Raw genomic sequence first — 57,671 nt, 5'->3', positions numbered from 1 at the left:
AACACTGGAGTCACAAATTTCCGGATATGACATCTTCTGAAAAAGAAGCCCATATTCCTTTCTCCGACGATGTCACGATTGACATGTTTGCTGAAAAATCCTCACTTGTGGTGCAAATTATGTCGCCTAACGAGTTTGAAGCGATTAAAGCCGAGGGCATTTTCGATCAGCATATTTTGCGTTTTGCATTCAAGGAAAAGCTGACAATCGACTGGCACCGCGAAACATTGCCATGATTTCCGAAGCCATATCATTGGATAAATGTAGATCTTTTTCAAAAGAGTGGGCTTTATAAGCCCGCTCTTTTTTGTTGGGAATGTGATGGAAAATCATTGCGCCGTAAGTTTAAAACTTCGGGCAGTTTGTCTTGCCCTTTGATTAAGCCTCGTAAACGCCCGTAAGAGTTACGAATGCAAGGTTTTGTCCCCGTTAATACACAATGTGCGTAAAAGCTTCGCACAACGCCGGATGCTCGTTAAAAACGATATAATATTACGCGCGACCGGCTTATGGTACGTTCGCCTTAAAAAACGGACACAATCATGAAACCGGTTTTTGCCTGTTTAGACATTATCTCCCGGAGAACCGCGGCATCAGTTTTTCCTGTCGCGACCGGAAAGGCGCCGCTGTTCATAGGCTTTAACATTTGTGTAAGCCAATGAAAGAAGCGGATGGTTGATACCGAAGTGCCGGGCCCGATTTAACAGATCACCCAGTATATGATCCCCTTCCGTCTGGTGTCCGGCTTCAATATCGCGCAACATAGATGCAGTTGCCAAAGACTGTTTATCCTTGAAAAAAATGCCAATATCGTTGCTTGCACCCTCATGTAGAGGGAAACCGGCCGCCTTCGCTATCTCGCTATTTTTTTCCAGAAATTCTGTCATAGCTTCTTGCCCGCCCGGAGCACGGTTGATTTCGCCAACATTTGCACGCATCAGGCATGTCATTCCGGCGAGCGTAGCAAGGCGAACCCATTTATTCCACATGCGTTGCATTGCATTTTCAACAGCATGCACTTGCACTCCTTTTGCACCGTCAAAAAGATTTGCAAAAACAATTGCCCGTTCGTCCTTTCCCCCTTGTTGGCAGCCGAACAACCCGATTGCATCATCATTCAAATGCAAAACAATTCCGTCTAGCGTCAGTGTCGACTGGATGATGACCGAGCCCGCCAGCACATTTTTCCTGTCAAACTCTTTATTCAGTCGATCAATATGCGCAAGACCATTGAGTGCCGGAACGAGAACAGTGTCTTTGCCCATAGCCGGGCGGATTGAATTGATTGCACTATCAAGATCATAGGCTTTTGCTGTGAGAAAAACATAATCATAGGTTTCACCTTGTAAAACCCGGTTTACGAGTTCTTCATTGGTCAGAGTTTTGACCGGCGTTTTCAAATTTCCGGCCGGACTTTCAATACGCAATCCATGTTCGAGAAGTATTTTCTGCCGTTTCGGACGTACAAGAAAAGTTACATCTTTTCCCGCCTCTACCAAGCGACCGCCAAAATAGCCACCGATCCCGCCTGCACCCAATACCAGAACTTTTGTCATAATCCCATTTTCTCCCGTTTTTCCGGTTCTATGAATGCGACTTTAAAAGCCATAATCAAAAATCGCAAACAAAAACCCGGAGGTGAAACCTCCGGGTTTTCAAGAATCGCAGCAATGATGAAATTACATATTATTGTTTACTGGCGAACCATCACCAAAGTTATGCATTTCCTGATCACTCACACCATGCCGGGAAACAGGAGAGTTCAGATGACGCCCCGGATAGTAGGAGTCTTCAACCGAACCATCGCCACGATAGAAATAGGCCTTGTCTTTCCCTTTGAACTGTTCATTCGCAACATTTGCAGAATGACCTGGAACATATTGGTTAACCCGGCTACCATCACCAAAACCATTGGCAGCAAAAGCACTGCTTACACCTAACAGCAAAGCGGATGCGACAAGCATTAATCTTTTCATTTTAAACTCTCCTTTTTATTCCGGATAGCTCTCATCTGATCCGACTATCCGGCTTTTATAGAGATCATCCGATTTTGACATCTGAACATCTCTTGGTTTCCACTTAGGAAAAGCGGTAGCAGGATACCAATCACATATGCGTTTTATGTTCACGAACATGTGATCGCAATACAACATCCGTTTCATGATGACGTTTATACAATCTGCAAAGGCCAACCATTTACGATTATGGCGACGGAAATAGTCGTGTATCCGGTTCTGCAAGTATTTCCATCGGAATTGCCTTATGCACTTTCCAAACAAAATCCATAAGAGATAATGATGCTGTTTTGTTTATTTGAACCACCCGATATTTCTCTAACGAACCGGCTGACGGCAAGCCCCCTCCTCTTCGGCTGAAAATTCGAGGATTGTTTTCTGCACCGCGTTAAACTTGTGGTTTAGTTATTCGCATAAAAAACCGGCTTCATGAAAAGACGATTTGACGACAGTTAAACACTATTTAAATTAATTTTTAGTTGTCTAACTGCTCAATAAATTTACTCTTTTATTATGTTTAACTTATAGCTAAATATATAAAACACATCTTTAAGTTGTGTTTTATAATTATTACAATTTTTTATATATGTTTTATTTTGATAATTTGTGAATTTCAAATCTTATGCGCCAGAACAAACTTTGTTTATTATTATTTTCTCTTTTCATCAGGTGAATTCGCGTGCATTATATAGCTTCTGGAGGATGCCCGATGTTCAGGGGGATACATGAATGGGTACACAGCAAATTGAACCGAACGAAGTTATAGAGTTCTGGTTGGATGCCGGACGAAACAAATGGTTCGGTCAAGACGACAGTTTTGGCAAAAATATTCACGAAAAATTTTTCCGGCTTTGGCAAACGGCACTTTCAGGCCGATTGAGAGAATGGCAAAAAACCGATGAAGGCCTTTTGGCTCTCGCCCTCATCTTCGACCAGTTTCCACGCAAAATGTTTCACAATGACCCCCGCGCTTTTTGTAGTGATCATGATGCGCTAAAGATTGCACGGCTTGCTGTCGAGAATAACGCTGACAAGCGTATAGAAAAAGACCTGCGAGGTTTTTTTTATATGCCTTTTGAACATTCCGAAAAGCTTTCCGATCAGGAACAAAGTATTGAATTGTTCAAGTCTCTTAATGATCAAGATTTACTGACTGAAGCGGAAATCCGTCATAACATTATCAAGCGTTTCGGTCGCTTTCCACAACGCAATAAAATTGTTGGACGCAAAACAAAGCCGGATGAACAAGCATTTCTCGATGACAGTGATATTGATAGCTGATAGATGGCTTCACCACGCAAATCGAAAAATCGAGAAAACTGCAAATTTTCAATTTCGCTTAAAAAATTTACAAACCGTCATTATTAAAACAATGAGCACGTCTTTCGTCAAGATGACCGGATCGGCAGTTCATTGCGAACAATATGATGGATAAAAATGGTTTTCAAAAACCCGTTCCGCCTTCAGTATTTTGCCAAATCAAAACAGCTTGGGGTTAGACCGGTTTTGTCTCAACTACATCATTGGTTCTTCCACCGTAAACATCGCAAGCGTCAAAAGTACGGTCTTCAAACTTTTAAAAAACGGCCAGCGATGAATGAAGTTTGAACCTCATTCATCACAACTCTTTTGAGCGAAAAAATATGCGGTGCGCAAAAGATCAGAAAGCCTTTGCCACCTCAAACCTGTCACCAAAAATTAAAAATCTGTGATCACAAATGGCGTAAAAACAAGGCTTGTCTCTGCTCATCAGGCTCGGTCGGCCTGTTTAACCGGTTTTCCTGATAAGGCCTTGATATCGGAGCTTTCGCCACAGTGCTTAAACAAAGTTTTAAGAAACAGTTAATTTCTATGGTTAACAACAAGTTAATAATAAAACCTGAATCATTTTGTCAATTAAGAGTTTACTAAAAAAATATTTCCTTTCAATAAGTTAGAATAATATCTTAAAAATCCCCGCAAAGCGCCGTCAAAAGATACAAATCCCCCCTCCTGTTTTTCTGCATTCAAACCTGAATGAATACATAAGGAGAAAAACAGAAGAGAGAAAAGTTGGTAGAGAAAAATTATTCGGAATTCTTTAATGCAAAGCCTACTAAAGGACTTCAGCCGAGGCTGTGCCCGAGAAAGTAATTGTGTGAACGGATAACACTTTCTCATGTGGAAAAACGAGTTTTCTTGGCGGGTTGAATTGCTCGAGTACCAGTTCTTTATCTGTATGGTGAGAGAACATTTTTACAAATGCTTTCGGTGCCGCCGAATGATCATCTGCAATAACTTGTGCCACCACAAAATCACCTTTTTTCACGCGGTGTGTCGGGTCGCAATAGACGATCTCTCCATCTTGATACCGTGGCCACATGGTTTCGCCCGATACTTCCAAAGCATAAGCGTTAACCGCATGGTTGAGTTGTGGTGGGCACGCAACCTCGTATAGTATATTTCCGTCAAGGTCGAACTCTCCATGTTCACCGGCAACCGTCTGTCCATAAACCGGCAAAATGCGGTTTTGTTCGAAATCTACAAGGTTGTCTTCAACATTGTTGAAACGGCTGTCGTTTACAGCCTCGAACCGCGCATCGACAACAAGCGGTTGGTAATGTGTTTTCATAGCATTTTCTTTCGACTGGCTGAATTTTTGTTGTTCATTCGGCTTCCTGTCACTCTTCGGACTATCGGCATTGTCGCCATTTTTTCGGCGGTTCTTGGGGCAAGATTTAGCCGTTTTTCCGTTCCGCTTTTTTGAAGCCGTCGACTTTCCGGTAGATTCCGCATTTTCAGCCGCCAATTCCATAATATTGGCCGCCAATTGGCCGGTTACTATTTCCGGTGGAATACGCACGGTCACGCTTTCATTGTAAGCTTCCTTGCGATTGGCAAGTAACTTTGTGCGCGCGTCCGGCATAGACAAGGCCCAGACTTCATCCGAACGAATAGCCGGTTTACCGAGGCCGATGAGAATGCGAGCCATTTTTTCTGTAAGTGCGGTGGAAAAGTAATCGATTGACTCTTTTTCTTCATCTTCATACTCCTCAAGCTCTTCGGCACTTTGTAGCCCGAGGCTTTTTGCCAATTCTTCCAATGACAAACCGGCGCGCTCACGTAGCTCACGCAATTGCGTGGGCGCAGAAAATAGATCACGTCCCATAAAAACGCCCATTGTTTCCCTTTCTCGGTTGTATTTCGCGCTAACTTGTTTCGCCACATAGGATATTTGTGGAGTGGCAATCGTCGATTGCAGGTTTGCTATCTAAACGGGAAGCGGCAAAATATGTTCCAAACGAGATTATCGTTGGCAACAGCTAAGCTTTTCGAGGCCAAACAGGAAAAGTCAAAACGGCGTAACTTTAAAAACAGAATTTTAAAAAACTTTTGTAAAAATTTTTCTAAAAAACCGTTTATAAAGACGGCGGAAAAACACATTTCAACGTCGCTTCTTTGCCGAAAAATTTTAACTACGAGAAGAATGGCCTTCTCTACCCTGTTCGAAGCGAAAGAAAATATAGAAAAATTGGAAACGAAGTGCCGAAAACCGTTTTCCGGTGCACCGGTCATTTAATAGAAAAATTCAAAATCATCGTGAAAAAGCGCGATGATGGCGCAAGTTGTCCAGTCACAACCATTCCAATGATAACAGGGAAGATAGCTGTGAGAGAATGGGGTAAAGAAAAAAGAGCAACTTCGTGCGCGGCATTTTTTCAAAAACTGCTGCTATCAGACAATGCCGCCTAGAATAAACAAAAAGGCTCCATTATCAGGAGCCTTTTGGATAGTTAAAATTAGCGGATAACACCACAAGCGAAACGGGCGCCGCCACCACCCATTGGTTCCGGCTGATCGGCATAATTGTCGTGGCCGACATGGATCATCAATGAATGCCCACGCACATCCGAAAGTTTTTTCAACTTTGGTGCGAGAACCGGCAATTTGGCATCGCCTTTTTCGTCAACATAAAGTGGCGGCAAATCCCCAAGATGCCCGCTGTCATCCCAAGGTGCGGAGTGATGTTCGGTCTTTTGAGGATCCAGATGCCCGCCGGCCAAACCGGCAACAACAACTTTGCCGTCTTTCTCGCCCAGTCCACAATCCGGATTGGTGTGAACGTGGAAACCGTAAAGCCCCGGCTTCAATTCTTTAAGATCGGGAGTAAACACCAGACCATAGCGATTTTCGGTAATTGTGATTTGACCTATTTGATGACCAAGCCCGTTTTCTGTGGCTCTGTAAATCTCGACCGATAAAGATTGCGGTTCTTGGGGGGAAGCCTTTTCGCTACTTGCAGCAAAAGCAGCCGTCGATAGCGCGAAAGCTGTCAATGGCAATGACAGAGCCAAGACAGACATACATCTTTTCATTGAAAAATTTCCTTACACGACTAAAACACCCGAAGGCAGAGAAAAAAATGTAAAATATCTTCAACGCCGCAAAGGGTTCGCGCACTAACACCCCCAGCGCAAGCTTACACAACGTTTTAGCTATATTACTTTCCATCATCATACGAATTATACGTCTAGCGAACAGCGTAATCTGATATCTGTTTTATAACGCTTAACGCTATTCATTTCAAATGGCATACAGTCACAACTGCGATATTTTCAACAAAAGTTTTGGATTTCATATTAAAAAATGAGCCTGAAAACGTAGTCGATCAGGCAATTTTTTTGTCAAAAACTTTCGAAACCTACTATTTTATTCCGGTATTGTTGGCTTTCTACCTTACATTTTAACTGTCGTATTTTTATAAAACTTTATTTATTTCAAACAGTTAGCTAATTTGCTTGAATCATTTTCATAATTCTTGCCTCGTAGATGGATAACAAAGGAGAATTTCCATTAATCCGCTTTTCCTTTGCGTGAGGCTCAAGACATTTTTTTGCGAACCGGAAAATTTGTTTCCAAGAATTTTGCCGATTGTTAAATCGCCTGAAACTCTCTGAAGAAAGATGATGTTTCGCGTTTGTGTTGTACCTTCATGATTTTACGACGAACCTAATCTTAAAACCGAAAGACCGGATACAGCACTTAATCTTCTCATTTTATGCGGCGCACCCTAACCCCATTTTTCAAAAATTTTCCCCTACCCCGACCGACTGATTTTCATTCAACCGACTGCTAAATAAAAACGGAGAATGCGCGTAAAAGCGATTTTTTTAAAAGCTTATTTGATAAAGATAAAGTTTTTGGCGACGGGATGAAAATAACCGGATTGAAAGCCCGCATACCTTCCGGCAGGACAGCGTTTTTTTCAACGCCGGCTTTTATTTCAGAAAAAAGCTTTTCGGTTTTTGATCCGAAAGCCGCTCATTTGTTATTAAATGCGGCGATCATTATCTGCATCAAAAAGCCGATTATAATTGTGCTGCGAGAAGAGATTGATGGAGCGCATTTTTCTTGCCCGGAATTGCGGCAATCAGATCTCTCGTATAGGGTTCGCGGGGGCGCACAAATATCTCTTCCACATCACCGCTTTCAATCTCGCGGCCATGTTGAAGCACTGTCACGCTGTCGGATATCTGGCGAACAACCGACAAATCGTGACTGACAAAAACATAAGTCAATGTATGTTCCCGCTGCAACCGGTCGAGAAGCGACAATATTTGTGCTTGCACGGTGACATCCAATGCAGACACTGCTTCATCAAGAACGACAATATCGGGATTAAGAACCAACGCACGGGCAATGGACACACGTTGGCGTTGCCCGCCGGAAAGCGCCCTTGGTAGTCTGTCAAATACGCTTTTTGGCAATTCCACCTGATCAAGAAGCTCCATAACGCGGGCGCGCCTCTTCGACTTATCCTCATGGGGATAGTTCAGCAAAGGTTCTTCGATAATTTTGCCAATCGTATAATGCGGGTCAAGCGAGCCGAACGGGTTTTGCGAGACAAGCTGGATACGGCGGCGGAAATGGCGCAGTTCCTCACCTTTAAGATGAACCATATCGCTTCCGTCAATTGTAATCGTCCCGCTTGCCGGTTTGATAAAGCCACAAAGCGCGCGAATTGTGCTGGTTTTACCTGAACCGGATTCACCAACAATTGCGTGTGTCGTGCCGCGTTTTACGCTGAAAGATAAATTTTCCACTGCGCGGAATGATTGTTTACCCGGATATTCGATTACAAGGTTTTTAACTTCGACGATGGTTTTGTCATTGTTTGTTTTTTTAGGATGTGCCGGAACAAGCGTCAAAGATGGGTCATTGGCGACCAGCTTTTTTGTGTAATCGGCTTTCGGCGATGACAGGACAATCTGGCTTTCACCTGCTTCTTCAACACGGCCACTTTTCATAACAACAATTTTATCAGCCCGGTCGGATGCCACGCCAAGATCGTGCGTGACGATGAGAAGTGATGCACCGGAATTGACACGGATATCATCGATAAGGTCGAGAATACGTTTCTGCACGGTGACATCAAGTGCCGAAGTGGGTTCATCAGCAATAATGAGTTGGGGTTTTAGTGCAATTGCTATAGCAATTAAAACACGTTGCCGCATTCCACCAGACAATTCATGCGGATATTGTTCTGCACGCCGTTCCGGTTCATCAAGCCCGACTTCGCTTAAAAGTTCAACCACGCGCGACTTTATAAGATAAGGCGGGCAAGCTTTATGAATGCGAAAAATTTCGCCGATCTGCTTGCCTATCTTCATCAACGGGTCGAGCGAAGAAGACGGATCCTGCGGAATAAGGCTCATAACTTTCCCACGTAAAGCTTGAAGACGGGATTTTGAAAAGCGTCCGAGATCTTCTCCGTTCAGAAAAATTTTGCCATTTTCAATGCGTGCATTTTCTTGCAAGAGTCCGAGTATTGCTTGCGCCGTTGTGGTTTTTCCGGAACCGGATTCGCCAACGAGTGCCAAGGCCTCACCATTTTCGAGGCTGAACGAAACATTGTGCGTTACCTCGTTCCAACGTCCGTTATCAAAATAGGAAACAGAAAGATTTTGAACATCAAGAAGCGACATTTTCACCACCTGCCCTTCGCGCCGAACAAGCGGCTTATGCGATTGAAACTCAACACCACCGCAATGGTGACAAGGCCGGGAATTGTCGTTAACCACCAACCGGTTGCAATATAATTGCGCCCTTCGGCGATAATGAGCCCCCATTCGGGTGTTGGCGGCTGGACACCAAACCCGAGAAACCCCAGCGTGGCAATTTGCAACAAAGCATGACCGAATTGCAATGCTGCATAGCTCATAACCGTATAAAGTGCATTGGGCAGGATATGACGCCGTATAACAGCAAAAAATGTCGCACCTGAACCATAGGCTGCCTCTATATAATCAAGACTTTTGATACGTGCCACTTCTGCCCGCATAAGCCTTGAAAAACCTGCTACAGACGTAACGCCGACAGCTACTGCAACCTGTAAACTCCCGAACCCCATAAGAGTTATTACGCTTAATGACAAAAGGAGTGAGGGAATGGATAAAAGTACGTCGACAATGCGCATGATAATTGTGTCGATAAGGCCGCCGATACTTCCCGAAACCAGTCCGAGAAAACCGCCCAAAACGAAGCCGAAGACAACCGCAGCCAAGGCCCCGCTCAATGAATGGACGGCACCGTAAACAACACGCGCGTAAAGATCGCGCCCCAATTCATCCGTGCCAAAGATATGGGCAAAATCAGGCGCGCTCAAATGCTCGCCCACTTCGTCAACCGGACTATAAGAGGTAAATAGAGACGGCATAATGACGAACAGAAATGCGACAACGAGAACGGCAATAGCAATGAAAAGACCGGGGTCTTTCCGTTTGATCGTCCAAAATTTTGTGTTTTGAGAATAATTTGGAATGTCAACCAAGTTACTTTTACTCATTTAACGCCTCCAGCTTTTTTGTTTAAGCCGCGGGTCAATCAACGGAAAAAACAGGTCAATAACGAGATTGATAAATACAAAAGCAGCCGACGAGACCACGACAACGGCTTGAAGCACGCTGACATCCTGAGAGCGGACGGCCTGTTCGGTTATTTTGCCGATGCCGTTCAAACCGAAGACCGTTTCGGTTACCACCGCACCACTTATCAATTCGCCGAAAAGCAGTCCCGCAATTGTCAAAACCGGCAGCGCACAATTGCGCAAACAATGGCAAACAAGAATACGAAGACGGGAAGCCCCTTTCGATTTCAATACCATTATGAACGGGGTTAATTCGATTTCATCAAGCGAACGCATCAATATTTGTGTAATTGGAGCAGAAATCGGAATGGCTAAAGCAGCAACCGGCAAAATCATTGCTTCTATGGGACCGGGAACAATGACCGAAATCCACCCCAGATAGAAAGAGAATATTTGAACAAACACGATACCGAGCCAGAAGAGAGGGATTGCGAGAAAAAGACCGGGCAAGTTGAAAAATACGTTGCGCAGCCACTGGAATGGAGAAAAACTGAACAAGAGAGCAATGAGAAAAGCCAGTATCAACGCGGTTAGGAATCCCAAACTGGCAAGTTTCAAAGTCGCTGGCAAATTTGTAAGAATAAGGTCGGAAACGGGAACCCCGGCTTGCACCGAATAGCCGAGATCACCACGCAAAAAATTACCTATCGTTTTGAAATATTGGACAATTTTAGGTGCATCAACGCCGTAATTGGCGCGCAGATTGGCAATTTCACTAGGGTTCAGTCCATATTCCGGGCTAAGGAATTTGATTAGGATCGCGTCGCCGGGGAGAATTTGCAACAAAATAAACGTTGCAGTGAATGCCGCCCAGAGAACTACAACGGCTTGTAAAAGACGATAGAAACCGATTTTGAGCATTCTAAACCTTCGGGCTTTGTGCTTTACCCTCATCAGTTTTCCAACTTTTAACGAGAGCTTTGTTAAAACGCACCCAAACTTTCTTCAAAAGAATTCTTCAATTTTCATCAAAAGAAGCCTTCGACCGTTTGTTTTTAAAATCCGGTGCAATTGTTTTTGCCGGTAGCCTCATCTTGAAACCGTCATTCCGGCAAAAAATTCGTTGATCTTTCCCGTTTGACAAAAGCGTTTTAAATCGGCTTGTTAAACGGGGCATTTCAAATGGAAGTTCGTTTTGCCATCCGGTCGATTTCGTTAATGGTCAATGCGACAGACCGGCAATTGGCAATCAACTTACTTTTCTATCCAGATATTGTAGAAAGTCGGACGACCAACAGCTTCAAAACCGACACCCTTGACTTTTGCCGAGCAACCATAGACCTGCGGTTCTTCAAAGATAGGAATGGCATAGGCCTGATCGAGAATATAATCGGTCGCTGCAATAAGCTTGGCATTGCGTTCGACCGGATCGGTTTCTGCTGAAATGTCTTCGAGCTGTTTGTTCAGCTTATCGTCAACGAAACTGACGACCTTATCGCTCACCCCGCCTTTTTGTAATAAAGCATTACGGTTCTTGGGATAAAACAGGCTTTTCAAAGCGTCCGGATCAGCGCGACTGATCATGTGTGGCATGACGGGAGCTTTTTGCGGATCGAGATTGTCGATCACCGCACTGGTTCCCTCATATGTTTTGACATTCAAAATAACGCCGACACGCTTCCACTGTTGGGCAATCAATTGCAGCATGGCTTTGTTTTGCGGCTGCTGGTACGCATCATAAGCAGTAAGCACAAGCTTTTTCCCGTTTTTTTCACGAATACCATCCGCCCCTGTTTTAAATCCGGCTTCGTCAAGGAGTGCTACTGCCTTTGCCTGATCGAATTGAAGTTTTGCACTTTGGTCGGAGTAACCGAAAGCATCATGTGCCATGATAGATGTAGCCAACGGATAATTTGAAGAATAAAGCGTTTTGAGAATTTCCGGACGATTGGTAGCAAAACGCAATGCCTCACGCACTTTCAAATCGGCAACCAGTTCGTTATCAGGACGAAAGGCGATCAAATCGTTGACGCCGCGCGTACTAACCGAATAGACGATGTTGCCCGACTTTTTGACGCGATCTTCGTCATAGGCTTGCAATTGCCTGATAAACTGGGCCTGACCGGCAATCAATGCACCAATACGTACGCTATCTTCCGGAACAGTCAGGTATTTCAATTCGTCGACATAAGCACGTCCCTGATGGGGTGACTTTTCCGGTGCCCAATTATAATCCTTGCGAACCTTGAAAACAATTTCTTTGCCAAGCGTTTCACTCTCGACATAGAATGGTCCGGTGCCGATTATTTTTGTAGCGCTTCCCGTTGCATCGAAAGGAAGAGCCAATGTTTTTGATGAAACAATTCCGGAATTGATCGTCGAGGTTGCCTGCAAAAACCCCGGCGAAGGACGTTTGAAGTAAAAGCGCACCGTCAAAGGATCAACAACTTCACTATGATCGTAATTGTTTACCACTTCCGAAACCGGTTGATGTAAATCCTTATTGCCGAGGCCAAAGGTGTCGAAGTTTTTGGCAACAATTGTCGCATCAAGCGGTGTTCCATCGGAAAAACTTACCCCTTCGCGCAGCTTGAATTCATAAACAGTTTTATCGTCGTTGATCGACCATGATTTGGCAAGCCATGGTTCAATTTCTAGCGTTTCCGGGTTTTGATATGTTAGACGATCGGTAATCTGATTGAGAATACCGCCATTTGTATAATTACCGGCAAGCGGTGAATAGAGATTGGTGTGTACATGCTTGTCGAGATAAATGAGCGTCCCACCTTCTACCGGTTCTGCTGCCTCAAGCGCCGACATGCCAACGGAAAGGACAGAAACAACAGATGAAGCAATAAGTAATTTTTTTATCAAATTTTTCATTTCGGTGCAGTCCTTCGGTTTGTTGCACTTTTGTTAAATTGGTAAATCTCTTCAACTCCGGTTACTTCGGAAAATATCGCTTTATCCTTGCACTTGCGACGAGTTTTCATCGCTCTCGTACACCCTATGCCCAACCGGTTTGACAATTCACTTGTCCCAAGGATAAAGGTTCAATTGAATTTTTAAACAGATGCTACTTTTGAACTTTTCAAAAACTTAAAAAATTATTCTTTTTTGATTTGAAATATTGGAAATTAATACTTGTTAAATTTAAATTCTATGAAAAATTAAAAATGGTATTTCTGACTTTCGGCTTAAAAACACACCGTGCTTGTTTCATCCGGAATGCGAGGTGATTATAGCGATTTCACAGCGTTATTTTCTTTAAAAAACGATTCCGGTGTTTATTGTTAAAATCAGCAACAGTAAAAATCGTGAACAATAATTGGTGAAAAACGCGCTTATCAAATGAAAAAGGTTTCAACAATCAAATAGACCTCGTTATCGGGCGGAAAGACCTCATGAAATGGGTAAAAAGATCGTCATTCGTCAGCTCCGAGACTTTGCTTTACGCCACCGTAATACTATTCACTTCGTCATATACTCTTCAGTTTTCTCCATGAAAAAGCGTTAACGGAACGGGGCTGCGCTTTCATCAAAGGTGTAAAAAGCCGTTCAATCCGGAAATTCTGACGAAGAATATGAATCTTACCATATTAAATTATAAAAACCGGTAAGATTTCAGGAAATTTTGCCCAAAGCCCGCACTATCCGACACATATTTGGCTCAGAAGTTTTGCAATACCCGTGATATTTTTTTAAAACAAGCGCAATCAGGATGAAACAATGCCCCACCCGATTAAAACTTTAAAAACAGCCACATCTTCAAAGGCCGCGACCGGTCTGGAAACAGTAAAACAATCAACACCGGTCAATCAATCAGTATCCGCTTTGGGCCACCATCCCGTTCTGGGCATAGACCACGTTTTCATATTAGCAAAAAATCTTGAAAAAAGCGCTGATTGCTTTCGCCGGCTGGGTTTTACCCTTTCACCTCGCGGGCTTCATAGCAAAGAACAAGGCACAGCCAATTATACGGTTGTATTTCCTGACGATTATTTTGAACTTTTAGGCATTGTAGAAGAAACGCCAGCCAATCGCGCCAAAAAACATAACCTCGAAACATATGGCGAAGGCCTTTACGCTATTGCCGGACGTATTGGCAGCGCACTTGCAGCGAAAGAAAGTCTTGCCGAATTAGGCTTTAATGTAACCGAGGTGCAAAATTTTTCCAGACCGGTAGAGTTACCTGATGGAAAAACAGGTATTGCTGCGTTTTCCACAGTCGCTTTTAAAAAAAGCGAAGTGCCGAATGGACAGGTATTCATGTGTGAACACAAAAGCCGCGATATGGTTTGGCAGCCCGAATTAATGATACACAAAAACGGCGCCATTGGCCTTAAGGCTATAACTTTATTGTCATCTTCACCGGAAAAGGCCGGAGAACGTTATGCACGTCTTTTCAAAGACGGAAAGGTCAAACAGGAAGATGATAGTGTCGTTGTTACAACCGGAAAAAATTCAGCCAACATCCGCATACTGTCAGAGGAAAGTTATCAACACCATTTCCCGTTCTTCGTTATCGAACAAATCGCACGCAATGCTTATGCCGGTCTTGCTATTTACGTAAACGATCTTGGTAAGACAAAGCGTGCACTTGAATTGAGTGCAATTCCATTCAACGAGATAAACAAAAAACACATTGTCATCGCTCCCGAATACGCAACCGGTACGGTGCTGGAATTTTTTGAAAAAATATTATCAAATTAAATCCTGCTGATAGGCATTTCAAAATTTATCGGGGTTTACGAGCTGCAAAACTGCAGCTCTTTTCCACAAGCTTATGAAGCACGTGGCCGAATAAAACATATGTTATGATAGTGGCCGCCTGTTTTGTGGTAAGCGGCCTGCTTTATACAGTCTATCTTGGAAGAAGACGCTTTCCTCATATTAAAAATGGTGTCTCGTTCAGTCCCTCAAACATTTATCAATCACAAGCTTATTCACGTCCAAAACGTAAAAGCAAACGACAAAGTCACTTGACAAGGGAGGCAAAATATTTAAGTTGATTAAAAATATCATGTATTTTTGTTTTTCCTGAAAGATTGGCTTTTTGACCATCCACAAATGGGAAAATGGAACCAGAAGGAATGACGGTGACTTCACTTCATCCAGATGATTAAAGAGTAAAAATTGCATTGCGACGGACAACAAGTGGCTTGTTATCTTAAGCGATGTGAAAAATTTTGTAAGATGCGCTGGATGAAAAGAGATAATGGATTGCGCATTGATGACAACGAACTTTGACGCTTTAGTTGGCTTAGTCTGTTGAATTGTTGCAAAGCAATCAAACGGGTCAAAATCAGGAAGTTCTGTCATTCAACTATGGAAAAACAATAAGACCATGAAAAACAGGATTTATGAAAAAATACTGTTGGTTGTAAGGGATTTCGGCTCCGGCTATCCGACTTGCGAGCTTTCGGGTGCAGCGTATAAATGACGAATTTAGAGACACATGAACCAAATAATCTTCCGCTTTGGGTGGGAGCTACTATCCTTGTCCTTTCTGTCTATACAGGTTTGGGCTTTTGGGCTAGTGCCATGCGCGGAGATCCCAATGTTGTAAGAGGTGGGCAAGAGGCAATCATGCTTGAATTTGCCGAAGAGCCGATGGCACCCGAAACGCAAAATGTTTCCGAAGTCATTAAAGAAGAAACGGTTCAGGAGAAGGAAGAGGAAAAGGTAGAGCCGAAAGAAGAAGAGGCAAAGCCCGAACCCGAACCACAAAAATCCGAAATGGTAGAAGAGGTAAAAAAGCCGGAGCCGAAAAAAGAAGTCAAAAAGCCGAAAGTTGAAGCGCGTAAAGTCGAGCCCAAAAAAGACGTTAAAAAGGCCGACGTTTCGCAAAAGGCCTCGGGGCCTGAAATTGTTGCAAAGAAGGGGCCAACCTATGCAGCGCCCACAACCAATCGTGTATTCGGTGGTGACGGGCGGCTCGTTTCCTCATGGCAGAACAAGGTACAACGTCGTATCGCGCTCATTGCTTCGCGTTCGAAAAAACCGGCCACGTCCAACCGTTCGACATCATATGTTACTTTCAGTTTCGACCAGAAAGGCAACATTACCAGCGCCCGCACGTCACGCTCTTCCGGTGATCACGCTATCGATGATCTGGCTTTGCAAATCGTCAAAAAATCAAGCCCTATTCCAACACCTCCGGAGGGTTGGAATAGCTCACTGACCGTGCCGGTCGAGGTTCGCTAGAACGGCGCCCACACGATTTCAAGTGTCAACCAAATTATTTGGGCAAGCTTGAAACGCATCTTTTGCGTTCCACTAATATCTCACTAACGTTGCAAATTTTTGTTAGAGTTGTGAGTTCTGTTATTCGGTAGTTCTACTCTTCCCGAATAATTGATTGTTCCTCCCGCTCTTTGAAACCTCCTATATTCGTCGGGAACACCTTTTATTTTAGTTTTTCCACCTAATTAAAAACATAGAAAGAAAATTACAAAAATATTAATTATTTATCATTATCGGAATAATAAAAAATACATATGTACTATATTTTTTATGATAAATTAAAATATTTTACTATAAAAAATTTTTTAATATTTTATTTTCATTAACTTAATAATAATTATTTTTATAAAATTTTTAATTAAATTATATTTGATAAAATTTTAATATATATTTCTATTTTGGAATAACTGGATCGCGTCACTCAGTATCACCTTACCGCAGTTTTCCTTTTCTTGTTCATTTCCACATTTCGCCTGTGGTATTTTGCACGAATTATCTTTTCTTAAACCTTATTTTCATTTAAAGTATTATGCCGTTTTGCGGGTATAAGCGGGGTTATCAGTGCCAATACGATCATTTGATCGAAGCTTCGTCACTTCTTCCTATCATACGTACAAAACAGAATATAAATATAAAAATACGAATAAAATGGAGTATATAATTTATTTTTACAATTTATAATTATTTTAAATTTTATATTTATAATATTTTTACAAATATTATATTCATATATATTAAAAATTATTTGATAATTATATAAAGTTGTTTATAAATCAAAACTCACATCATGATTTTCAATTCAGGGAAGAGGGAATAATGGATCTCGTTTCGCGCGTTCAACGTCTGCCACTCGGACGGTTTCACTACCGATTGTTGGTGGTTACGGGTTTGGGTTGGATGTTTGATGCTATGGACACCGGCCTTATCGCTTTTATCATGCCGCGTTTGTCACAAAGTTGGCAGCTGACAGCTCCGGAAAAGGCTTGGGTCGTCAGTATCGGTTTTGTAGGAATGGCAATCGGCGCTGTTTTAGCCGGTGGAATTGCAGACAGGATTGGTCGTAAAACAGTTTTTGCCACGACATTGGTCGTCTACAGTATAGCAACTGCCCTTTGTGGTTTGGCGCCGGATTTGACATGGCTGTTGGTTTTCCGATTTGTTGTCGGCTTCGGTCTCGGTGGTCAATTGCCGGTCGCTGTCAGTCTCGTCAGTGAATATGTACCCGCGCGCGTACGCGGGCGTTTCATCGTTTTGTTGGAAAGCTTCTGGGGACTGGGCTGGTTGCTTGCCGCGTTGGTCGCATTTTTTGTCATTCCGGCTTATGGCTGGCAAATAGCGTTCATTCTCTGCGGCATTCCAGCGCTCTATGTGTTCTATATCTGGCGCAAAATTCCGGAATCTATCCCCTACCTCATCAATCGCGGACGTATCGAAGAGGCGCATAAAATCGTGTGCCGCCTTGAAAAAGAGGCAGGCATTCCAGTCGTGGAAAAAATTGAAGTTGCCCCCGTTGCCGAAAAGCACAACGTATCTTTCACACAATTATGGTCTAGAGGTCTTGCCAAACGCACAATCATGCTGTGGCTCATATGGTTCGGCATTGTCTATTCCTATTACGGCATTTTCACATGGCTTCCGAGCCTGTTGGAACAACACGGCTTCAGCATTGTCAAATCATCAAAATACACTTTGATCCTTATTCTGGCACAGCTTCCCGGTTACATGGCTGCAGCCTGGTTGATTGAAAAGCTGGGACGCAAAGCAACCCTATCGGGCTTCATTGCTGCTTGTGCCATATGCGCTTACTTTTTTGGTCAGGCATCATCGGATGGCCTCATCATCTTGTGGGGATGTTTGTTGTCATTTTTCAATCTCGGTGCATGGGGCGTTCTGTATTCCTATACGCCCGAGCAATATCCGGCCAATATTCGTGCTTTCGGTTCCGGTTGGGCTTCCGCTATCGGACGGGTTGGCGGCATTGTTGCCCCGATGGTCGTCACGCAAATGATGACAGCCGGTGCAAATGCTTTTTCGAGCGTGTTTATTATGTTTACTGGTGTGCTTCTTGCGGTCGCTATCATTATTATTGTGCTAGGAGAAGAAACGCGTGGTCGCACATTGGAGTCAATCAGCCGGTAGATTAAGAAACGGATAAAAATAGCAGATTTTTCTAAATCGAATTCAAGATAACGGGCATCACAACAAAAAAGGCGGGTAAAAACATCCCCGCTTGTTTGCCCGTCTTCTTTCCCTGAAAAATTTACTTCAAGTGCTCCGGCGAAAGAGGTCAGCAGGTCTTCTGCTTTTACCCCTCCTCACCCACATTCTTTTTGCGTTACACAACCCTGTTCATTATCTTGGATCCGGTGACAAAAAACTCAGCCCGATTTACTAGCCCATTTTTCCCGTCAAGCTTGCCCGTCTTGCCACACGCTTTGTGTGAACCTTAATCTCCATGGCGTTTATGAACGCCCCTCATCCTTGTTGTTTTGCGCCTTCTTGTTCTTCTCCTTGAAGCCATAATGGCAAAAAGGCTTTTAGAGCGTCAACAATTTTATCGGTTTGACCGTCCAATAAACGATAAAAACTGTTGTCATGAATGAAAGAAAATCAAACTGCTATCTAAAGCTCGAAACAAAATAATCCCTCGCCAAGTGATGCAATTGGCCGTCTGATCGCGAAAATATTTTCGACACGTGGATTTCAGCAAAAAACGGCAAGCTGCCATTCATCCGCTGTTTAAGGTGCAAAAAATCTCATAACCCGTTTTTTAGCGGTTTATAAGACTGTTTTCACATCAACAGGAGAGAAAGCTTTTATCAGAAAGCTTGCCGATAAAGTTCGAGAGCATCCGCTTCGGTGACTTCCACAGGATTGTTAACGAGCAATCTTGTTTGCTTCATCGCATCGCTTGCCAGCAATGCCAAACTGTTATCGGTAACACCCACTTCCTTCAAATGGCGAGGTGCGCCCGTTTCCCCCATCAGTTTTTCCATAAATTCGACGAAAGCTTTTGAACGCTCTATCTCGCTGCCTTTTACATGCGTACCAACGACATCACCAAGTTCGGCGTAAAGGTGAGCCGCAGCCTTCATATTAAACCGCAACACAGGCCCAAGCATAAGCGCATTGGTAAGACCATGCGGCAAATGATAATGCCCGCCCAACGGATAAGCCAAAGCATGAACTGCGCCAACCGGCGAATTGGCAAAAGCCTGACCTGCCAGATTTGCTCCAAGCAACATCGCCTGCCGCGCTTCCTTGTCATGTCCATTATTGCAAGCCGTTACAATATTTGCCGACAACAATCTTAGGGCTTCACGGGCGAAAGCATCGGAAAGCGGATTCTTCTTCAATTTTCCGGTATAGGCTTCAATAGCATGAACCATTGCATCAATACCGGTTGCTGCTGTTTGAAGTTTTGGCAAACCGATCGTAAGCTCACCATCAAGAAGAACACGATCGGCATAAAGCTTATTGGCAACAACACCCATTTTGGTTGTTTCGCCTGTGGTCAAAATCGTAATATTGGTCGATTCCGAACCGGTACCGGCTGTTGTTGGTATCTGGATCAAAGGAAGACGCTTGCCCTTAACTTTTCCGATGCCGTAAAGATCCTGCAATTTTTGATCGGAACAGATAAGTACCGCTGAAAGTTTGGCAACATCCATAGAGGAGCCACCACCAAAGCCGATAACAATGTCAATGCCTGCCGCTTTTGCTTTTTCAACGCATTCAAGCACAATATTTTCCGGCGGATCGGCAACAACTTTATCAAACACAGCAACTTTGAATCCTGCCTGTTCCAAAGACAATTTCGGTTGTTCCAGAACGCCCGATTGATGAAGACTGCTATCAGTGACGATAAGAGCTTTGCGCTCTTGATAATGGCGTTCGACAAATTCTCCCAAACGTTGTGCACCGCCCCATTCGACAGTCAGCGAAGGCACCGCATTGAAACTGAACCCTTGCATTTCTTCCTCCTCACCCATTCCCGAATGGCCCTGCAACTTGCCCTTTAAAAAGAGCCACAAGAGTTGACATGTGGCTCTTTTTCAAGAACTTGAAGCCCATTACGGATTAAACCGATAGTCCTCAAAGGGCACTGCAAATATACTTGACTTCCATATATTCTTCTATTCCGTATTTTGAACCTTCCCGCCCGAGGCCGGATTGTTTGACGCCGCCAAACGGCGCAACCTCATTGGAAATCAATCCAGTATTATGGCCGACCATACCATATTCAAGCGCTTCGCTTACTCTGACACCACGGTTGAAATCGCGTGTGTAAAAATAGGCTGCAAGGCCGAAAATTGTATCATTAGCCATGCGAATTGCTTCTTCTTCGGTTTTGAACTTGAATAAAGGTGCAACCGGCCCGAAGGTTTCCTCATGCGCAAAGCGCATATCCTGCGTGACGCCGGTAACAATGGCCGGTTCCATAAACAGCCCACCAAGCCTCTTTCCGCCGCAAACAAGCTTGCCACCTTTTTTGACAGCGTCGGCAATATGATCTTCGACTTTTTTCAGTGCACTTTCTTCGATCATCGGTCCGATATCCGTATCAGCTTTGCGTCCATCGCCAATTTTCAAAGCCTTGACCGCCTGTTCGAGTTTCTTTGTGAATGCGTCATAAATACCTTCCTGAACCAGAAGACGGTTGGCGCAAACACAGGTTTGACCGGCATTGCGATATTTGCAAGCAATTGCTCCTTTAACCGCTTCATCAAGATCTGCATCATCAAAGACAATGAAAGGCGCATTACCACCGAGTTCAAGCGAAATTCGCTTGATTGTCGGCGCGCATTCGGCCATCAGCGTCCGCCCGACTTCGGTCGAGCCGGTAAAGGATAATTTTCGAACAATATTGCTGTCTGTCAGCACTTTTCCGATTGTAGACGATTTACCGGTAATAATTTGCAGAACACCTGCCGGTATTCCTGCACGATTTGCAAGCTCGCCCAAAGCAAGTGCTGTAAGCGGTGTCAAACTTGCCGGACGCACGATCATGGTGCAGCCTGCCGCAAGTGCGGGCGCGGCCTTTCTTGTTATCATCGCGGCCGGAAAATTCCACGGAGTAATTGCAGCCGTTACGCCAACAGGCTGTTTGATAACCGTGATGCGTTGTTTGGCTTGCGGGGAAGGAATGGTATCACCATAAGTCCGCTTGGCTTCCTCGGCAAACCATTCGACAAACGAGGCAGCATAAAGTATTTCACCCTTTGCTTCTTTCAACGGTTTACCCTGCTCGCTTGTCATAATCATTGCAAGATCATCGGCATTGGCAATCATCAGGTCAAACCACTTGCGCAAAATTTTCGAGCGATCCGCTGCCGTCAGCTTTCTCCATTGTTGAAATGCTGCATTCGACGCCTCTATAGCCGTTTCGACTTCATTAGCTGAAAGCGAAGGGACATTTCCGACAACCTCGCCATCTGCCGGATTGGTAACAGAAATCGTTTCATTGTTTTTTGCCGAAAGCCATTGTCCATTAATCAGGCATTTGTCTTTCAAAAGGCTTTTATCTGAAAGTTTCATCTTGATATTCCTCCTTACCCCCATCTATTGCGATTTTCCCGTTCAACAAGGTTTGAAAGAAAACAATCGCATCATCATAATTGATGGTATGAGTATTTTTGTCCAAGGGCAAGGACATGACTGTTCAACAGATTGTTCGGGTAATCATATCTTTCATCACTCTGGCGTATAAAAAACCTGCGCCACCTGCTCCGGATGATTTTCAACCGATAGCTTTTCTTCCGACGGCCCGTCCGGATATCACCCGCGCTCCTCTAACGGGATTTGATCTTTCCCGCATTTTTTACACTCCAACCGGACTATTTCGGGCTGAATGAGAAACTGTTCTCAAAAAACATTGTAACCATTAACACGCATGTCTGAAGCAAATATTGTTTAACCGTACCTCCTCCCCATTTCAACGCCGCTCATTCCTATTGTCCAATCATTGAACTTATGAAAGGAATAACGATAACGTGAATGTATTTGTCGATTTATTTTGAACTCCAAATATTATAGCTTCAGTTTCCACTTGTCTTCATATAACGGCCGAATAAATAAAATGACGACCTTGTAAAGAGGATGTAAAGACCAGTAGAACTAACTCGCAAACAGGTTTAACCAACCAAAAGCCAAGCAAAAAATGACGATTTCGGGAATTCTAGAGCTAAAAGATAAAACTCCTTTATTCGACAACGGTCGACACCGCGTGATATTTCGGCATCCGCAAAATCCGGATCTCATCGTAAAAATTGTGCGTCATCGGTGGGCTGAACGATATGAACGATACAATGCTTTAAAAAAACGCTTCAAACAGCTACGCGAGAATGTCTATAACATTTACGAGTTTCTCGAAACCATGCGGTTGAATTTTGACACCAATCTTAAGACTCCGCATGTGCTGACGACATTAGGCATCGTAAGAACCGATCTCGGCTGGGGCATGGTTTGCGAAATCGAAAAAGATAAGGACGGCTCGCCAGCCAGAACCATCAACGATATTGGCGCCGACATCAAGCATTATGTACCCGAATTGAAAGTGCTAAGCGATTGGGCTGAAACTTCGCCTGTTGTTCTCACGAGCTTTCATGCCGATAATCTGGTTCTGTCATGGCGCGATGACCATTATGAATTTGTCATGATCGACGGATTGGGCGAAAGAAATATCTTGCACTTAAGAACCTATATCCGTTCATTGAACCGCAAAGAAAATATGAAACGTCTTCATAAAATGCTTGATGATCTTCATCTTTATAATGAAGTTCTGGGTAAATAATATTTCATCAAACAGTCAAAAAACGATAACGGTTTATCCCCTTCAAGCGTTAACAGCTTGCTAGTTTCCGACTTGATTGTTGCAAACTTGCTTTTTCCAAACCTGCTTGTTGCAAACGTAATTGCCGCCAACTTGATCGTTGCCAACTCACCTGTCGCCAACGTGTTTGTTATCTGCGTCTTCCTCTTTCCCCCGCACTTTTGTGCCATTTTATTTTTGAAAACCTTCCAAATTGGCGCAGATTATTTTTCATCATGGCAAAAACAGTTATGCCGCTCTCTACAACAAAATGCGGAAATTTGCCGATAGTTTTTTAAAACAATTCAGTTCGGGACAATTGCAGAGAAACAGCTTAAAAATCCGAAATTCCCGCAGAACCACAACCGACAATTACAAACTTGAAATTAAGCTTTATTTTCAACTTCAATGTTTAGCAGTCACATCTGGATTTGAAGCGCGTCTGATGCCGATTTTCAAAATGAGAAACGAAAAAGAGCGCGAGCCTATTTATAATAGACGCCACGCTCTTTTAATAAACTGACCCCGACATTTTGCATAGAATTTGTGGGCTTTAAATAAAAGGCACCGCAACGGAAAAAGGGGCGAACACTAAAGACTCATTTTACAGGAATTTTCGGTTTCCAACCGCGCCCGTAACCGAATGACATGGCACAGGCAGCAACTTCAACTTGGCGGATGAGCATTTGACGCTCGTCCAAAAGCCTTGAAATCAAGGTTTTAACATCACCATTATAATCAGCAATCAGATGGTCAATTTCGTCTTGTTGATAGTCTTTTTGTCTTAGTTCATTCACTTTTCTGACTCCTTTTGCACGAATGTGATGTTCCCATCAGGAACCAGAGTCAAGGATTTCAACTTCAAATCTGAAGAGAGTCACCGGCTTTTAAAATCGGAGTTTTAGAGGCCGGTTTTTCAACTGTCAAAGCTTTACTCAGTTCTGTTTGGTTAGCCTTATGGAGCCCGATATTTCACTTTCGTGTTGAGTTTATGCAACTTTTACGGGGGCAAGAGTTGATCATATTTCAACATCAAAAAGTCCTTGATAAAAGAAGTGATCAAAGAGTTTTTCTCTTGTTAAATAGCCGGTAATTTCCCGATCTGTTAAGTTAAAAATTGGTTTGATAAAAAATAGACTCTGAGGTCATTGAGTTCGACTATGTAGATTTAACGCTATTTGCGCATACACCGCCAATATATAAGCCAACTGCAAAGTGTGAATTGTCCAGCTTCAAGAGAAGCTAGCATCAAAAATACGTCAACAACAACACGCCACTATCAATAATATTTAACTATAAAATAAATCGAACGGAATACCTACTCGCTTTTCAAATTGACCAATTTGCCCAATCTTACCAATGATCAACGCCTGATAACGATATCTCCGTTTAAAGTCGACCCCACGTTTTGTTGGGGATAACCATTATAGGAGCATCTAAGCTATGTATAAATGGTCTTTTATTGGTTACTGCATCTGATTATTCAGACGGCATCTATATTTCTACACCCCCATTCAAGATAGAGATAATCCCGAAGAGTAAAATGTGTAACAAAATACGTAATACTGTTCTCATTCCATCAATGCGTAAAACCGAAAGCAGCTATCAACACCAATAGTCAACTATTGTGTAAACACGCTAATCCAACGACATGTGCTGACAATGCGAAGTCCTACTTTTGTGTTGGTGACAAATAATCCATATTAATCCATATGTCGAATCTATTAGCCGTCAAAAGCATTATCGGCGTATGGCGTAACGTTGACTGCATGACTATAATCAAACGATCAATTTTTATGAGTGTTCACAATTAAAGCGCGGCTCTCGACGGATTGACCAAATCTTTTTTGAAGTCTTTAGAAGTGCCCCCCCCGAAATAAGAAAGCGAACACATTGTATAAATAGAGCATATCAGCGAATTAAAGTTAGCTCATAAACACTTTAAATCAATGGTCAGTCCGATCGACTTCGGCAGGATGATATAGTTCGGTGGTTGGAAGGTTTCGTTCAGCCAATTACTGCATATTGTATTAAGTAGTTCAACTGTCAGCGTTGTTTCCCAATGAGAAGATCATCAAAGCAATAAGCAGCTCACAAAAGGGAGTTAACAGGTCTGAATCTTCAATGAGTGTCGCAACCTTCTCTCACAATTTGTTTTTTATGCTCGTCGTTAGGAAGGCAAAGACACTTTTTCATGTGTGATTAAGGCGTTCTGAAAGACTGAAAATTATATCAGAAACTGAAGAAGTTTCTCTCAGTGGTCATGGTTACCATTGGCAGTTTACCCGATAAATTGATAGCCATTGTTTTAAAGAAGACAAAACAGTTAGCGTAACCGAATGTGGTCAACATGCCTCAAAAACTGGTCGAGTTATGCCGACCAATAATTACAACCATATGTTTCAGCCAAAAGCAAAAAACCGTTATTGCGATAGATATTCAGAATTTCACCGCCTTCGTAGGAAATGCCTTTCATAAAAGTACCAGGAGCCGCTCGCAAATACCAATGTAATTGTAACGACTGTAAAAAAAGCAGTTTCCTTAGGTAACCACTCTATCCGCTTTACAGACATTATCACTGGTAGATGCCACAAGTAGATTCCATAAGATATTGTTCCAAGATAATAGAATGGCAACAAAACTTTTCTTATTATCGGTCTTATTTTTAAAGAACACAAAAACAAAAGAATAATTCCTACCGTTACAGCAAGTAATGTCCTGAAAAATATAACAATTAAAGGATAGTCCCAATAGGATCCATGTCTCAAATATATTTGAAGTGTTACAAAAATTAATGCGCAACTAGATAGGAAAAAAATTACCACGTAATTTTTACGTCCTGATATTAAATTTTGTCCAATATCAGTTTTGATCAATCTCGCCAACAAAACACCTACACCAAATTCATCCAACATTCCCGGCAATTGAGTTGCAGCAACAAACATCTTGTAAGTACCCATATCTTGATCAAGACTAATAAAATATACGACTCCACATCTCCAGATAAAACTAATAGTTAATACAATTACTAATATCTTCCACCACTCTATTTTTGACAACCATCTTGCAGTTATAGCAATAACTACATAGAATTGCATTTCCGCTCCCAATGACCAATTGGAACCATTGATTGATCCCTGATATTTTAAAAATAGATTATGTATAAACAAAATATGCGTGATTAGGTTGTTTCGAAAATCTTCAAAAAGAAGGGCTGGCGTCACAAAAACGACAAAGACCAACATCGTCAAATAGTGCAGAGGTACAATTCTCAACAGCCGTCGTTTCATGAATGAAATAAAAAATGGTTGAGGGTCATTTTTGTCTAACTTATTGAACGCAGATAACGTTATTACAAATCCTGAAATAACAAAGAATATATCGACACCCATCCAGCCATAATGAAACCAACATAGAGGCCAACTGGTTGGAAAGGTAGTCCAATTAAAATGAGCGATGCAATGATAAACCATTACAGATATTGCTGCGAAGGCTCTTAGTATATCTATATTATCGAAATAATACGTATGGTTTTTATGCCCTACTCTCTCTTGTTCTAAGCTCATCCTAAAGCACCTAACCCGCTCTAACGGTTATCATTCAGTTATACAGCTATGAAAATATATCAAACGTAACTAACGTATAAGACGACATAAATCGGGAACTCATTAGCATTCGCATCAGAAAAATCCAATACCAAAAATTCTATTCCCTTTAGATGTGCTTGCTCCCGTTCTAACTCCACATGATGTGGTGTCCGGTAACATTTGCTTGATGATCTATTGTGTAGCCTGTGAACGAAAAACTATATCACTCAATTGATTTTATGAGAAACCAATCGTAATCATAAACGTGTTAAATAATTATTTTCTTTAATATTACGTATTTTATACATATTATTTATAATAACACGATATATTATGAATTTTAAAATTAAAATATTGAATTAACCTATATAATTTTTCTCTTAAAACGTACAAATTTAAGAAATATATTTCGTTTATGTACGATAGAATTATTAAAAGACAAAAATTACATCGTAAGTTTGTAATAAAAATGTTGGCTTCAAAAGCACTATAAAATCATTAAATTCTATTGCTGTCCTTCAAATTCTTTAAGTTCGTGATTTCTTATTTTTCGACATCTCACTCTAAATGAGGGAGCTAACCGATTAACGACGATATCACAGCAACAGCGCGGCGAGAATAAAAGAGCGTGAATTAATTAGTAGATTGAGTTCTAGGTGGGGTAGAAATCCAATTGAGTTATCTCGTAACATCTTTCTCAACATGCTGCATCTTCGAGCAAACAAAGTCACTAAGATAAAAAACACGCTACTGCTGCTCGTCTCAAACCTGCGCCCCCTATCGAATCTCTTCTTGAGAACACCGCAAATGCGATAGCTAATATATGCATCAGAATGATAAAAATCAGATAATCAGAGTGGTAACAAAGCCAATAAAACTGAAAAAGGTGGTGGGCCCGGAGGGACTCGAACCCCCAACCAAGCGGTTATGAGCCGCCGGCTCTAACCAATTGAGCTACAGGCCCCACGGAAGCCCCGCAATAACCTAAAAATTTTGTCAACACAAGTGCCCACGTGCCAACTTATTCACCTTTTTGAAAAATTTAGCGCTTCAAGCTTTTATCGCGCGTCTAAAACTCTATTTAAATGATAACAAATGATTGAAAACGAGGCTTGGACGACAATGACAAAATTTTATTTTCATTATACAAAAACTGCAGCAATGCTTGCCGGCCTTTTATGTGTTGCCTTGCCGTCCACGCTTCATGCGGAATCTATCAATATGAACAAAACAGAACCCGTGATTGTCGTTCAGGCAACAGGAGACGAACAGGCAAAACCTGATATTGCGATTATCAATCTTGCAGTCGAGACCGAAGGGGAAACTGCGGATTCTGCGATGAATGCCAATAATGGAACGATGAACAAGGTTCTCGATGCTTTTAAGAAAGAGGGCATAAAAAATGCCGATCTGATGACTTCGGGGCTTGCTATTTACCGTGTCGAGGAAAATGAAAAAACCAAAAAGGCAAATACGCCTCTTTATCGTGTTTCCAATAGTTTGAGCGTGCGTGTGCGCGATATAAACAAGGCCGGAAAGATTTTTGATGAAGCGATGAAGTTGGGTGTGAATTCTGTAAACGGCATTACGTTTACGAATGCCGATACAAAACCTTACCTTACAAATGCAAGGAAAAAAGCGGTTGCAGAGGCAATAGCCAAGGCCAAAACTTTGGCTGAAAGCGCAAATGTAAAACTTGGAAACGTCATTACCATTGCTGAAGATAACTCAGGCAATATGATGATGCCGCGACTTATGAGTGCAAGTGCCACAGCATATCGGAACGAAACCAATTTTTCTTCCGGCGAACTTGATTACAAGGTCAATGTGACAATGACATTTGCGATCGAACAATAATGAGAGTCGCTTCTGGCGCTGTTCTTCACTGTTCATTTTCCGGCATAGCATTTCATCGGGAAGCCAAAAAACGACCGTAGGGTTAATCTGTGGCTAGGTCTCACCGGTCAACATTGTAGACCGTTTTAAGCGCGAACCTATGCGCTTAACAACCTAACCGGACAAGGAACATGCATCACTTTTGATCTGCATAGTAAAGACGAATGGCATTCGAGACGAGATTGGTCTTCGAAAATTTTTCGTGCCTGAGAACTTCACAAAAGTTCGCAGACAAAGGGGTTCGTCTTCTTACAGGTTTTAAAAGGGTAGCCCTCGGAACGCTTCCGGTTCGCGCGTGGAAATTCCGGCAGATATGTTACAGCTTCAAGAAATCCTTGTTTTAACGGCCAATTGTTGCCGTTATTATCCGCAATCACGATTTTACGTTATATCTCCCGCGTTTCTTCGAAAGGCCTATTCCAACAAGCAAACGGAAAAATAAGCGCCTGCGAAGTCTTAAACGTCAGCCGTTAATCGGGCCGATGATGTAATCAAGATAATCTTCTTCAAAGTTAAGGTCGTCTTCATGAACGAGAATTTTATCGCGGGCGGAAATATGGGCTTTATGCACGCTTTCCTCGTCATGGGAAACAAGGTGATGCCATGACGGCAGGTCTTTCCCTTCATCAACCAGCTTATAGGCACAAGTTTCCGGCAACCAGCGCACCGAGCGCACCATTTCAATGTCAAGATAAAGGCAATCGGGAACAATGGACTTGCGATTTTGATAATCGCTACATTGGCAGGTTTTCGCGTCAAGCAACCGACAGCCAACAGCGGTTACAAAGATTTCTCCAGTGTCTTCATCTTCCAACTTTTGCAAACAGCAAAGCCCGCAACCATCGCAAAGACTTTCCCATTCTTCGGTAGTCATTTGTTCCAATGTTTTTGTTTTATAGAATGGAAGCTTGTCCATGCGGCATTCTTTCATCGGGCTTTCATTTAAAGCTTGTTGCCCTGACAGACCGGAAACGATGGGTTGCTTTTCAATTTACGACAAATGCAAGCCATTAGAGACGCTGAAAACAGGCTATTATTTAAAAATCCGTTCGCCCTGCTCGTCAATAATCTGGCGGCCTTTGATATGAATCATAGCAACGGCATCATCAAGGTTGGTAAAACGGTCGGCACGGATAAACCGGTATTCCTTTTTTTCGCCATTAACGGTTTTCGAAATAACGCCGCAACTTTGTAACTGGCCTTCATTTTTGTAAGGTGTCGCCGAAATGATAAAGCCTTTATATTCGGTCTGGCCGCCGTCAATTTCTGCGTTTTCACTCGAAGTGCGTGGAGATTTACCAAAAAGCTTTTGCAAAAATGACATGGATTTATCCCGAACATTAGAATGAAAAGGCACAGAACCATTCAGGCTCTGTGCCTTTTTAACAATAATCAAGAATCAAGAATCAAGAAAACTTCTCAACTTGCGCGAACGGCTCGGATGTTTGAGCTTGCGCAATGCTTTCGCTTCGATCTGGCGGATACGTTCGCGAGTAACCGAAAACTGCTGGCCGACCTCTTCCAAAGTATGATCTGTATTCATGCCGATACCGAAACGCATACGTAAAACGCGTTCTTCACGAGGGGTGAGCGAGGCAAGAACACGTGTGGTCGTATCGCGCAAATTTGCCTGAATGGCGGCGTCGATTGGCAATAGCGCATTCTTGTCTTCAATAAAATCGCCCAAATGTGAGTCTTCCTCATCACCAACAGGTGTTTCAAGCGAAATCGGCTCCTTGGCAATTTTCAGCACCTTGCGCACTTTTTCAAGCGGCATTGCAAGTTTTTCCGACAATTCTTCCGGTGTCGGCTCACGCCCGATTTCATGCAGCATCTGACGAGAGGTGCGAACAATTTTGTTGATCGTCTCGATCATATGAACCGGAATACGGATAGTGCGTGCCTGATCGGCAATCGAACGGGTAATAGCCTGACGGATCCACCATGTTGCATATGTGGAAAACTTGTAACCACGACGATATTCGAATTTGTCGACCGCTTTCATCAAGCCGATATTGCCTTCCTGAATAAGATCAAGGAATTGCAAACCGCGATTGGTGTATTTTTTGGCAATCGAGATAACCAGACGCAAATTGGCTTCGACCATTTCCTTCTTGGCAATGGCAGCTTCCCGTTCGCCCTTCTGGACCTGATTGACAATGCGGCGGAATTCACCAATGGAAATAGCCGTTTCCTGTGCCAACATCTGTATTTCGCTGCGCAAATCCTGAATGGATTTTGCCTCACGTGTAGCAAATTCCTTCCAGCCGTGGGCAGGCAATGTGGAAATGTAATTGATCCAGTCGGAGTCCATTTCGCGACCCTGATACTGTTTCAGGAATTCCTCGTGACCGACGCCATAGGAATCGGCAAGACGTTTCAACTTGCCTTCGCTTTTTACCAGACGTTTATTAATGTCATAGAGTTGTTCGACCAGCGCCTCAATACGGTTCTGGTTGAGCGACAATGATTTAACAGCCTTGACCAGATCATCCTTGAGCTGCTTATATTTTTTCTTTTGCGCCGGAGTGAGTGCACCTTCATCATGGTCAGCCAGACTGCTTTCAACATGCTGATCCTGCAATTTACGCAATTTTGCGTAAGTATCCGCGATGAAGTCCAATGTCTCCATAACTTGCGGACGAAGTTCGTTTTCCATTGCGGCGAGCGAAAGATTGTTTTCGTCATCATCCTCGTCGTCTTCTTCCGGTTCGACCGTTTCGCCACCGACATCGGTAATGTCGTCATCATCGTGAACCACACGCTTGGGAGCTTCTTCCTTGGGCTTCAAATCCTCAATATGCTCGATGACAGGTGCCTGTTTTGCTTCCGGGCCGGCATAGGTGGTTTCAAGATCGATAATCTCGCGCAAAAGAATTCGCTGTTCGTTGAGCTCTTCACGCCAGATAATCAACGCCTGGAATGTAAGCGGGCTTTCACACAAGCCGGCAATCATCGTCTCGCGACCGGCCTCGATACGTTTGGCGATAGCGATTTCGCCTTCACGCGACAACAGCTCGACAGCGCCCATTTCACGCAAATACATGCGCACCGGATCATCTGTCCGGTCATTCTGGTCGCGTTTTGATGTCGTTGCCAGAGCATGACCACCGGCTTCTACCAGCTCACCGCCTTCAGAGGTTTCTTCCTCTTCCGATGCATTTTCGGCTTCGGCTTCTTCGTCATCCTCGACAACATTGATGCCCATGTCCGACAACATGGCCATTGTGTCTTCAATCTGTTCGGAAGTCACCTCTTCTGACGGAAGAACAGCATTCAATTCATCCATTGTGACAAAGCCGCGCTTCTTCGCAGCCTTGATCATTTTCTTTACGACATCATCGGACAGATCCAAAAGAGGACCATCGCCGCTACCTTCGCGCTCGGTCTCTGCATTTTCTGTCTGTTTTACCTTTGTTGCCATTCCGTGTTAACTCCGCTCGGTCACATCGCACACTTGAAAAATTGTGTCTTGCAACTTTCTACTCATTCTTAACCCACAGCCATTTTCCGGCTAATCTTCAAGCCGCCATTTCTGGCTGAATTCGCCCGCAATATCTGCGTCCCGTTACCAATCCTTAAAGCTTCTTAGAGCAGCCGATTTTTAAAAAAGATTAATGTAGGAGAATTTCTTTTTAAGATAATGTCAAATCCTGCCTGAGTTTTCTTCAACACCAATCGTCCCTAAATGTTCCATAGCTCTTGTGCGACCGCCGTTTCACATTTAAGAAACACGTTACCCGCTTTTAGAATCGCACTGTCTTCCTTAACCTGATTTTTCGCTCGTTATAGCATATCTGGGCTTTCGTGGCTGATTCGCGACAAAAAAGCGAATCATTTATTGTTTTTCCGACTCATCCGGTTCTGATTCGTCTTCTTTCCATCGTCCGAAACCATCTATCAAAGCCTCCACGGCCTCGGTCTTTTCGAGCTCTGCTTTTACGTCACCCAACAAGGTGAACATACTGCTATCCGATTTTTCCAAAAGCTCGGCTTCAATGTCACGCAACCTCTTATGTAGGTTATGCGCACGCAGATGCAAGTACACAGCCTGCTTTAAAGCTTCTCTTGCATCTTCAATCGGCGCTTCGGCAAAAGCACAGCGGAACCCAAGATTTTTTAAAAGATCATGAATCCGGTTAAGGATTTGCTCCTGCCCCTTTTGTTTCAAAAGCTTCATCATGGCATTGGCATCATCGGGTTGCCATTCCCCCATTATTTCAAGCATAGCACGATGAAGGCCGATCAGTGCAGGATTTTGTAACTCGAGCTTTGCCAAAGTTTCAAAATCTTCGTACCAGAGTTCCGGATGGGAAGCCAATGTCATCAATATTGCGGCTTCACGCAGGGGAATAAAACTTGTCGAATTTTTGACCAGATTGGAATTGGCAAGGCTGGCACTCGGACCACCGCCAATTATGCTCGTACTCCGCTTACCACGATAATTCTTGCCATTATTCTTGAAAAAAGCCGGACGAAACAGATTGCGCAGCCGATCGCGTAGATCCTGTAAATAATAATGCCGTAAACTTTCATCCTTGATTGTGAAAATGACCGACTTGATTTCGCGCTCGAGAGCGGCGCGTGCTTCCGGCGTTTCGAATTGCTGGCCGAAAGTGTATTTACGCCATAAAAGTTCGGCAAGCGGAATGGATTTCGACAGTTCGACTTTCAAACTATCCGCCCCACCGTTTTTGACAATATCATCAGGATCTTTGCCACCGGGCAATAGAATAAAACGCGCGGAAACGCCGGCTTTCAAAACCGGCAAAATGCGCTCGGCTGCCCGAAAAGCTGCATGAACACCCGCGTCGTCACCATCAAAACAGAAGACCGGATCAGGTGTCATGCGCCATAAAAGTGCAATCTGGTCTTCGGTCAAAGCTGTGCCAAGCGGGGCAACAGCAGTGTCGACACCGGCTTTGGCCATGGCAATCACATCCATATAACCTTCAACAACATAGATAGGTTTTGAACTTTCTTGCGCTTTCGCCTGTGCGGCTTTTCTGGCAGTGGCTGCATTATAAAGCATTTTGCCTTTATGGAAGAGCACTGTTTCCGGACTGTTTAAATATTTTGCCCGTACATTCTTGTCCATTGCGCGCCCGCCAAAGGCAACAATGCGCCCACGCAAATCGGCAATCGGAAACATGATGCGGTTTCTGAACCGGTCATAAGGTGCCGTGCCATCATCGGCTGCAACAACCAGCCCGCAATCTTCCATCTGTTTTAATGAAATATCCTTGGCAATCAGTGCATCCTTCAAGGCGTCACGTGCATCCGGCGAAAAACCGATATGGAAGCGGTCAATCATTGCTTTCGGCATTTGCCGCCCCTCAAGGTAGCTTCGCGCCAAAGCCCCTTCTTGCGCATACAATTTGCTTTTAAAAAAACTCGCTGCAAGGCTCATGACATCATAAAGGTCTTTTTTGATCTTTTCCTGTCTCTCGGCATCCTTGTCACGTGCAGGCATCCGGACACCCGCCTGATTTGCCAAACGCTCGACCGCTTCGGGAAACTGGATACCGTCAATCTCGGTCACAAAAGTGAATATATCTCCGCTTGCCCCACACCCGAAGCAATGGTAACGGCCTTTCCGGTCTTCGCAATGGAAACTCGGCGTTTTTTCGCCATGGAAGGGGCAGCACCCCCAGAAATCACCACGCGAAACATTACTTTTTTTCGGGTCGAAATTCACCCTCTGGCCAACCACTGTTGAAATTGGCAGGCGTGCACGAATTTCGTCAAGAAAATCGGGTGAAAAACGCATTACTTCTTGTCGTCTCCGGTTCCAGTCCTATTAACTTAAACATTGTTGCAGTTGAATCCAACACCCCGACTGAAAAGACGGTTAAGCATTTGTTTTAAAATGTGATCAAACGGCAGGAACGGAAATTGCCCGACTTTTTAGGAAATATCCGCTTCATTATATCTTTTAAGTCTGGTCACTCCAGAAATATGACAGCCTCGTCTTTCCACTTCAAAAGAGAAATAAAATCAGCCTAACCTTTTCAAAACCACCTCGAATTGGTTTTTCAAATTCCCTTCGCTGATATTTCAATTTGTCACTGCACTTTTGCCGACAAGGGCTTCAAGACAAGAAGAAACCTTCAAGATACTTGAAGAAGAAAACGCGCGCCCTAACCTTTTTCATTAAAATTCATTCCGATTGAAGGAGATATCTATGCATGACGCAAGTGTAGGTTGGATTGCCGCGATCATCATTGGCGGATTGGCTGGCTGGGCAGCAAAAACATTTATGAAAAGCAACACCGGCCTTATTGTGAATATCATTCTTGGTATTGTGGGCGCATCGCTCGCAAGTTTTATATTCAGTCTTTTCGGCGTTACTTTCGCCGGTGGTTTCGGATATCTGATTTCCGGCTTTATCGGTGCCTGCATTCTGATCTGGCTTGGCCGGTTGATACGCTCGTAAAATTTTATTTTGTTTAAAACCCGATCAGGGACTGGCTGATTATTCTCTGCCGATCGTTCAGGATTTTTAGGAGAAACATGAAAAAAGGCACCTTCGAAAAAGGTGCCTTTATGGAAGTGCTTTTGCAAGTCATTTTCAAATGGCTTTATTTAAAGAGTTTGAAAACTCCAGCTGATTTTTTAACCGGCTTGAAAGTGCTGGAATTATTTCAGCTTTTCACGAATAGTGCTGCCAACTTTTGCAAAGTCCATCTGTCCGTTATAGCGTTCTTTGAGCCATGCCATGACCTTGCCCATATCTCGCAAGCTTTCCGCACCGGTTGCTTCAAGACCATCATTAATTGCCTTTTGAACCTCGTTTTCATCAAGCTGGCGCGGCAAAAACTCGCGGATAACAGCAATTTCATCGCTTTCGGCTTTTGCAAGCTCCGGCCGTCCACCTTCATTATAAAGCTTTACCGACTCCTCGCGCTGTTTGATCATTTTAGCGAGAATGGATTGCAATTCGGTGTCGTCAACGGCGGGTTTGCCTTCTCCTCGATTGGCAATATCGCGGTCTTTGACGGCTGCATTGATAAGACGAAGGGTTGAAAGCCGGGCTTTATCATGTTCCTTCATAGCAGTTTTCAACGCATTATTAATGTCATCACGCAACATGGTTCTGTTCACTCCTGTGGAAATTTGTCTTGGTCTACAAAATCGCCGTCACTCATGCAATGGAGTGCGTTAAAAATAATGGAAAAAGCCTTGAAAAAGACTTCCATTGCTCTTTACCTTACCGATCAAAGCTCCTATATCACAAACCTTAGCCGAAGATTGGAAAACTCGAACGCCCAGCAGATGCCATTTGCTTGCGGCTTTTTAGTGCGAACAATAAACGCGCCGTTTTAAACCAACGTTTAATTGAGAGTGAGCGATGACTAATACAGCAAAAACGACTTTACCATGGGGTACCACGAAACCCACTGCGCTTTTGGTATTAGCAGACGGAACCGTCATTGAAGGTAAAGGTTTGGGTAGAACAGGTTCCATTGAAGCTGAAGTCTGCTTCAATACTGCTATGACCGGATATGAGGAAATCCTCACCGATCCTTCCTATACCGACCAGATTGTAACATTTACTTTTCCGCATATTGGAAATGTCGGCGTCAATGCCGAAGATATCGAAGACCTGACACCGGCTCAACGCAGCGGTGCTGTGGGGGCAATTTTTAAAGCCGATATTACCCACCCTTCGAATTATCGTGCGGCCGAAGGTCTGGACAAATGGCTTTCCCAGCGCGGCATCATTGGCCTTTGCGGCATTGATACACGTGCCTTGACCTCGCTTATTCGCGAAAAAGGTCTTGCCAATGCAGTGATTGCCCATGACAAGAACGGCGTTTTTGATGTCGAGGCTTTGAAAGAACGCGCTCGCAAGTGGAGCGGCTTGGTCGGGCTTGACCTTGCAAAGGACGTAACCGAAGGCCAATCATCCGAATGGGATGAAACGCCATGGGTATGGAATGAAGGCTATGGTCATGAAAAGACAAAAGACATTCACATTGTTGCCGTCGATTATGGCGTAAAGCGCAATATTCTGCGCCTGCTTGCCGGACTTGAAGCACGTGTCACCGTCGTTCCTGCAAAAACCACGGCGGAAGAAATTTTGGCTTTAAATCCTGATGGTATTTTCTTGTCAAACGGCCCTGGTGATCCGGCGGCAACGGCCGAATATGCTGTTCCGATGATTAGAAAACTCGTCGAGACAGGTATCCCGATGTTCGGCATTTGCCTTGGACATCAATTGCTTGCTTTGGCAATGGGTGCAAAAACTGTCAAAATGCATCAGGGCCATCACGGTGCAAACCATCCGGTACAGGATAAAGAAACCGGCAAGGTGGAAATTGTCTCCATGAACCACGGCTTTGCAGTTGACGCAAAAACCCTTCCTGAAGGGGTAGAAGAAACGCAAATCTCGCTGTTTGACGGATCAAACTGTGGTATCAGGCTTGTCGGCAAGCCGGTCTTTTCGGTGCAACAGCACCCCGAGGCTTCGCCGGGGCCACAAGATAGCCATTATCTCTTCCAGCAATTTGCAAAGATGATCCGCGAACATAAGAAAGCGGCGTAATTGACCGTTTCCGGATTGGCTTTCCGACAGATCTAAAATAATCGAAAACCCGCTGAAAAGCGGGTTTTTTCGTTTCCGAAAATCTTTTCAATAATATTGTTTTGCTGTAATTAACGGAAAGGCCATGAAAAGCAGTGTTCACCTCCCGCGCTTCCTTGTTCCAATTGTCACCTTCAAGACGCTATACTGTTAGAACCGAACTTAATTCCGTCTAAAATCTCCTGAAGCGTTAACGTGCTCCAATTAAATTCTTTCGCAGCACAGTGCGTTTTCTGTTCCGCTTTTTGCCGTGTTTTCCGTGCGTTTTTTTGAAACGAGACATCTCGACATTGTCAACAATCTTTTCCGCCTTTAAAAAATCCGGAAATTGATTTCGACAATTCTGGCGGTTTCTGGAATTTTCAAGGTTGTATTTAACCCGATTAGCTGTCTCTCGCTTTTTCCCTATCGTGATCTCTCACAAGTTCATATGTCGTTAAACGCGGGCTTTTATCTTCGCGAACAAAAAAGCCGAAAACCAGTGTTGTTGCGAGCAACACGAAAAATGCCGTTGCATAAGGAGCTCCGGCAAATTTGAACGGTGCGCTGTCACTGGTGAAATAGCTGAAAACCGACGTATAGAACACCGGCCCGATCATCGACGTGATCGAGGTAATTGATGTCAAAGCGCCTTGAAGTGCACCTTGCGCATTGGCTGGAACTTGGCTGGACGCAATCGACCGCATCGGAACATGGGCGATATATTCCGGCATAGTGAAAAGGAAAACGACATAAAGCATATAGCCTTCAAAAGCGAAGGTGTAACCGACCATGCCGACGAGCGCGAAGATAAGCCCGATCATCGAGATTTTCCAGTTGCTCAAATGCCTTGTCATATAAGGCAAGAGCAATCCCATCACGATGCATTGGCCGATGCCGAAAACGCCATAGGCAAAACCGATGTAAAATTCGCTCCAGCCATAACGTTCTTTGGCAACAAAAGCCAAAGTTGACGGCCAAACTGCCTCTGCGAGCCAATAGAGGAAGAAGGCAAGAGACACCCAAAGCACGGTGGGATAATGGCGCAATTCCAGCAAAGCGCCTACCGGATTTGCTCTTCTAATATCAAAGGGGCGGCGCAGTGACATTGGCAGAGTTTCCGGCAGCATATACATGGCAAAAACAAAATTGACGAGCGAAAGTCCGGCTGAAAAATAAAACGGCATGCGGGGGCCGATTTCCCCCAAAACGCCGCCAATCAGCGGGCCTAAAAAGAAGCCGACACCAAAAGCAATACCGATGAGCCCGAAATTGCGTGTTCTGGTATTATCGTCGGAGATATCGGCAAGATAGGCTGAACAGGTGGAAAAACTGGCGCCGCTGACACCGGCAAGAATTCTGCCGATAAAGAGCATGGAATAACTCCACGCAATGGCGCAAATAAAATTATCGATCGCAAAAGTTATAATGGATAAAAGTAAAATTGGTCGGCGGCCGAAACGGTCGGAAAGATTGCCGATAAAGGGAGCGAACAGAAACTGCATGGTTGAATAGACCATGAGCAGAATGCCGCCATCAACCGATGCACGGCTGATACTGTCGCCGGTCAATTGGCTTAAATATTCCGGCATGACCGGCACGATGATCGCAATGCCGATAATATCGAGTAACAGCGTGATGAAGACCAGAACAAGTCCCTTGTGAACAAATTTTGCATCGAGACTTTGCGACATGACGAATTTCCGTGCTTGTACAAGAAATGCCTAATAAGACGATTGTCAGAAATAGAAAAGGGAAAAAACGCGCCTCATTGAGGCTCTCTATACTATTTTGGGAACGATCAACACTTTTCAAATGCTTGAATGGGCAAAATTTGCCGGAATAGTTTTGTTTTTTAAACAGTCATGTTTGCCGACGGGCAAAACCGGAATGAACGCAAAAATTTTGAAACCGTCCGCGGGTGAAGATGTTTGGCTGTTATTTTCGTCACCCTCATGATTTATGCCGATCACTTTATGGACCGTAGCCGCTACTCTTGCACCACACATGCGCAATAAATGAATTGTTAATGACCGCTTCTGAAGGGACAACGAGAATAAAAACAACGCAAAAGTCTTGAACGGAATGGGCTACAAGTTCCAGACATATTCTAAGTGCGGTTTTCTCAAAATCCGTCACATGATTCCATTTTGCCCAGTTGATAGCCGGTTTTGAAAGCATTGACTCTTTGTGAAGAAGTTCCGTGAGTGAAACTATCGGGCACAACGTAACCTTGTGTCTGTTTTTGCAATGTATCGTCGCCGATTTTTGCCGCTGCATTCAATGCATAGCCGATATCACCTTCTTCAAGAATTCCGTCATCCTCCGTTGAATGCGCCCACACACCGGCATAACAATCGGCCTGCAATTCGATTTTTACCGAAAGCGCATTGGCTGTCGACGTATCGGCTCTTGCCCTTTCTTTATTCATCCGGTCGAGAACACCGGTCAAATTCTGCACATGGTGGCCGACTTCATGGGCAATGACATAAGCTTGGGCAAATTCTCCCGGTGCGCCGAAATGGGTCGCCAATTTGTCGAAAAATTCGTCATCAAGATATAGCTTTTGATCGGCAGGACAATAAAAAGGCCCTACGGCCGCAGTTGCAAGACCGCATGGCGAATCGATAGTGCCGGAAAACCGCACAAGGATCGGTGGCTTATATTTGGCATTGTGGCGGGAGAATATATCGCCCCACGTATCTTCAGTTTCGGCAAGAACCGTTGCAATAAAAAGGCTGCGCCGGTCATTGGTTTGAATCGGCGCTTTTGCTGCGCCTGATGACGCTCCATGTTCGTTCACCAGCGCTCCATCGCCAAATAGAAAACGTGTCGGGCTATAGCCGAAGAAACTGAGCCCCAGAAAAATAACAACAAGAACGAGAATTCCTTTGAAACCGCCACGCGACAATAAGGCAAAACCGATGCCGCTCAAACCTGTTCGAAAAACCGGACTTGCACCGTTCGTTTTTTCGCCGCGACGATCTTCGATATTTTCGCTCTGCCTTCCACCTTCCCACCGCATAAGCCTCTCTCCCAGTGCTTATTTCATTAAAGAGCATATAACTTCTTCCTCCAAGAAGAGAAGGCTCCCCCCGACAGTAAAGCAAAAAAAATTAGGAAAAGCAAAATTTAGGGGGTTACTTTCCTTGCGACTTTACCTATAAGGCAGGCTTAGCCTTAAAAAAAGAAATGTTGAACCTGCCAGTTTTTTCTGCGCGGGTGTTTGCGATAGGATGCTGCCATGCCAAAACGCACAGATATAAAATCCATTCTCATCATCGGTGCGGGACCTATTGTCATCGGTCAAGCCTGCGAATTCGACTATTCGGGAACGCAAGCCTGCAAAGCCTTGAAGGAAGAAGGCTACCGGATCATTCTGGTCAACTCCAATCCGGCGACAATCATGACAGACCCTGATCTCGCCGATGCAACCTATATCGAGCCGATAACACCGGAAGTTGTTGCCAAGATTATTGCCCGGGAAAAGCCGGATGCACTGCTTCCCACCATGGGTGGCCAAACCGCGTTGAACACGGCTTTGTCGTTAAAACGCATGGGTGTTCTCGAACGCTATCATGTAGAGATGATCGGTGCTGATGCCAAGGCAATCGACAAAGCCGAAGACCGTGCATTGTTCCGTGAAGCTATGGCAAAAATCGGGCTTGAAACACCAAAGTCGATGCTTGCCAACGCAACCGAAATCAAGGAAGAGGACCGTAAGCGCCACGACGCAATGCGCGACAAGCTTATTGCCGAACTTGAAGGCGATGCGCTTGATAAAGCGCTTGAAAAGCTTGAACATGATTGGCATCTGGGTGAAAGCGACCGCAAGCAGCGTTACATTGCCCATGCCACAGGAAAAGCCGGACAAGCTCTTGACGTAGTCGGGCTTCCGGCAATTATCCGTCCGTCTTTCACACTTGGCGGAACAGGCGGCGGCATTGCCTATAACCGTTCGGAATTTTACGAAATTATCGAACGCGGACTTGAAGCCTCGCCAACCACAGAAGTGCTTGTTGAAGAAAGTGTTCTGGGCTGGAAAGAATTCGAGATGGAAGTTGTCCGCGATAAGAAAGACAACTGCATCATTGTCTGCTCGATTGAAAATCTTGATCCGATGGGTGTTCACACCGGTGATTCAATTACCATCGCACCGGCTCTGACTTTGACCGACAAAGAATATCAGATGATGCGCAATGCATCGATTGCGGTTTTACGTGAAATCGGCGTCGAAACCGGCGGCTCCAATGTGCAATTTGCGGTCAATCCGGAAAACGGCCGGCTGATTGTGATCGAGATGAATCCGCGTGTTTCTCGTTCTTCCGCTCTCGCCTCGAAAGCCACCGGTTTTCCGATTGCCAAGGTCGCGGCAAAACTTGCAGTCGGCTACACATTGGACGAATTGGAAAACGACATTACCGGCGGAGCCACACCGGCTTCGTTCGAGCCATCAATCGACTATATTGTTACGAAAATCCCGCGTTTTGCCTTTGAAAAATTCCCCGGTGCCTCGCATACTTTGACCACCGCCATGAAATCGGTCGGCGAAGTTATGGCAATCGGCCGTACTTTTCAGGAATCTTTACAAAAAGCCTTGCGCGGTCTTGAAACCGGCTTGACCGGCCTTGATGACATTGCCATTCCCGAACACGCAGAAGGCGACGAGAAAAATGCCATCCGTGCGGCGATCGGCACACCGACACCTGATCGTTTGCGTTATGTTGCGCAGGCTATGCGCATGGGGATGTCGTTAAACGAAATCCACCAGATCAGCAAAATTGACCCGTGGTTCCTTGAACAGATCGCATCGATTGTCGATATGGAACAACGCGTGCGCGAACAAGGCCTGCCGAAGGATGCAAAAAATTTCCGTATGCTCAAATCCATGGGCTTTTCCGACGCGCGACTTGGCAGCCTCACCGGCTTGGAGACAGAAGAAGTCACAAAAGCGCGCCATGAACTCAATGTAAAGCCGGTTTATAAGCGCGTTGATACTTGTGCTGCCGAATTTGCTTCACCGACTGCTTATATGTATTCGACTTACGAAGTTCCTTTCGCCGGCAAGATGCGTTCGGAAGCCAATGTATCCGACCGTAAAAAAGTGGTTATCCTTGGTGGCGGACCAAATCGTATCGGACAAGGTATCGAATTCGATTATTGCTGTTGTCACGCAGCTTTTGCACTCCATGATGCCGGCTATGAAGCCATTATGGTCAATTGCAATCCGGAAACTGTCTCGACAGATTATGATACGTCCGACCGACTTTATTTCGAACCGTTGACTGCCGAAGATGTGCTATCAATTCTCGAAGCGGAAAAAGAAAAAGGCGAGCTTGTTGGTGTTATTGTCCAGTTCGGTGGCCAGACGCCGCTAAAACTTGCCGCCTCGCTTGAAAAATACGGCATTCCGATTCTCGGTACCTCACCGGATGCAATCGATCTTGCCGAAGACCGCGACCGCTTCCAGAAATTGCTCATCAAGCTTGATCTGACGCAGCCCAAAAACGGCATTGCCTATTCGGTTGAACAAGCACGCCTTGTTGCCAATGATCTCGGTTTTCCGTTGGTTGTGCGCCCCTCTTATGTGCTTGGCGGGCGGGCTATGCAGATCATTCATGACGAGCGCAACTTGCAATCCTATCTTCTGGACACTGTTCCCGAACTGGTACCGGAAGAAATCAAAGCTCATTACCCGAATGACAAAACCGGACAGATCAATACACTTCTCGGCAAGAATCCTCTTCTTTTCGATACCTACCTCACCAATGCAATCGAGGTTGATGTCGACTGCCTGTGCGATGGAGAAGATACTTTCGTAGCCGGTATTATGGAGCATATCGAGGAAGCCGGCATCCACTCGGGCGACTCGGCCTGTTCGCTTCCGGTTCACACATTATCACCTGAAATCGTTGAAGAGTTGAAACGCCAGACGATTGAGCTCGCCAAAGCGCTTCATGTTGGCGGTTTGATGAATGTGCAATATGCCGTGAAGGAAGGTGTTATCTATATTCTCGAGGTAAACCCGCGCGCTTCCCGCACGGTTCCATTTGTTGCCAAAACAATCGGACGGCCGATTGCCAAGATTGCCGCTCGCATTATGACGGGTGATAAACTTGAAAACGCTGTCAATCGTTATGGCGGTTACCCCAAAGTTCAGAAAAAACCGCATATCGCTGTGAAAGAAGCTGTCTTCCCGTTTGCCCGCTTCCAGGGTGTCGATACTTTGCTAGGGCCGGAAATGCGCTCGACTGGCGAAGTGATGGGGCTTGATTACAGCTTTGCCCTTGCCTATGCCAAGGCACAACTTGGCGCAGGTAACGATCTTCCACGTGAAGGCACATTGTTTGTGTCAGTCAAGGATGATGACAAGATCCGCGTGCTTGGCGCCGTCAAGCGCATGGCAAAACTCGGTTTTTCAATCCTTGCAACAACCGGAACGCAAAAATTCCTTGAGGAACATGGTGTGAAAGCCAAAAAGATCAACAAGGTTCTTGAAGGGCGTCCGCATATCGAGGATGCTATCCGCAACCGCCAGGTTCAGATCGTCTTTAATACGACCGACACAGCCAGTGCAATTTCCGATTCAAAGTCGCTGCGTCGGGCAGCATTGATGCAAAAAGTGCCTTATTACACCACCATGTCGGGTGCTGTATCCGTTGTCGATGCAATTGAGGCTTTGCAGAATGGCACGATCGAGGTGCGTTCTCTGCAAGAATATACCGAATAATTTTTTTCCGCGGCAAAAGTGAGAAACGCTTTCGCCGCGGCATTTTTTAACGGCATTATCTTTTTTGTTTTCCCTGTTCCGCTCTGTTTTCCAGCTGTTTCTTGATTACCAGTCGACCATTCCAAAACACCATTGTTTGATGTCTCAGTCGTGTTTCTACGGGTTAAAAAAATTCATATTTCCCGTTTTTTGAAAACAGCATTAGATAGTCCGAAAATTCTTGTTCATTTATTTTTTCAACTTTTACCCTTTTACATTCCGATATCCGTGACGCTTTTCTATTTTTTGCGACTTTTATTTCCGTAACGTAAGTGCATTTACCCCGTCGGCTCCTTTATCGCGCACGAAACATGTTTCAGGTTTTCTCGTACTTACGTCATCCATATCCCTATTCTCAAACAAAAGTGGAATAATCAGTAAACTTGTTTTATTAAAAAATATAAAAATGATATTTTCCGAATTTATCAATTCATGTTTTTTATTTTATCAATGATAATTATTTCATAATTTTATTATCAATATTTTCTATAAATTTTTTATATTATGATATACGTTTTTCATGACGTAACTATGTCGGCTAATCATTCAATTTTCGCAAAAATTTAAATTAATAAATTAAAATTCACCAGAAAATTTTTGCCTTATTTATAAGTTTTATCAATGAACTTGATAATTTTGGTAAATTTTGAATTTGCGCTTTCAATAAAAGATGATATATATAGTCATGTTTTATTCTGAGGGATATATCATGCGTTTAAACAAACTTATTTTGGCTACTTCCTGCACTCTATTTGCAACACCGGCTCTGGCTGTGGAATACCCGATTGGCGAACCACAGCATTGCGGAGGTTTGGAAATTGCAGCTGTCTATCTGCAACCGATCGAAATGGAACCGGAAGGCATTATGCTCGCGGCGGCCAAGTCGGATATCCACCTCGAGGCCGATATTCATGCAACAGAAGACAACAAGAACGGCCTTCCGGAAGGTGCATGGGCACCTTATCTTCAGGTTTCCTATGAATTGACCAAGGAAGGTGCAAAAGAGCCTTTGAGCGGCCATTTTCACCCGATGGTTGCCAATGATGGCCCGCACTATGGAGAAAACATCAAGCTTGATGGCGCAGGTAAATATCATTTGAAATACACGATTTTGCCGCCATCAAAAGAATCAATGTTCGGCCGCCATGTCGACAAGGAAACCGGCGTTGGCCCATGGTTCGACAAATGTGTGGTTGAATATGACTTCACTTATGCAGGAACCGGCAAAAAAGGCGGTTATTGATTAATTTTGAAACAGGCAAAAACGTTTGCCTGAAACTAACAGCGGATAAGGTCTTTTTTCTTGACCTTATCCCCAAAGATCGGGACCTGTTTGTCAAGTCGGGGTTTACTTTCGATCGTCCACAATTACAAGTAACCCTCCGAGCAGACCGGCCGTTGTGACCTCCACAGCCGGTCTTGCTTTTTAACGGGGTCGTTTTAGCAGGCAATAGTCTTGTTCTTGAAAGGCAAGCGTTAGATCGACAAGCCTGTTTCGGTTAAAAAGGGTTTTATTATGCGTGCAATATTGGTTTTGTTGTTCTGTCTTTTTCCCCTCTTTGCCGGAGCGGATGAACTGTCGGTCTATAATGTCACCATCAAGGATGGCGTTTTCGAACCACAATCAATCGAGGTTCCGGCAGGGCAACGTTTCAAGATTTCAGTCAAAAATATCGGCTCCGGCCCCGCGGAATTTGAAAACCTGTCCATGAGGGTCGAAAAAGTTTTAGGTGCCGGTGTTGAATCTTTTGTTGTTATTCATCCGCTTAAAGCCGGAAGCTACCATTTTATTGACGAATTTCACATGGATATGGCCGGTTTTGACATTAACGTAAAATAGGAGAGCAGAAAATGGGTGCACCTCTTTTCATCGTCTGGCGTGAAAGCATTGAAGCGCTACTCGTTATCGGCATCCTTTATACGTGGTTGCGGCGCGAAAATCTTTTAACCCTTAAAAACCGGTTGTGGACGGGAACAGCTTTGGGGCTGGTTCTTGCCGGTCTTCTTGCCGTTCTCTTCTACGTTGCAGGCACATGGTTTGCAGGCCCCGGCGGGGAATGGTTCTTCACCGCCATGATGGCAGTTGCCGCCCTTCTCATTATGCAAATGATTGTCTGGATGCATCACCACGGTGCTTCGATGAAACATACATTGGAACGTGAAGCAGCCGAAAGCCTGCAAACTTCCGGTGGTTTCGGCATTATGCTTCTTGCCATGATTGCCGTTGCCCGTGAAGGATCGGAAACGGTGGTGTTCCTTGCCGGTGTCGGTGCGCAACAAAATGGTGCGTCGCTCGGTATGTTCATTCTGGGTGGCGTGCTGGGCTTTATACTGGCGCTCTTGACCTTCTGGCTTTTGCAAAAATTTTCCAAAATCATACCGTGGAGATGGTTCTTTTTAGGAAGTGAATTCGTCCTTCTGCTCATTGGCGGGGGATTGCTGATCACCGCATTCGACAAAGCTGCGGCACAAATTTCCGCTTATGATTTACCGGAATGGCTATATAGCTTCATGGATGATCCGTTGTGGAGCACAAGCTGGCTCATTCCCGATAACAGCACATTGACAGGTCTTACAGGTTACCATGCGGAACCGTCTTTGATGCAAGTCGTTGTATTGGCGATCTACTGGGTTGCAGCCATTGTCCTTTGCAACAGGAAACCGGGAAAAACTGTCGCCCGTACAACATTGAAAGCTTCCTGAAACCAAATTTTTAAAACAAATGTCACGCATTCTTTCCACTGCCGTTTATAAACTGGGCACTTCTATGCAACGTCATAGAACAGTGATCCAGTCTATCCAGTGGTGTGTTGTTGTCATTTATCTTTTTTTGCTTGTCATCCCGCCATTCCTGCCGCTGCCACCACGTCAGGAACATATTCTTGGCAATCTTGTTCTTTTTGCCCAATTCGTATTTTGGGGAATCTGGTGGCCATTCGTTATTCTTTCCATGCTGTTCATCGGACGTTTGTGGTGCGGTGTTTTTTGCCCGGAAGGTGCTTTGGCCGAATATACCAGCCGCAAGGTCGGGCGTAATTACAACATTCCGCGCTGGCTTAAATGGCGTGGCTGGCCGACTGTCGCCTTTATTCTCACGACACTTTATGGGCAATTGATAAGCGTTTACGATTATGCCGAAGCAGCGCTTCTCATTCTGGGCGGCTCGACGCTTGCGGCAATGACCATCGGCTTTTTCTTTGGTAAAGGTACGCGTGTCTGGTGTCGTTATCTTTGTCCGGTTAATGGTGTTTTCAACCTGCTTTCCCGCCTTGCTCCTATTTCTTTCAAAACCGATCAGGAAAAATGGGCACATTATTGTGGCGCTCGTCAGGATAACCCGAATTGCCCGCCTATGATCAATATTCATCAGCTTCATGGCGTCAATGCCTGCCACATGTGTGCGCGTTGTGCCGGTTTTCGTGATGCTGTGGCGTTAAAGCCGCGCTCTGTCATGGAAGAAGTCGTCGTCTATGGTGTCGATAAACACGCCAATCCATGGGAAGCAAGGCTACTGCTTTTCGGCATGATCGGCGTTGCGATCGGTGCATTTACGTGGACTGTAAGCCCGTGGTTTGTAACCTTCAAACAGGCGATAGCCGAATGGCTGGTCAACCATGATATTTACTGGCCACTTGACCCGACAGCTCCGTGGTGGATTTTGACAAACCACCCTGCCAATAATGACAGCTTCAACTGGGTGGACGGTTTTTGTGTTGCAAGTTACATTCTTGGAAGCGGCGTGCTTTTTGGCACATTTTTAACGCTCATTCTGTGGGCTATTGCCTCGTTTATGCGTTCGCCAACACTCTTTCATCATTTGGCACAAGCATTTTTGCCACTGGCAGCAGCTGGCATATTTTTGGGGCTTTCAGCAACGACAGTCAAGCTTTTGATGTATGACGGCGTGACCTTCTGGTGGCTTTCTGATGCACGTGCTTTCATTCTCGCTTTGACATCACTCTGGAGCCTTTGCCTGGCGGCACGAATTTTACAAAGAACACCTGGAAACCTCATCCGCAAATATCTGAGCTTTTTCCTCTTTGCTTTTTCTTGTGTCCCCATTGTCTATGCATGGTGGCTGATGTTCTGGGGCTGGTAAGTTTTGAAATTTGTAATAAAGCAATTATCCGGCAGTTCAAAAATTCCGCCAGCCGGCCACCCGCTTCTTTTCCACGAAAAACCGACATCTGTAACGCTGCCCAAGGTTTATCATGCTCTTCACGGTTTATTCTTCACGGTTTATAATGGACTTCAGGATTTATAGTGATTTCGGGAAAATGCTGTTATCCGAAGAAGACCCTGCTTATCCAAAAGTTTCCCCTTTCGCCGCTTTACTTTGAAACCTGTTCCGTTTTGTGCTCTTTCATCTTTATCCCCTCCACGACAGCTTTCACGGAAAAACTTGGGCGATAGTGCTCTTTTATAATTTGAAATAAACTCAAAACCGTTGCCAGCAATACCGGTTTTAAAAGCCTGCTTGCGCATTTTTAAGAGGACGTTTTCAAGTGCGTCCGGTTTTGATTTTATTCTCCATGAGCTTTTAAAACACAACTTGCCCGAGCGGACTTTTGCGTCTCCCTCCTTTTCAAGTTTGATTCGAGGTTCCGGGGCGCGCTTGAAACGCTAAAAGCATTTCTCTTTCAAAATAGCTATCGGGAAAGAACTTTACTTGGACAAAATTTCACTAAAAAGCATTTTTTAAAAAAGCCGTTTTTGAATACTGATCGTTGAATTGCCGCAATCTTGCCGCTAAACTATTTTTTCCTGACGTTGAGGCTAATCTCGAATGAGTAAAAGGCTTCCCATTGGTTAAAACACTGCTATCCGCAACAGACACTTCTACAAAACCACCGCACATAAAAACAATGACCAAAAAAGAAATGGTTTTTGCGTTTTTACCCCCCTCAGCGGCTTTCCGTTTTGTTTGGCAGTAGCCAAATCTCCAAACTTATTTTTTTGGCTCTTCATCTGTATCTTTTGCAGGCGAAATTTCTGAAGCCTTTGTGGTCTTAATGCCCGTTGTTTCAGTGTCTATTGGTTGAGCTTCCGAAGTGCCATCCGTCGGCTCACTTTTTGGCATTTCTTTTTCGCTCTTTGACAAAGCCTGTTCGGAAGGTTCGAATTTTACTTCCACAATCACGTCGAACAGATAGCTTTCGTCATTGCGACGGCTGATATAGACAAAAGTTGTATTTTTCAAATGTTGGAAGACAACCGAGGCAATACGTTTGCGTACAGTTTCGTCAATGCCATCCATCACCTGATTGGCAACGATCCACTCCGGATCTGTGAGAAGCACGCGTGCAAAAGCAATCGAACGGCGTTCAACATCATTAAGACGTCTCTCCCAATCGACGTTTTCCTCATCAAGCGCGGAAAAATAATCACTCAAACCGGTGATTTCGAGAGCGCGTTCAATTTCTTCATCTGTCGGATTTTTATTTGTTGCCGGATAGAGAAGAACCGTGCGCAATGTGCCCGGCGGAATATAAGGTGCGTCGGGAATGTAATTGGGTAAACCCGAATTGGGAAGCCCTACTGTGCCCTGCCCCCACGGCCAGAGCCCTGCAAGCGCATGGTATAGAATGGTTTTATCAACATCTTGCGGCGCATAGATCAGCGTGTTTTGCCCGCGCTTGATTGCCAGATTTTCCGGTGTCAAAGTCAATTTGCCATTGGCTGTGCGGATCAACAGATTGTCGAAGGTCATAATATCGGAATCATTGGTTTTGACCGTGATATGCTCGCCCTTCAGGCGGTCGACACCATCCATTTGCACAACAGCCTGCCTGAATGTTGCAACACGCAGCATTGTTGCGCGCCAATCGGCCAGAGCACCATAATTGTCGACAAACCAGCGCAATGATTGGTGCGCCTGATTGAAGGCCTGAACAGCAGCCTGAAGACCTCCAAGATCAATGCCTCCTCCAAAATAGATCGGCGAAGCAATTATATAGGGAGCAACATTCGATACCCAGCCATAACCGGCGGTAATGCCTGTCAGTTTTGTCGTTGCGACAACGATATGCCAAATAGCGTTCAAAACATTTTGCACACGGCCATCAAGATAGCGTTTCTCGTCCTTTTCCGCCCCCATCAGAGTTATCGAATCAATCGAGCGGTTGGTGTGCATCAAAGCGGCACGCAAATCTGCCTCCCGCGCATAACGGTTGGCGTTGATCGTCACCAGATTACGCGCAACAAACCATGTGAGGAAGGATGCCGCACCGACATAGAGGAGCACTGCCCAGATCATGTAACCGGGAAGCGGAAAACTATAGCCTGAAAAACTGAAAACAAAACCCGCCGTTGTTGCCCATAAAGTCGGAATGAAGATGATCAATGTGACACTTGCTTGCAACAGGTTGATGCCAAGATCAGCGGTTGATTCAGCGAGATGACGGGCATCTTCATGGAGTTTCTGGTCGGGATTGACACCAACCTCGCCAGCCATTGTCAGACGAAATGCGCGTTTTGGTTGCATCCATTGACTGATAAGATCGTCGGTCAAACCTTCACGCAATTTCATTTTGAGATATTGGTTTAAAAAAGTCTGGATAATGTTGAAAATCAACAGAACCGAGGCAATAACAAAGAACACACCGAGCTGGAAAACGAATTCGTGCAAATCTTTGCGGCTGATCGCATTCCAGAAATCCTTTGTCCATTCATTGATTTGCAATTGCCCGCGGCCGATTAAAATAATCAGCACGAGTATACCCAGAAATGTCGCAATCAACGTATTGCGTGTATGCGAATGCCAAAAAGCAATATAAAGGATCTTCGCCTGATGGGAAAAACGGGTATTTTTGACAATGCCTTCACGCAGTGAACCGGGAGCTGCATCAACCGGATTATCAGGCATGTTGTCGTCTATATCGCTGCCTTTTTTGGCCATTCACTCAAATCCCCTTTTATGACAATCGCGACATTCTGACGACAATTAAAAAAATGACCGCCCTTTATACACCAGATAGTGTCGGCAATCAAAATAGCAAAAGCTACAACGCTTTCAAATTTAATATTAATTCAACTTGCTTTCTTTTTCGAGAGGGTCTAATGAAGCGCCAATCGAATTTTCGGTTGTGCGACTTTCTTAACCGTGCAGCAAGCACTATTTAACGAAACTCCCCTTTCTAAATTTCGATCTATCCAAAGTATCAACATAAGACGTGTTGATGCAATCATTTCTTATTACAGGAGTTTCCTATGGCTACAGGAACAGTTAAGTGGTTCAATACAACAAAAGGCTTCGGCTTCATTCAACCTGATGATGGTGGTGCAGATGTTTTTGTCCACATTTCAGCCGTTGAACGCTCAGGCATGAGCGGTCTGAATGAAGGCCAGAAGGTCTCTTATGAAGTTGTACAGGATCGCCGTTCCGGCAAATCTGCTGCAGGTAATCTTTCAGCTCTTTAATATCTGTAATTGAAATGCTTGTCTAAAACGGCAGAACGTTTTATCGGCATTTCATAACCGGATATAAAAGAAACAGGTTTTTAAAAGCTCCACTTTTTCGAGGTGGAGCTTTTTCCATTTTAGCTTTATTTTTATCGTAAGCCTGATGCATTCGCCACACACCTATTACAATTTCCGGTGGGCGTGTTTTGCCCCTATTCAAAACATCTACACCTTTTGCCGATTATTCAAAGAATAAGCCCAAAACCCGAAAAAATAGGCATTATCGTTTCGGGTTTTATCTTTTCCGGCGTTTATGCCCATGGCTCTTTTCCCCCTTTGCCACACTTTTTACCTTTTTCTGATGCCGCTTCGTTTAGAATTTATTCTTTTTTTTAATCCGGAATTCAGACACTCATTCAATCACTCAAAGATGACCCGAATGGCACATTTAAACTATTTCCCGTTCAACCGAGGAAATTCAACAACACGCTTGCACTTATATTTAGATAAGTTATAAATTTTATTGACGGTTCCCCTTCACGATGTCTTCAAAAGGGGAATAATAGGGAACACGGAAAAATTGACCTCACTCAAGGGATTTCAGCCGTGGCTGCCCCCGCAACTGTAAACGGCAGCACTTTTTTCAGGGTTTTACCCGGCCACTGCGAAAGCGGGAAGGTGAAAGGTGCATAAAAATGCCGCGAGCCAGGAGACCTGCCGTCAATCATGGGCTTTTTAAAAGCTCGTTAATAAAATGCCCTAACGCACGGTGGGTGCAAAGGAAAGGTCATCATGGCAATCCAATCAGGCGCCATTTTTGTCGCCTCTCGCACGCTCATCCGGATAATCTTGTCCGGTTTGATTGCTCGAGCAAAACAATTGTTCCGACAGAGTTTTTTGTTTTATCTCTTGCGGCTTTTTTCAAAACAAAAAAGTTTGGAAGTGTTTTGCTCGCATTTGCTAAAGCGGAGAGAATGTAAAAATGGCCTATTGAAACAAAAATATTCTGATTGTGAAAAGACCCGAAGTAAAAAGTCAAAAACAGAAAAGGCCGGAACCGAAAACATTTGTAACTTTAGAAAAGTGGTTACAAATGCGTTTTTTAGCCGGACTTTTTCCAAGGCATTTTCTTCAAGTCTTTTCCGCCAAAGAGTGCTTTTTTCGTTTTACAGTTGCGCTTTTTCAGACGTGAAAATTTTCCCAATCCCCGCCGTCAATTACTTCAACTCCGTGACATGGCAGAGCCCTCATAAAACGGCTTTGCACCAGCTTTAAACGAGAAAAGTAAACTCATGAAAACCATGCATTTGAAGACGATCATTCTGGCTGCGGCAATAAGCTGTTTTTCCATTGCTGTCCATAGCAATGCTTTTGCTGACGAAACGCATTATCCGTTAACGGTAAAAAATTGCGGCCGCACACTTGTTTTTAACAAAGCACCGGAACGCGTTGTTTCGGTCGGCCAGAATACGACAGAGATACTTTATGCTTTGGGATTATCCGACAAGGTCAAAGGTACAGCGCTCTGGTATTCGCCGGTTTTGCCGCAATTTACCGAAGTCAACAAAAACGTTAAAATGCTTTCCCATGATGTTCCAAGTTTCGAGAGCATCATTGCCGAAAAACCCGATCTTGTCGCAAGTCATCAGGAATGGGTTATCGGGCCTGCGGGAAGTGCCGCAACCTATGACCAATTTAAAGATTTTGAAATTCCGGTTTATACAGCGCCGGCCGATTGCGTGGGAAAAGACAACCTTGCCGGCAGTGACGGTTTGCGCACAACCCCCTTCACAATGGATCTGATCTATCAGGAAATTTCCGAACTGGCATTGATTTTCAATGTTCAGGATAAAGGAGAAAAACTTGTTCATGACTTGAAGGGGCGCGAACAGGCTGCAATCGACAAAGTAAAAAACTTGCCCAAAGGCAAAATCAGCGCTGTTTTCTGGTATTCCAGTGCCGATCTTGATATTGACCCCTATGTCGCCGGAGACCTTGGTGCACCCGGTTATATTATGAAAATTCTTGGCATCAACAATGTTATAAAATCCAGCTATGAGTGGCCGACTGTAGGGTGGGAAACCATTGTGAAAGCGAACCCGACCATTATTGTTCTTGCCGAAATGGATCGTCGCCGTTTTCCTGCCGATGATGTTGTTGTGAAACGCGATTTTTTAAAAAAAGACTCCGTTACAAAACTGCTACCGGCTGTCGAAAATGATCGCCTTGTCAATATGGACGTGCAATCCATGAACACAACCATGCGCACCATTGACGGTATTGAAAAACTGGCAAATGCCATTGTCGAACTTGGTCTTCTAAAAGAGTGACGCAAAAGAGTGACTCATTTGCCCCGCACGATTATTATCTGGCTTTTCTGCATCTTCATATTGCTATGTGCAATTGTTGCCGGTGCAGCGATTGGCGAGATTGCAATTCCGTTTTCGTCTTTTTTGAAAACCATTGCCAATCATCTGTTTGATAGCGGTTACGAGGTGGATATATTCCACAGCCGGGTTATCTGGCTGTGGCGCTTGCCGCGTGCAGTGGTGGGCGCCTGTTGCGGTGCGGGACTTGCCATGTGCGGGGTTATTTTACAGGCCTTGTTACGAAATCCCCTTGCCGAACCCTATCTTCTGGGCATTTCTTCGGGTGCGGGAACAGGTGCGGCACTGGTTACCGCTTTCGGCATGAATTTGAGCATCCTGTCGCTTTCAACCGGTGCTCTAATCGGCGGTCTGTTATCGTTTTTCTTCGTTGTGTTCCTCGCCTATCATTCCGGCCGCAATGCAACCGCCATTATTCTGGCAGGTATTGCGAGCGCCATGTTGTTTAATGCTTTGACGGCACTCATATTGATGATTTTTACACCGCTTGAAGGACGCTCGAATATTTTTGCATGGATGATCGGCAATCTTTCCGGTGCGAGATGGAGCGATGCGGCACTCGCCTTTCCTTTGACACTTGTCGCATTTTTGATTTTCGTTGCCTTTTCCCGCATATTGGATGCCTTTGTATTCGGTTCGCGTGCTGCAAAATCGCTCGGCATTTCTGTCCATTATGTAAGCATGTTACTTATTACTGTCGTGGCACTGGTTACAGCCGTCATGGTTTCGATTATGGGTACAATCAGCTTTGTGGGACTGGTTGTTCCCCATGCTGCCCGTCTTATTGTCGGTGTGCGCCACCGGCTGCTGATACCGGCTTCCGCTTTTATCGGTGCGCTTTTCATGATTGCGGCCGATGTTATTTCGCGCATTATCGTGCCCGGTCTTGCTTTTCCGGTCGGTATAGTCACCGCATTGATCGGTGCACCACTTTTTGCCCTGTTGCTTTTGCGGCAGAAAGGAAATTGATATGCTTGTCGGAGAACACATATCACTTGAAATCGACCGTCACACTATTCTTGATAATGTAACGCTCACATTGAAAGACCAGGAAATTTTAGGCATTATCGGCCCGAATGGCGCGGGAAAAAGTTCGCTTCTGTCGGTTTTTGCAGGCCTCATCACACCGACAAAGGGGAGTTTAAGCCTTGATGATATTGCTTTTTCCAACTGGTCAAGGCGCAAACTTGCCAAAACAATTGCCTTTGTCGAACAGCAGGCCGAACCGCATGAACACATCGACGTGCGCCATGCGGTAGAAATCGGCCGCACACCACACAAACGCCTGCTTTCACCATGGCTTCAGGAAGACGAGGAAGCGTTGCAGGATGCACTTTTGAAAGTCAATATGAAAGGCTTTGAAAAGCGTCTTCTGAACAGTCTTTCGGGCGGAGAAAAACAGCGCATTCATATTGCGCGTGCATTGGCACAAAAACCGCGCATCCTCATTCTTGACGAGCCGACCAATCATCTTGATATCGGTTGCCAACTGGAAATTCTTTCCCTCATTCGAAAACTCGGCCTGTCTGTGCTGATTGCCCTTCACGACCTCAATCATGCAGCCATGTTTTGCGATCGCATTGCTTTGCTTCATCACGGACGATTGATAAATTCGGGAAAGCCGGAAGAGGTTTTGACAAAGGAAACAATATTGACCAATTTCCATGCCAATGCTGAAATAGAGATGCTTGAAAACGGTAGGCCCCATATACGCTACCTGCTTTAATTTTCCTTGAAAGGATGAAAAATGAAAAAACTGTTTGCCTTTGTTGCTCTGCTCGCCTTCATCTCGACTGCAAATGCCGAAACCTACGAGGTAAAAATGCTCAATCGGGGAGCAAGTGGCGCCATGGTTTTCGAGCCGGATTACCTTAAAATCAAACCGGGTGATTCCGTAAAATTCATTGCCACCCAAAAAAGTCATAACGCTGCAACGATTGATGATATGATACCGGAAGGGGCAACACCCTTCAAAGGCAAAATCGATGAAGAACTACAAGTGACTTTCGATAAGCCGGGCTTTTATGGCATCAAATGTATTCCCCATTATGCCATGGGTATGATTATGTTGATTAAAGTGGGTGACGATCAGGTTTTGCCGCAATCCTATCGCGACCATAAGCAGCCGGGCATTGCAAAGAAACGCTTTGATGACATCTTTTCCCGCGTCGATAAAGGGGAATAAAGCGGGAATTTATTAGCAAACGCATGTTCCGCACAAAGGGGAACGCGTCGTTCAGTTGCAGCAACGATTATGCGGCAAGGATGAACAATTTTAAAAAAATAAAGGTTCAGGAAATTATCCGGACTTTTAGCGAAACTTGAAAAAATACACCGGTTTCAATAATAGTTCTGTGCTTTCTACAATAAATTGATGAAGAGAATTCTTGCACTTTCAAGGCGCATGAGACATAGATTTACTATTGCTGGTATAATGTTCTTCAAATGCAAGAATCAGTGCATTGCTTATTCAATCTGAGGAGATAATAGAATGGCATTCATTGGCGATACGCTATCCCGTATCAAGCCCTCTGCAACTATTGCTGTTGCTCAAAAAGCCCGTGACCTTAAGGCCACTGGTCGTGATGTGATTTCACTTGGTGCCGGAGAGCCTGATTTCGACACACCCGATAACATTAAAAATGCTGCTATCGAGGCAATCCGTCAGGGCAAAACAAAATATACTCCTGTTGCCGGCATTCCGGAGCTTCGCCAAGCCATTGCTCAAAAACTCAAACGCGAAAACAATCTTGATTACAAGCCCCAGCAGATCATCGTCGGTACTGGCGGCAAGCAGGTTCTTTTCAACGCTTTCATGGCAACACTGAACAAGGGCGATGAAGTTATTATCCCTGCCCCATATTGGGTAAGCTATCCGGAAATGGTTGCTGTCAATAATGGCACGCCGGTTTTTGTCGATGCAAAAAAAGAGTTCAACTATAAACTCCAGCCGGAAGATCTTGAAGCTGCCATTACCGATAAAACAAAATGGTTCGTTTTCAATTCTCCTTGCAATCCCTCTGGTGCTGCCTACACCCATGATGAATTGAAAAAACTGACCGATGTTCTTTTGAAATATCCGCATGTCCATGTCATGAGCGATGACATGTATGAGCACCTCACTTACAACAATTTCAAATTTGCTACACCTGCAGCGGTAGAGCCCAAGCTTTACGAGCGCACATTGACTGTAAACGGTGTTTCGAAAGCCTATGCAATGACCGGTTGGCGTATTGGCTATGCCGCAGGTCAGGTCGAGCTTATCAAGGCTATGGAAACAATCCAGAGCCAGCAGACATCCGGCACAAGTTCGATTTCGCAATGGGCTGCGGTTGAAGCCTTGAACGGACCGCAAGATTTTATTGCAAAAAACAAAGCGATCTTTCAGGCAAGACGCGATCTCGTGGTTTCCATGCTCAATCAGGCAAACGGCCTTGAATGCCCCACACCGGAAGGCGCTTTCTATGTCTATCCTTCCTGTGCAAAACTGATTGGTAAAAAAACACCGGAAGGCAAAGTCATCAAGACTGATGAAGATTTTGTCACGGCTCTTCTTGAAACAGAAGCCGTTGCGGTTGTTCACGGTGCTGCTTTCGGTCTTGGACCGGCTTTCCGTATTTCCTATGCAACATCGGAAAAATTGCTGGAAGAAGCTTGCCGGCGCATTCAACGCTTCTGCGCAAGCTTGCGCTAGAGGTTTCCACCGACATAAAACGTTCAAAAACCGCCTTTTCCGAAGGCGGTTTTTTTGAATGTAATGCCAAGCTTCTCCCCAAAAGCGAAACTATTTACCGGTTCAAGCATGGAAGGTTGAAGACCGGTCAAAGTAAACGCCGAAGGCGTAAAGATACTATCCCGATAAAACACATTATCGCATTGTCCCGAAGCAATGAACCAATCATATGGAACAGTGCGTTGATCGCGTGTAAAGGCTCAAAAACAACCTGCTATAACAAATGCATGGGGCTCTGTTTTCGCTGAACAGTTTCCTTTAAAGTGCAGCGTTGGATGAAAAAGCCAATATTTCTCCCCCCCCTTGCTTTGAGTGTGATTGATAACCAGCGCTATTCGCGAATGGTAATATTGTAGTATGGGAAAAAGTCACCTCTTGATATTTCTTTACCGGAAATTGCCATTACCACTTTAA

42 protein-coding genes, 1 tRNA gene and 1 riboswitch (1 of these 44 running past the window's edge) are annotated in these 57,671 nt (G+C 44.4%); of the genes, 22 read left to right on the top strand and 21 right to left on the bottom strand.

Annotated elements, in window-relative coordinates; translation table 11 throughout:
* A protein-coding gene (locus PEB0122_RS08415; RefSeq protein ID WP_075868778.1) for a DUF2218 domain-containing protein crosses the window boundary here: on the top strand, positions 1-236 show its 3' portion. The gene continues 67 nt to the left of window position 1, outside the view; only the last 236 of its 303 coding nucleotides appear in the window; the start codon falls outside the window, past its left edge; the stop codon is at positions 234-236.
* A gap of 357 nt (positions 237-593) precedes the next feature.
* Here PEB0122_RS08415 and PEB0122_RS08410 read toward each other — a convergent pair whose 3' ends face one another.
* Together PEB0122_RS08410 and PEB0122_RS08405 are read right to left on the bottom strand one after the other, a co-directional pair.
* Complete coding sequence (locus tag PEB0122_RS08410; protein ID WP_075916682.1) at positions 594-1,556, bottom strand: ketopantoate reductase family protein; 963 nt, start codon at positions 1,554-1,556, stop codon at positions 594-596.
* Positions 1,557-1,679: 123 nt separating this feature from the next.
* Complete coding sequence (locus tag PEB0122_RS08405; protein ID WP_075868783.1) at positions 1,680-1,976, bottom strand: hypothetical protein; 297 nt, start codon at positions 1,974-1,976, stop codon at positions 1,680-1,682.
* Positions 1,977-2,744: 768 nt separating this feature from the next.
* Here PEB0122_RS08405 and PEB0122_RS08400 point away from each other — a divergent pair.
* Positions 2,745-3,296 (top strand): DUF924 family protein, encoded by a 552-nt coding sequence (locus PEB0122_RS08400; RefSeq protein WP_075916680.1) that lies wholly within the window; start codon positions 2,745-2,747, stop codon positions 3,294-3,296.
* Between the two features lie 814 nt (positions 3,297-4,110).
* Here the strand turns inward: PEB0122_RS08400 and PEB0122_RS11905 are convergent.
* The 6 genes from PEB0122_RS11905 to PEB0122_RS08365 form a co-directional block, all read right to left on the bottom strand.
* The gene (locus PEB0122_RS11905; RefSeq protein ID WP_075916678.1) at positions 4,111-5,163 is read right to left on the bottom strand and encodes a S24 family peptidase; all 1,053 of its coding nucleotides are present in this window, start codon (positions 5,161-5,163) and stop codon (positions 4,111-4,113) included.
* Positions 5,164-5,794: 631 nt separating this feature from the next.
* Positions 5,795-6,370 carry a superoxide dismutase family protein gene (sodC, locus tag PEB0122_RS08385; RefSeq protein WP_225867834.1) on the bottom strand — a complete coding sequence of 192 codons (576 nt, stop codon included), beginning with the start codon at positions 6,368-6,370 and terminating at the stop codon, positions 5,795-5,797.
* A 993-nt stretch (positions 6,371-7,363) separates the two neighbouring features.
* Entirely contained in the window at positions 7,364-8,980 is a 1,617-nt protein-coding gene (locus PEB0122_RS08380) for a dipeptide ABC transporter ATP-binding protein (RefSeq protein ID WP_075914186.1), read from the bottom strand.
* 2 nt (positions 8,981-8,982) lie between these two features.
* Positions 8,983-9,840 (bottom strand): ABC transporter permease, encoded by an 858-nt coding sequence (locus PEB0122_RS08375; RefSeq protein ID WP_075916676.1) that lies wholly within the window; start codon positions 9,838-9,840, stop codon positions 8,983-8,985.
* On the bottom strand, positions 9,841-10,782 hold the full coding sequence (locus PEB0122_RS08370; RefSeq protein ID WP_075916674.1) for an ABC transporter permease: 942 nt from the start codon (positions 10,780-10,782) through the stop codon (positions 9,841-9,843).
* A gap of 333 nt (positions 10,783-11,115) precedes the next feature.
* Positions 11,116-12,744, bottom strand: coding sequence for a TIGR04028 family ABC transporter substrate-binding protein (locus PEB0122_RS08365; RefSeq protein WP_075916672.1), 1,629 nt, complete (start codon positions 12,742-12,744; stop codon positions 11,116-11,118).
* Positions 12,745-13,590: 846 nt separating this feature from the next.
* On the opposite strand from PEB0122_RS08365, the gene PEB0122_RS08360 reads away from it, so the two are divergent.
* From PEB0122_RS08360 to niaP, 3 genes are all read left to right on the top strand, one after another.
* On the top strand, positions 13,591-14,574 hold the full coding sequence (locus PEB0122_RS08360; protein ID WP_083650293.1) for a VOC family protein: 984 nt from the start codon (positions 13,591-13,593) through the stop codon (positions 14,572-14,574).
* A 726-nt stretch (positions 14,575-15,300) separates the two neighbouring features.
* Entirely contained in the window at positions 15,301-16,068 is a 768-nt protein-coding gene (locus tag PEB0122_RS08350; protein ID WP_075916668.1) for an energy transducer TonB family protein, read from the top strand.
* Positions 16,069-16,923: 855 nt separating this feature from the next.
* A complete protein-coding gene (niaP, locus tag PEB0122_RS08345) occupies positions 16,924-18,246 on the top strand; it encodes a niacin transporter NiaP (RefSeq protein ID WP_075916666.1) in 1,323 nt (440 codons plus the stop codon).
* Positions 18,247-18,926: 680 nt separating this feature from the next.
* On the opposite strand, the gene PEB0122_RS08340 is transcribed toward niaP, so the two are convergent.
* On the bottom strand, positions 18,927-20,081 hold the full coding sequence (locus tag PEB0122_RS08340) for an iron-containing alcohol dehydrogenase (RefSeq protein ID WP_198936003.1): 1,155 nt from the start codon (positions 20,079-20,081) through the stop codon (positions 18,927-18,929).
* Between the two features lie 121 nt (positions 20,082-20,202).
* A complete protein-coding gene (locus PEB0122_RS08335) occupies positions 20,203-21,645 on the bottom strand; it encodes an NAD-dependent succinate-semialdehyde dehydrogenase (RefSeq protein ID WP_075916662.1) in 1,443 nt (480 codons plus the stop codon).
* A 116-nt stretch (positions 21,646-21,761) separates the two neighbouring features.
* On the opposite strand from PEB0122_RS08335, the gene PEB0122_RS08330 reads away from it, so the two are divergent.
* The 3 genes from PEB0122_RS08330 (at position 21,762) to PEB0122_RS08315 (ending at position 23,441) form a co-directional block, all read left to right on the top strand.
* Complete coding sequence (locus tag PEB0122_RS08330; protein WP_075916660.1) at positions 21,762-21,962, top strand: hypothetical protein; 201 nt, start codon at positions 21,762-21,764, stop codon at positions 21,960-21,962.
* A gap of 305 nt (positions 21,963-22,267) precedes the next feature.
* Positions 22,268-22,900 (top strand): YrbL family protein, encoded by a 633-nt coding sequence (locus PEB0122_RS08325; protein ID WP_075916658.1) that lies wholly within the window; start codon positions 22,268-22,270, stop codon positions 22,898-22,900.
* Between the two features lie 232 nt (positions 22,901-23,132).
* Positions 23,133-23,441, top strand: coding sequence for a hypothetical protein (locus PEB0122_RS08315; RefSeq protein WP_075916655.1), 309 nt, complete (start codon positions 23,133-23,135; stop codon positions 23,439-23,441).
* Positions 23,442-23,517: 76 nt separating this feature from the next.
* Here PEB0122_RS08315 and PEB0122_RS08310 read toward each other — a convergent pair whose 3' ends face one another.
* From PEB0122_RS08310 to PEB0122_RS08300, 3 genes are all read right to left on the bottom strand, one after another.
* Positions 23,518-23,715 (bottom strand): hypothetical protein, encoded by a 198-nt coding sequence (locus PEB0122_RS08310; RefSeq protein ID WP_075868817.1) that lies wholly within the window; start codon positions 23,713-23,715, stop codon positions 23,518-23,520.
* Positions 23,716-25,365: 1,650 nt separating this feature from the next.
* The gene (locus tag PEB0122_RS08305) at positions 25,366-26,484 is read right to left on the bottom strand and encodes an acyltransferase family protein (RefSeq protein WP_075916653.1); all 1,119 of its coding nucleotides are present in this window, start codon (positions 26,482-26,484) and stop codon (positions 25,366-25,368) included.
* Between the two features lie 908 nt (positions 26,485-27,392).
* Positions 27,393-27,469 (bottom strand) — tRNA-Ile (locus PEB0122_RS08300).
* 131 nt (positions 27,470-27,600) lie between these two features.
* Between PEB0122_RS08300 and PEB0122_RS08295 the strand changes: the two genes are divergently transcribed.
* Complete coding sequence (locus PEB0122_RS08295) at positions 27,601-28,362, top strand: SIMPL domain-containing protein (protein ID WP_225867833.1); 762 nt, start codon at positions 27,601-27,603, stop codon at positions 28,360-28,362.
* Positions 28,363-28,864: 502 nt separating this feature from the next.
* Here PEB0122_RS08295 and PEB0122_RS08290 read toward each other — a convergent pair.
* The 4 genes from PEB0122_RS08290 to dnaG all read right to left on the bottom strand — a co-directional run bounded on the left by PEB0122_RS08290 (position 28,865) and on the right by dnaG (position 34,171).
* Positions 28,865-29,332 (bottom strand): YcgN family cysteine cluster protein, encoded by a 468-nt coding sequence (locus PEB0122_RS08290; protein ID WP_083650292.1) that lies wholly within the window; start codon positions 29,330-29,332, stop codon positions 28,865-28,867.
* A 102-nt stretch (positions 29,333-29,434) separates the two neighbouring features.
* Positions 29,435-29,725, bottom strand: a complete 291-nt coding sequence (locus tag PEB0122_RS08285; RefSeq protein ID WP_075916651.1) for an HlyU family transcriptional regulator — start codon at positions 29,723-29,725, stop codon at positions 29,435-29,437.
* A gap of 75 nt (positions 29,726-29,800) precedes the next feature.
* Positions 29,801-31,825: an RNA polymerase sigma factor RpoD gene (gene rpoD / locus PEB0122_RS08280; RefSeq protein ID WP_075916649.1), complete on the bottom strand. Its 2,025-nt coding sequence runs from the start codon at positions 31,823-31,825 to the stop codon at positions 29,801-29,803.
* Positions 31,826-32,239: 414 nt separating this feature from the next.
* Complete coding sequence (gene dnaG, locus PEB0122_RS08275) at positions 32,240-34,171, bottom strand: DNA primase (protein WP_075916647.1); 1,932 nt, start codon at positions 34,169-34,171, stop codon at positions 32,240-32,242.
* A gap of 414 nt (positions 34,172-34,585) precedes the next feature.
* Here dnaG and PEB0122_RS08270 point away from each other — a divergent pair, with 414 nt between their 5' ends.
* Complete coding sequence (locus tag PEB0122_RS08270; protein ID WP_075868829.1) at positions 34,586-34,837, top strand: GlsB/YeaQ/YmgE family stress response membrane protein; 252 nt, start codon at positions 34,586-34,588, stop codon at positions 34,835-34,837.
* Between the two features lie 203 nt (positions 34,838-35,040).
* Here PEB0122_RS08270 and PEB0122_RS08265 read toward each other — a convergent pair whose 3' ends face one another.
* Entirely contained in the window at positions 35,041-35,493 is a 453-nt protein-coding gene (locus PEB0122_RS08265) for a GatB/YqeY domain-containing protein (protein ID WP_075868831.1), read from the bottom strand.
* A gap of 259 nt (positions 35,494-35,752) precedes the next feature.
* Here PEB0122_RS08265 and carA point away from each other — a divergent pair, with 259 nt between their 5' ends.
* Positions 35,753-36,949, top strand: coding sequence for a glutamine-hydrolyzing carbamoyl-phosphate synthase small subunit (gene carA, locus PEB0122_RS08260; protein WP_075868833.1), 1,197 nt, complete (start codon positions 35,753-35,755; stop codon positions 36,947-36,949).
* A gap of 422 nt (positions 36,950-37,371) precedes the next feature.
* On the opposite strand, the gene PEB0122_RS08255 is transcribed toward carA, so the two are convergent.
* Together PEB0122_RS08255 and ypfJ are read right to left on the bottom strand one after the other, a co-directional pair.
* Complete coding sequence (locus PEB0122_RS08255; protein ID WP_083650291.1) at positions 37,372-38,661, bottom strand: TCR/Tet family MFS transporter; 1,290 nt, start codon at positions 38,659-38,661, stop codon at positions 37,372-37,374.
* A gap of 431 nt (positions 38,662-39,092) precedes the next feature.
* Entirely contained in the window at positions 39,093-39,992 is a 900-nt protein-coding gene (gene ypfJ / locus PEB0122_RS08250; protein ID WP_075916645.1) for a KPN_02809 family neutral zinc metallopeptidase, read from the bottom strand.
* A 219-nt stretch (positions 39,993-40,211) separates the two neighbouring features.
* On the opposite strand from ypfJ, the gene carB reads away from it, so the two are divergent.
* The 5 genes from carB to PEB0122_RS08225 all read left to right on the top strand — a co-directional run bounded on the left by carB (position 40,212) and on the right by PEB0122_RS08225 (position 47,835).
* Complete coding sequence (gene carB / locus PEB0122_RS08245; protein WP_075916643.1) at positions 40,212-43,697, top strand: carbamoyl-phosphate synthase large subunit; 3,486 nt, start codon at positions 40,212-40,214, stop codon at positions 43,695-43,697.
* 748 nt (positions 43,698-44,445) lie between these two features.
* A complete protein-coding gene (locus tag PEB0122_RS08240) occupies positions 44,446-44,979 on the top strand; it encodes an iron transporter (protein WP_075869835.1) in 534 nt (177 codons plus the stop codon).
* Positions 44,980-45,252: 273 nt separating this feature from the next.
* Complete coding sequence (locus PEB0122_RS08235; RefSeq protein ID WP_075916641.1) at positions 45,253-45,576, top strand: cupredoxin domain-containing protein; 324 nt, start codon at positions 45,253-45,255, stop codon at positions 45,574-45,576.
* 11 nt (positions 45,577-45,587) lie between these two features.
* On the top strand, positions 45,588-46,439 hold the full coding sequence (locus PEB0122_RS08230) for an FTR1 family iron permease (RefSeq protein ID WP_075916639.1): 852 nt from the start codon (positions 45,588-45,590) through the stop codon (positions 46,437-46,439).
* A 64-nt stretch (positions 46,440-46,503) separates the two neighbouring features.
* Complete coding sequence (locus PEB0122_RS08225; RefSeq protein ID WP_225867832.1) at positions 46,504-47,835, top strand: 4Fe-4S binding protein; 1,332 nt, start codon at positions 46,504-46,506, stop codon at positions 47,833-47,835.
* Between the two features lie 849 nt (positions 47,836-48,684).
* On the opposite strand, the gene PEB0122_RS08215 is transcribed toward PEB0122_RS08225, so the two are convergent.
* Positions 48,685-50,634: an ABC transporter ATP-binding protein/permease gene (locus tag PEB0122_RS08215; protein WP_075916633.1), complete on the bottom strand. Its 1,950-nt coding sequence runs from the start codon at positions 50,632-50,634 to the stop codon at positions 48,685-48,687.
* Between the two features lie 311 nt (positions 50,635-50,945).
* Here PEB0122_RS08215 and PEB0122_RS08210 point away from each other — a divergent pair, with 311 nt between their 5' ends.
* The 6 genes from PEB0122_RS08210 (at position 50,946) to PEB0122_RS08180 (ending at position 57,218) form a co-directional block, all read left to right on the top strand.
* Positions 50,946-51,155 carry a cold-shock protein gene (locus PEB0122_RS08210; RefSeq protein WP_075868855.1) on the top strand — a complete coding sequence of 70 codons (210 nt, stop codon included), beginning with the start codon at positions 50,946-50,948 and terminating at the stop codon, positions 51,153-51,155.
* A 492-nt stretch (positions 51,156-51,647) separates the two neighbouring features.
* Positions 51,648-51,873: riboswitch (cobalamin riboswitch) on the top strand.
* A gap of 556 nt (positions 51,874-52,429) precedes the next feature.
* Positions 52,430-53,467 carry an ABC transporter substrate-binding protein gene (locus PEB0122_RS08200; protein WP_075916631.1) on the top strand — a complete coding sequence of 346 codons (1,038 nt, stop codon included), beginning with the start codon at positions 52,430-52,432 and terminating at the stop codon, positions 53,465-53,467.
* 9 nt (positions 53,468-53,476) lie between these two features.
* Positions 53,477-54,493: a FecCD family ABC transporter permease gene (locus PEB0122_RS08195; RefSeq protein WP_075868859.1), complete on the top strand. Its 1,017-nt coding sequence runs from the start codon at positions 53,477-53,479 to the stop codon at positions 54,491-54,493.
* A gap of 1 nt (position 54,494) precedes the next feature.
* Positions 54,495-55,250, top strand: coding sequence for an ABC transporter ATP-binding protein (locus PEB0122_RS08190; protein ID WP_075916629.1), 756 nt, complete (start codon positions 54,495-54,497; stop codon positions 55,248-55,250).
* Between the two features lie 21 nt (positions 55,251-55,271).
* Positions 55,272-55,709: a pseudoazurin gene (locus PEB0122_RS08185; RefSeq protein WP_075868863.1), complete on the top strand. Its 438-nt coding sequence runs from the start codon at positions 55,272-55,274 to the stop codon at positions 55,707-55,709.
* A 306-nt stretch (positions 55,710-56,015) separates the two neighbouring features.
* Positions 56,016-57,218 carry a pyridoxal phosphate-dependent aminotransferase gene (locus PEB0122_RS08180; protein ID WP_075868865.1) on the top strand — a complete coding sequence of 401 codons (1,203 nt, stop codon included), beginning with the start codon at positions 56,016-56,018 and terminating at the stop codon, positions 57,216-57,218.
* Positions 57,219-57,671 lie beyond the last annotated feature (453 nt).

The organism is Ditibartonella apis, assembly GCF_001952075.1.
Classification (GTDB): domain Bacteria; phylum Pseudomonadota; class Alphaproteobacteria; order Rhizobiales; family Rhizobiaceae; genus Bartonella; species Bartonella apis.
The sequence above is the reverse complement of the archived record's forward strand: the minus strand, read 5'-3'. Positions and strand labels throughout refer to the sequence as shown.

Bases quoted from the DNA above. Each gene is read 5' to 3' on its own strand.
- PEB0122_RS08410 (WP_075916682.1), bottom strand. From the start codon at position 1,556: ATGACAAAAGTTCTGGTATTGGGTGCAGGCGGGATCGGTGGCTATTTT.
- PEB0122_RS08405 (WP_075868783.1), bottom strand. From the start codon at position 1,976: ATGAAAAGATTAATGCTTGTCGCATCCGCTTTGCTGTTAGGTGTAAGC.
- PEB0122_RS08400 (WP_075916680.1), top strand. From the start codon at position 2,745: ATGGGTACACAGCAAATTGAACCGAACGAAGTTATAGAGTTCTGGTTG.
- PEB0122_RS11905 (WP_075916678.1), bottom strand. From the start codon at position 5,163: ATGGGACGTGATCTATTTTCTGCGCCCACGCAATTGCGTGAGCTACGT.
- sodC (WP_225867834.1), bottom strand. From the start codon at position 6,370: ATGAAAAGATGTATGTCTGTCTTGGCTCTGTCATTGCCATTGACAGCT.
- PEB0122_RS08380 (WP_075914186.1), bottom strand. From the start codon at position 8,980: ATGTCGCTTCTTGATGTTCAAAATCTTTCTGTTTCCTATTTTGATAAC.
- PEB0122_RS08375 (WP_075916676.1), bottom strand. From the start codon at position 9,840: ATGAGTAAAAGTAACTTGGTTGACATTCCAAATTATTCTCAAAACACA.
- PEB0122_RS08370 (WP_075916674.1), bottom strand. From the start codon at position 10,782: ATGCTCAAAATCGGTTTCTATCGTCTTTTACAAGCCGTTGTAGTTCTC.
- PEB0122_RS08365 (WP_075916672.1), bottom strand. From the start codon at position 12,744: ATGAAAAATTTGATAAAAAAATTACTTATTGCTTCATCTGTTGTTTCT.
- PEB0122_RS08360 (WP_083650293.1), top strand. From the start codon at position 13,591: ATGCCCCACCCGATTAAAACTTTAAAAACAGCCACATCTTCAAAGGCC.
- PEB0122_RS08350 (WP_075916668.1), top strand. From the start codon at position 15,301: ATGACGAATTTAGAGACACATGAACCAAATAATCTTCCGCTTTGGGTG.
- niaP (WP_075916666.1), top strand. From the start codon at position 16,924: ATGGATCTCGTTTCGCGCGTTCAACGTCTGCCACTCGGACGGTTTCAC.
- PEB0122_RS08340 (WP_198936003.1), bottom strand. From the start codon at position 20,081: ATGCAAGGGTTCAGTTTCAATGCGGTGCCTTCGCTGACTGTCGAATGG.
- PEB0122_RS08335 (WP_075916662.1), bottom strand. From the start codon at position 21,645: ATGAAACTTTCAGATAAAAGCCTTTTGAAAGACAAATGCCTGATTAAT.
- PEB0122_RS08330 (WP_075916660.1), top strand. From the start codon at position 21,762: ATGACTGTTCAACAGATTGTTCGGGTAATCATATCTTTCATCACTCTG.
- PEB0122_RS08325 (WP_075916658.1), top strand. From the start codon at position 22,268: ATGACGATTTCGGGAATTCTAGAGCTAAAAGATAAAACTCCTTTATTC.
- PEB0122_RS08305 (WP_075916653.1), bottom strand. From the start codon at position 26,484: ATGAGCTTAGAACAAGAGAGAGTAGGGCATAAAAACCATACGTATTAT.
- PEB0122_RS08295 (WP_225867833.1), top strand. From the start codon at position 27,601: ATGATTGAAAACGAGGCTTGGACGACAATGACAAAATTTTATTTTCAT.
- PEB0122_RS08290 (WP_083650292.1), bottom strand. From the start codon at position 29,332: ATGAAAGAATGCCGCATGGACAAGCTTCCATTCTATAAAACAAAAACA.
- PEB0122_RS08285 (WP_075916651.1), bottom strand. From the start codon at position 29,725: ATGTCATTTTTGCAAAAGCTTTTTGGTAAATCTCCACGCACTTCGAGT.
- rpoD (WP_075916649.1), bottom strand. From the start codon at position 31,825: ATGGCAACAAAGGTAAAACAGACAGAAAATGCAGAGACCGAGCGCGAA.
- dnaG (WP_075916647.1), bottom strand. From the start codon at position 34,171: ATGCGTTTTTCACCCGATTTTCTTGACGAAATTCGTGCACGCCTGCCA.
- PEB0122_RS08270 (WP_075868829.1), top strand. From the start codon at position 34,586: ATGCATGACGCAAGTGTAGGTTGGATTGCCGCGATCATCATTGGCGGA.
- PEB0122_RS08265 (WP_075868831.1), bottom strand. From the start codon at position 35,493: ATGTTGCGTGATGACATTAATAATGCGTTGAAAACTGCTATGAAGGAA.
- carA (WP_075868833.1), top strand. From the start codon at position 35,753: ATGACTAATACAGCAAAAACGACTTTACCATGGGGTACCACGAAACCC.
- PEB0122_RS08255 (WP_083650291.1), bottom strand. From the start codon at position 38,661: ATGTCGCAAAGTCTCGATGCAAAATTTGTTCACAAGGGACTTGTTCTG.
- ypfJ (WP_075916645.1), bottom strand. From the start codon at position 39,992: ATGCGGTGGGAAGGTGGAAGGCAGAGCGAAAATATCGAAGATCGTCGC.
- carB (WP_075916643.1), top strand. From the start codon at position 40,212: ATGCCAAAACGCACAGATATAAAATCCATTCTCATCATCGGTGCGGGA.
- PEB0122_RS08240 (WP_075869835.1), top strand. From the start codon at position 44,446: ATGCGTTTAAACAAACTTATTTTGGCTACTTCCTGCACTCTATTTGCA.
- PEB0122_RS08235 (WP_075916641.1), top strand. From the start codon at position 45,253: ATGCGTGCAATATTGGTTTTGTTGTTCTGTCTTTTTCCCCTCTTTGCC.
- PEB0122_RS08230 (WP_075916639.1), top strand. From the start codon at position 45,588: ATGGGTGCACCTCTTTTCATCGTCTGGCGTGAAAGCATTGAAGCGCTA.
- PEB0122_RS08225 (WP_225867832.1), top strand. From the start codon at position 46,504: ATGCAACGTCATAGAACAGTGATCCAGTCTATCCAGTGGTGTGTTGTT.
- PEB0122_RS08215 (WP_075916633.1), bottom strand. From the start codon at position 50,634: ATGGCCAAAAAAGGCAGCGATATAGACGACAACATGCCTGATAATCCG.
- PEB0122_RS08210 (WP_075868855.1), top strand. From the start codon at position 50,946: ATGGCTACAGGAACAGTTAAGTGGTTCAATACAACAAAAGGCTTCGGC.
- PEB0122_RS08200 (WP_075916631.1), top strand. From the start codon at position 52,430: ATGAAAACCATGCATTTGAAGACGATCATTCTGGCTGCGGCAATAAGC.
- PEB0122_RS08190 (WP_075916629.1), top strand. From the start codon at position 54,495: ATGCTTGTCGGAGAACACATATCACTTGAAATCGACCGTCACACTATT.
- PEB0122_RS08185 (WP_075868863.1), top strand. From the start codon at position 55,272: ATGAAAAAACTGTTTGCCTTTGTTGCTCTGCTCGCCTTCATCTCGACT.
- PEB0122_RS08180 (WP_075868865.1), top strand. From the start codon at position 56,016: ATGGCATTCATTGGCGATACGCTATCCCGTATCAAGCCCTCTGCAACT.